Source organism: Roseobacter sp. YIN89, from assembly GCF_057219365.1.
Window position 1 is genome coordinate 1 of sequence record NZ_JBXVVD010000004.1, and the last position, 57,671, is coordinate 57,671.

Here is a 57,671-nt window from a genome sequence, read left to right on the forward strand (position 1 = left end):
CAAGAATATCGCCTGCCGCCTCACCCGTGTTCGTGCCGCCGTAAAGCATGTCCACTCGGATATCCTGCGCAGAAGACCCGTAAACAGCCCAGTCAGACCCGCTTCCGCCGTTCATGACGTCAGCGTGCAATCCGCCTTCGAGGAAGTCGACACCGTCCTGACCAAGCAAGGTATCAAGGCCGCTGTCACCGCGCAGCGTATCGTTTCCTGAGCCACCTTTCAAACTGTCGAAGCCGTCACCGCCGAGCAACAGGTCATGATCGGCACCACCCTCCATCGTGTCCTCGCCATGGCCGCCGTACAATGTATCGTCTCCGGCACGCCCGTACAGCATGTCGTTCAGAGCACCCCCGTCGATGCTGTCACCGCCACCAGCGCCATCCAGCGTATCTGCACTGCCATACCCGCGCATGAGGTCACCAGCTTCGGTACCGACGTAACTGTCGGGGCTTGTCGTTCCTTCGATTACGTTCAGGCCGTTTTCATCGGCGGGAAGAAACTTGCCATCCTGCGTATAAATCGCCTCAAAACCGGTCACATCGATGGTTTGGCCGCCGTTTGTCAGCTCGTACCAAGCTGCTCCTTTGACGACGACTTGCCAATCCGCGCTTGCGCCCCAGAGATTAAGGGTGTCAAAGCCCAATCCGCCGCTGAGACTGCCGGTTACCGTTTCACTTGCACCCGCTTTCCAAAAGAAGTCGAGCACATCATCACCGTAGCTAAGGTCAACCGTACCAGAGAAACCCATCGTGCCGTCGAACGGGAAATCCGCACTGATCGCTGAATCGAGATTGTTCATTACGATCGTATCGTTACCCATCCAAGCGCTGATGCGCCCGAAGAAGTCGATTTCGCCCCGGTCAACGACATTGAGATCAATCAACAGCGTATCGTCACCGCCTCCGAGATAAAAATCCGAGTGAGACATCAATACGCTGTAGGCGGCGAAATCGGATGATCCCCCCAACGCATCAACCGTCACCTGCATGAAGTCTTTGCCGTCACCAAAGACGAAATCATTGCTATGAAAGTTTGCCGATCCGGCGCTGTCGATGTCGATGATCAACTGACTTGAGTGTGTACCCAAGTGCAGATCGTTGCTGATGAACTCGGCAATGTTGCCCGCGTCCATATCAATGATCGTGGTGTTTTCCCCGTCACCAAGAAACAAGTCGTTGCTACCAAAGCCCACGTTGGCATCACTCAGACGATACACCAGCGTATCGTTTCCCATGCCTGTCTCGACTGGGAACTTAGACCACGGCGTCTCGTAAAAGCTGTAGGCTGAGGTGTTTTCGTTAAAATTATAAAAAGCTGATCCGTTATAAACGAAAAGGTCGGACGCATCCGAAAACGTCAAGAGCGCTGGCAGCCGTGCATCGTCAACGTAGCCGGAAAGGACCCCTTGAAACGGTTCGGCGGACGGGGTCACACCAAGCGCCGCGTAATCGATCTCGCCACTCGGCGTGACAAAGATCTCCAGCGGGTCATCCTCGCCGTATACGCGGATATCGACATCCAGCGTATTCGATCGCGCGCCGTGCCGGTCTACCGCCTGAATGGTGATGGTCTCGTCAACGTACTGGTCCGAAGAAAGCAGTTGGTAGTTTCCCAAAGGATCGATCACCATTTCGCTGCCGTCGAAGGTGACAGACAGCGTATCGACGGCGGACACCACCTCATAGGTCAGAGTTGTTCCGTCATCGTCGCTATCGACATCCGAACCGTAAAAGGAGAAATCGTAACGCACCGGCCCGCCGTCTTCGGTCACGTCCCGCCGCGGATTACTCCAACTGGTTTCCAGTTCTGGCGCGTCATTGATCCCGTACACGATAAGCTCTTCATAGAAGTATTCAGCCGTCGCAGGATCTGAGCCGCCCGAACGGTAGCGCAGGGTTTCGATATGCGCCTCGCCTGCAGCGAGGTAAGCAAGGCTTTCGGCGCTGGGAGTGTATGTGTAGGTCGCGTCGACCCTCTTGCCCAAGCCGACGCTTGTCTCGACAAGTTCCGTACGAACAAGCCCGGGCACGTAGTCCGTTATGTAGAAAAAGTAGCTCGGATCATCGATGTCATAGCCGCTGATGGTAAAGCTCACCGGTGTCAGAACATCCGTCTCAACCGCTTCGGTTGGATAGTCATAAATGGCAGGATTGTTGCCGTCCAAATTGTAGGAAAAATCATCGAACTGGAGCCGTTCGATGCTTTGCAAGCTGTCAGTACCATCTGGCCCGCTGATTGAGTAACCTTTGCTGGTCGGCGACCAACTGTAATCGGTGATCAGCCCGCTAAAGACTGCGGTATCAATACCTCCACCGCCTTTGAGTACGTCATTACCACCATTTCCGATAAAGATGTCGTCGCCGTCGCCGCCGGTGAATCGATCTACGCCACCGTCGCCAGTGTAGGTTTGGCCAGACATGTATTAACGCCTTCTCACTCGATAAAATCGAAAACGCCACCCACGCCGCACAAGATAACAACATTTTTCGCCGTTTTGTCCGTAAACAACGAATTATCGTTAATTGACGTGTCCTGTGGCGAAGGCGCTACATTTAAATGAAAAACCCGCCGACAATCGCGGCGGGTTTGGTGTTTTGTGATCGATCCAGAAACGACGTTTCTGCAGGCCGCGCCGGCCTAGAAGGTAAAGTCGTTCTCGTCGAGATCGCCGAGCGTGACATTCTCCAATCGGACGCTGTCTCCGCCTGCGGTAAAGACCACGTCACTGCCATCCGTTGCGAGGTGGTTTGTCTCGAAAGTGGCGTAGTCAGTGAAGGTCACCGCACTCAGCGCCGAGATATCCAACACCTCGGTGTCGTCCAGAGCGTCAAAGTCAGTCACCGTGTCCTGTCCAAAGCCATCCTGGAAGATAAAGACGTCGCCGGAGCCGCCACCCCCTGTCAGCGTGTCGTTACCGGTCGACCCGAGCAGGATGTCGAAATCAGCACCCCCTGCAAGGCTGTCGGCGCCGCCGCCACCATTCAGAACATCCTGACCAATATCGCCAAAGAGCACATCGGCACCGTCACGTCCGTTAAGCGTATCGTCGCCCAATCCGCCCAACAGCGTGTTGGCCGTGTTGTTACCGAACAGACCATCATCAAAGTCAGAACCTGTCAGGTTCTCGATGGACACATAGATGTCCCCAACCGCATCGCCCGTGTTGTTGGCGACTGGCGCAAAGAGGTCTGCAACAAGCCCGGTGGTGGCACTCGCGTAAAGAGCGGTATCCGTTCCGGCACCCCCTACAAGATCATCCGCACCGGCACCGCCGTCCAGCGTGTCAAAGCCGCCCGCACCAAGAAGCGTGTCGTTGCCGCCATTCCCTTCCAACAGGTCAGAGCCGCCAACACCTTGGATCTGGTTGTCTTCGTTGTCGCCTCTCAGGGTATCCGCCACAAAGGTTCCGTACAGGTCTTCGATGTTGATGAACGTGTCGCCCACCGCTTCGCCAGTGTTGTTGGCGGTATTGAGCATATCGACCGTTACACCTGTTGCAGACTGGTTGTACTGGACTTTGTCGCGGTCGGCGCCGCCATCGTATTCGTCAGCACCTTCACCACCCACAAGGATATCATCACCAGCACCACCTCTGAGCGTATCGTTGCCCTCTTTCGAGAACACGATGTCATTGCCCCCAAGACCTTCGATCAGGTCAGACCCTTGCTGACCAAGGAAGATGTTGTCGGTGTTGTCGCCACGCAACGTGTCATCGAAGTTGGACCCGAACAGGTTTTCGATGCCGGAGTAGGTGTCGCCTGCCGCTTCTCCGGTATTGTTGCCGGAATTGCCAAGGTCAGCCGTCACCCCGACAAGCGCCTGATTGTACTGCGCCCAGTCGCCGAATTCAGTCGCATCGCCACCGATGAGAACGTCAGCGCCTGCACCGCCGTTGAGGAAGTCATCGCCTTCTTCACCACGCAGCGTGTCGTTGCCACCACGCGCGACGATTACGTCATCCCCGAGACCACCGTTGATCTCGTTGGCGTTGTCGTCGCCATTCAGGAAGTCGCGATTATCAGAGCCGATGATGTTTTCAATGCTGATAAACAGGTCATTGAATGCTTCGCCGGAGTTTGCGACCCGCACTGCGAGGTCAACCCGGACACTGGCTGCCGCCGTGCTGAACGAAACCCAGTCAAACCCTGACCCACCGTTGTAGGTATCTGCAGCAACACCGCCTTCCAGCGTATCGTTACCGCTGCTACCGACCAGCGTGTCAAAGCCAGCGCCACCGACGATAAAGTCGTTACCGCCCTGACCCACGAGAGAGTCGCTACCGGTACCACCGTCGATTTCATCATTACCGCCGCCACCAAAGATCGTATCGACGCCACCATCGCCAAGGATGGTGTCTGCGCCGGTCCCAAGTGTGAAGACGTTGCTGAGAGAGTTGCCGATCACATTAACGTCGAATTCGGCATTGACCGTGATGTTTTCGATCCCTGTCAAAACGTCAGGCCCGGCAGATGGGTTTTCCCGCACGGTCGAGCTGTTGTTGGTCAGGTCGATATCCAGCGTAAAACCGGTTTCATCGGATTCGTAGACAAGCGTGTCGATCCCGCCACCGCCGTTGAAGACGTCTTCGCCGGTTCCAACCATGATCATGTCGTCGTTGGCGCCACCATTGATCGTGTCGTCGCCGTCGCCGCCCGAAATCGTGTCATTGCCGTCGCCGCCATCAATGCTGTCGGCACCATCCTCGCCATGTAGCTCGTCGGCGCCGCCCAGACCGTTAATCGTGTCGTTCCCGCCACGACCTTCGATCAAGTTACCTGCGCTGCTGCCTGTGAGTGTGTCGGCATCATTGCGCGAGCCGCGGATATCTTCGACGCTGGTATAGCTGTGAGAAAAGACCTGACCGTTCCACTCACCCGAACCTGTACCGGTATCAAGATTGATGTTTACCGCGGTCACGCCGCTGCGGTCATAGCGCACAAGGTCATCACCTGCGCCGCCGTCAAGAACATCGGTACCTTGACGCAGGATGAATCTGTTGTCGCCCGAATCCCCAACGATGACATCGTTGAAATCTGTGCCGCGGATTTCGGAAATGTTGGATGCGCCGACAATCGACTCGGTGTTTCCATAGCCATCGTCGATAATCTGATTTGACCCAAGCCCAAGATCGATATCGACGCCATTGTCCCCACCCCGGAGATCAAGCCGCAAGAAGCTGTCGCTGGCACCGAAGGTGTAGCTGTCGATACCATCGCGCCCGTTTAGCTGAATAAAGCCGCGTTCTGCGCCGGTCACGTTAAAGCTGTCATCGTTCGATGTGCCCGTGAGACCCAGACCACCGAAATCATCGCTCGCCAGAAGCGGGTTGCGAACATCCACAATCGTGGTCACGCCCGAGGATTTCGTGACCGATCCGGTATTCACACCGTTGGTCGCGTCAATTGTGATCCCAACACCCTGGAAAGTGTCATCCAGATCAAAGTGGCTGAGTTCGACATAGCCGATCAGGACGTCGGACAAGATAACCGAGTCATTTCCAAGCCCGGTTTCAATCACGTCAAAGCCGGTATTGTCGAGCGGGTTCAAGGTGTCGTTGCCATCACCACCGCTGAGATTATCGTTTCCGTCCGAGCCAAGCAGGCTGTCGGCGCCGCCAAGTCCACGGAAGCTGATACCGTCAGATGTACCTACACCTGTCAGCGTGTCGTTGATATCCGTACCCCGAATTTCCTCGATATTGGCAACCGTATCGGTATTGCCTTGGGTATCAATGATGGTACCGGCAGCAAGGTTTGCCGAGATGCCGGTTCCTGCGCCGTTGAAGTATTCGCGCTCGAATTCGTAGGTAACGACGTCAAAGCCGCCGCGACCATCAATATCATCAGCGCCACCCAACCCGGCGAACCCTTCAAAGTCACGATCCGCATCGGAACCCAGAATGACATCGTTCCCTTGCGAGCCTTCGAAGAAGTTGGCGAATGTAAATGTCGTGTTGATGCGTGACGTGTCGCCCCCGGATCCGGTTGCAGTACCGCCGCCGTTGGTGTTGATCGTCAGTTCCACACCGCCTTCGCTGGCATCAATATCGGCGAACGAAACGGTCGTACCACCGCCGTCGAGGTAGAGTTGCTCGTGTCCGAGAACGATGTCGCCATTTGTGCCTGCAAGACCGGGACGCACATAGTCGCCAAATTCTTGCGTACCCACGTCACCACCCGAAGCATCGAGCGAGTCGTCACCTTCGCCGCCTCTCAGATCGTCGCGCCCGTCGCCGCCTTCGAGCGTATCGTCGCCTGCGCCGCCTTCAATGGAATCATTGCCCCCGCGCCCTTCGACCCGGTCATTTCCGTCACCGGTTACGATCCGGTTGCCGTCGTCAGTATCGATGACATCGTCATTTTCGATGAAAGTGGCATAAGGTGATGCGCCCAAATCAATGGCGTTTGGATCTGGCCCCCAGATATCCCCAGTCGTTCCGAAACCGGTAATCTGGCCGCGGAATGTGTTGAAGCTGGCCACGCTGTTGAATTGTGGCAGCGCGTCGCCATCAAGCTGCATAAGGTAGTCAGTGTCGGTCTGCACATCGTAGAAAAGCAGAACGGTCGCTGTCTGATTACCACCGCCATCGTTCCACGTGACATCACCGATAAAGACTTCGTCGTCGTTGTCATCGAACTTCGGCGTTACGTTTTCCGAGACGCCGCCGATTTGGAAGTCGATATTGTTGCCGGTGTCGCGGAATTCGATTTCATCAAGGCTATTCGCATCCACGAAAAGGACGTCGTAGCTCTCAAATGGCACTTCGTCCGTGTTGCTGAAGAAGCGCGCCGAGGTCGCCGACAGACTAGTGGCTACGGTGCCATCAAAGTTGTAGTTGACCGCGTACATGTCGAAGGAGAATGTTCCGCCGACGCCGCCAAGATTGTCATTTGCCAACTCGTCCAGAACCTCCTGCGCTGTAATTCCCGCCAAGGTCAGCGTATTCCCGCCGCCAAAATCGATCAGTGCGCCGCCATTGCCATCATCGACAACTCCACCAACGATAGAGTCTTCTTCCTCTTCTGTCAGACCAAAGGACGACAAATCAACTTCTTCGTTAGCCAGATCAAAGTCGGTGATCGTGTCGTTGCCGCCATTATAGACGAACAGGTCAAGGCCTGTGCCGCCGGTCAGCTCGTCGTCGCCATCACCGCCGATAAGCGTATCTTCGCCATCGCGGCCGTTCAGCGTGTCATCACCCTGACGCCCATCCAGACGGTTTGCGTTGCTGTTACCGGCAATATTGTCTCCTGTTTCACGCGAACCACGCACGTCGTCAATACCGGTAAGATAGTGGGTGGAGGGCGTACCCTGCCAATCGGAGGTGGCAGTACCACTGTACGTGAAGCCACCGGATGAGCCGCCTGCCTCGAGATCGACGACGACATTTGTTACGCCGCTGCGGTCGTACCGGATCAAGTCAGTGCCGCCACCGCCGTCAAGGCTGTCTTCGCCAGCGCGCAGAATAAACGCCTCGTTTTCCGAGGACCCGACCACACTGTCAGCAAAATCGGTCAAGCGGTACTGGTTCACAAAGCCCGGGCCGCTGATTGTTTCTGTATTGCCGAACCCGTCGTTGACGATCTGGCCCGTGCCATTGGTCAGGTCAATTACCGCGCCCTCAGTGCCATCGCGGAAATCCAATCGGACAGTCCCCGACCCAGTCTGGATCGTATAGCCGTCTGCTCCTTCGCCGCCGCGTAACTGCAAAAAGCCGTTGTCGTTCGACACGTCAAACGTGTCGTTAAAATCGGTACCTCTGATGCCAAGACCCAACCCGCCAATAGCGCTATCAACATTCACAAGGTCGGTGGTGCCATTCACGCCCTTGTCGACAGTGCCGTTAGCGTCACCCGCATTGATCGTCACGTCGACACCGGCATTCAGGCCGAAGTGCACGATTTCTACATATGTCTCGCTGTCAGCATCAGAAAAGTTGATCGTGTCCTGACCGCTACCGGCGTTGACCTCGTCAAAGCCGTCATCGTTTGTACCGGGGTTCAAAAGGTCGTCGCCCGCGCCACCGATCAGCGTATCGTCACCGGATTCACCCAACAGCGTATCGCCGCCATCGCCACCGTCGAGCAGATCGTTTCCGTCGAACCCGAAAATCTGGTTATCGCGTTCGTCGCCAGTGATGGTGTCATCACCCGTCGAGCCATCGAGCGAGGTGTAATCGAGATTGAGGATCGGAATATCCACGCCAGCGCCTGTTCCGCCGCTGGACGGATCCTCGCCAGTGATTGAGTCAAAGAAGCTTTGCGCGGCAATGGCGGTGTTCGGGTTTTCGTCAAGCAGATCAGAGAACGACGGAACATCGTCACCCTGAATGTTCAACAGCTGGAAGATTTGCAAACTGTCGGCGGACGCGTCGTAGACTTGCAGCACGAGCGTGACGTTGGCGCCGCCGTTGCCCCAGGTGATCTCACCGATTTTGACAAAGTCGCCGGGGTCACTGAACAGTGAATTCAGATCCGCCGGAATGTTGTTCAGACGCGTGGCGACCGCGTTTGTATCGATATCGGCATCAGGCAGGCTGCCGGGGCTGCTACCATTTGGCAGTGTGTAGCCAAACGTCCCTGTTGCAAAATCGTTAAATTCCAGTTGGTACTGCGACGGCACCACCGCGTCGATTACGGCGTCACCGCCGAATGACAAACTAATACCTTCAAATGTAGCAAAAACAGTCAAAATCCCGCTCCCAGAGAAACCACGTCAACTTCGGTAAAAATTTAGTAAAGACGTCGGAAACGCAAGGCACGTTCGGCAAATAAGTTAACGAATTTCGATATTTCCTCAGAGCACACACGCATAACGCGAGTAGTGATTCAGATTGGCTTAAAAGGGCGCCGCATATCGAAACGGTTCGACCGGATTACGCCGTACTGTTTACGTTAGTTTGAGACCTGGTTGGTAATTCCGACGAGTGAACCGAGAATGCCAAATACTGTACGGACACCATTGACCGGGCTTTCGGTTGCGAGAACTGTATCTTTCGGATTGATCTGAAAGTTACCCGCCGCAAACAGCCCGTCCGCTGTTGTCAGGTCGACGGTAAAGACAACCTGCTCTCGGTTCGGGCCACCACCGTCGGTTCGAAGTTGTGAAGGCTCGTATTCGCGCAGGATAAGTACTCCTTCGGGATTAGCCGTGTAATCCGACAAACCGCCGACCATGGAAACCGCTTCGAGAGCGGTGATGCTTTCCTTGTCGAAATACACCAGCTCTTCACGACGCGATGCCCCCAGAGAGATAAAATAGCGGTCATCTTCTTCGATGAGCACTTTGTCATCTCCTCGCAGAATCACATTCTTTGATGCGTCTTCAAACAAGCTCTCAAGCGGTATCTCGTAGGTACTATTTCCCCGTATCAATCGGGCAACGGGATTGCGCAAATCAGACGAAACGCCACCGGCCGCCGAAATCAGCGACAAAATCGAATAGTCACGCCCGGGTAAGGGGTAACTGCCTGGTTGTGCGACGCCACGCACCACGTCGACAGAGTTTTTCTGGCCGGCCTCGACCGAAAGCTGCACCTGCGCCGACGGCACAATCCTTTCGAGGCTTTGCTGGATTTTTTTACGGGCTTCTACCGGGGTCATGCCGCGCACAACAACATCTTCGACATACGGAACAAAGATCGTGCCAGAGGGCGATACTTCGAGGTTGTCCACGTTGACGTTTTTTTGCTCGACAGCGGTCAGAAGAGAGTTGTCCTGACTGTCCCATATCACAAGGTCGACTCTGTCGCCGGTGCGGATCACATTGGATGCCGGACCACGCGACACGTCCAACCAGTGATATCCCCCACTCCACCCCGTGGCAGGCCATGTTTCGAGCGCGGCCAAATTGTTCTGCGTCACCGGCACAATGGCAAAAGGCGCGTCTTCGGCATCTTGGGCATCAAGAACTTCGCTCTGGATCGCAGCACCGCGCGGCAATGAGCACGCGGCCAAAGCCAGCACGCAACAAAACGCCGCCAGTGTCTTGATCGAGTTTACCACGGTTTGCCCTCTGACTGCCCAGATTTTCAAAAGGTCTACAGCCAAATAAGCGCACAAGACCAGTAGATAGAAAACAATATTTGGTAGCTGTGCTTTTGAAACACTTTTTTGCGGTTTCGCAAGTGGTTAACAGCGGGTTACCGATCAGGGCGCGGGTCTAATGGCACCGCAATGCTTTCCAAGGATGGTGCAACAATCTGATCCCCTGCATGGAAGCACCCGATGGCCGATATTTCAAACAGCCTTTCTTTGCCGTTCATCCTGCCAAATCAGGCACAAAAGCATGTCACGCATAACGAAGCATTGCAGATACTGGATGTTGTGACCCAACTCGCCGTCGTCTCTGACGATGCGCAGGTTCCCCCTGCGACCCCAGCCGAAGGCACGCGCTATATCGTCGGGCTCTCTGCAACAGGAGCATGGGCAGGACACGACGGGGAAGTCGCACTTTTTGAAACCGAGGGCTGGCGCTTCTTTGTGCCTCGCGCGGGCTGGCGTGCATTTGTCATCGGACGCGAAGCCATTGTGGTCCATGACGGCGTTGACTGGATCGATCTGGACAGCGACGAAGTGCAGGACATCGACGCTTTTGGGCTGGGGATGACCGCGCCTGCGCAAACTCCTTTTTCAGCGAAACTGAATGCGGCGCTCTGGACAGCCTTGTATCAGGCCGACGGTGGTGACGGATCGCTTGTTTCGACCCTAAACAAGGAAAATTCCAGTAATGATGCGGGTTTCGTTCTTCAACAGGGTTTTCAGACTCGTGCTCTTTTTGGCCTTTTCGGGTCTGACAACCTGAGGTTTTCAACCTCTCCCGACGGCAGCACGTTTTACGATGGGATCAATATCGATGGCGCTACAGGCATTGTGAGCCAGCCACGCCTTCCGCGTTTTAAAGGCAGCACCAATTTCGACAATTACTGCCCTGCAGACGCTTGGACGCGGATTGCTGTTAACGACATGGCGTTCAACGATCAGGCAGTATTTGATACGACGGCCAACACCTTCACAGTGCCCGTTTCCGGAACGTATCAACTTGGTGCCACACTGACGTTCAAAGAAAACACGGCCAGTGCGGTGCAGACCGCCGCACGGTTGGTTTTGAACGGCACTACCGAGATCGAAACTTCACGCACCGAGATAACTGGCGATCACATCTCGGAACGCACAACGGTATCTGTGTGCGATTTCGTTTCTTTGAGCGCAGGCACCACGGTCGAGTTGCAGGGGAAAATCGCCGGGTCGGACGGGTATTTTGCCGCGGATCGCAGCAGCTTTTGGGGTCACAAGATCGGGTGAATGTATGCTCAGAACTCAAAGTGATCAGCAATCACGTCGGGATCGGTAACGCGTGCGATCGTTAAGCGATCGCCGGTTGGAAAATCCAACAGCAGATAACTGCCCGACTGCGTCCCGAAGGTCGCGACGACTTGGTCGGCCGTCAGTTCTTCTCCGCCCCATAGGGTGTTGCTCAGGGTGATGGTGTCTTCGCCCGCTGTGAAATCGACAATCCGGTCACTTCCCGATCCGAAAACAAAGGTGTCGGCACCACCGCCGCCGATAAGCACGTCATCGCCACCGCCCCCTGCCAGCGTATCATCCCCGATGCCACCGTTCAGAGTGTTATCCTGCGATGTACCGACCAAAACGTCGTGTCCCGCATCGAGCGTCAAAACCACATTCTTCGGATCAGGCAGGTTCAGCCCGCTGCCATCGGGACCACCGGTCCCGGTTGTGCGACCCGCTGAAATCACGGTGCTGAGCGATCCGACAAGTTCGTTTGCCGGGTCTTCTGCGGGTGCTTCAAACTCGGTAATCATGCCGTGCGATAACGGAAAGATCATTTCACCCCCCAAATCGTTCCAATCCAGTCCGGCTCCATCCGCACTGAGGATTTCAGTCAATTCACCGGCAAAAATGATCCGGGCGCCATGCGTCGTGGTCTGCACTTCAACTCCTGATGGCTGGACGCGGGCATCGAGTGCTGACAGGTCAATCCGATCTATGCCGCGCTCGAAATCGGTTATTCGATCCGGCTGACGATCTGGGCTGAGAAAAAACAGGTCGCGTCCGGCCCCTCCGGTCAAAGTGTCAACGCCCTGGCCGTCGAGCAGTATGTCATCCCCTGCGCCGCCGCTTAGCGCGTCATTACCTGCGCTGCCATACAGAATATCGTTTGCGTCGCTGCCTTCTGCCAAAGGATGACCGTTTTGGGCGGAAATCAGCGACCCCGCCTGCCCCAAATCGGCAGAAAAATGCGAAACGCCAAGTTCTGTTTCACTACTGGCGTATAAATTGAGCCTTTCATTGGTGACCTGCATCTCCAGACCGGAAACGTTCTGGAGCGTTGTGTCATTCTCATCGACGAGGGTCGCGCGCAGAATAACCTGACCCGTGGGCATGAGTTGCAACAGCGTGATCCCGTCATCGCTTCCGGCCAGCGCGATGATGACGCGATCCTGATCGCGCACCACCTGCATCTCGCTTACGCCGGCAAAGCGGGTCGTTAAGGTGTCGATCACGTGATCGGTCGGTGTCAGGCTGCCGTCCTCGTCCAACTGTAAAACCGTCAAACTGGCGCTCCCTGAACCCGCAACGAGGACAAAGGTTGCCGCACCCAGTTCGACCGTTTCGATCCCGCCGATGCCCGAGATGCCGACAATCGCTTCGGGCGATCCCGTCGGCAAACTCTCTAGGCCAGTTGGGAGAACCTCGTGCAGCGACAGCGCGGTCCCCATCTGTGAGGACGAGATGACGAAACCGCGCGCGCCTACGGTCGCGCTCGCCAAGAATACCGCATCGCCGTCAGGCAACACTTCGGCATCGGTTCTTGTAACCTGCTGTTCGGCGTCTTTCCCAAAAAGCTGCAGACCGCCCAGCGAAAACTGACTGGTGACGAAATACTCCTGTCCCTGCACCACCAATGTGTCGGCGGCGCGCAGGCTCGACTGCAGCACGTCTCCAAACCCGCCAGAGATGCGTGCGATCACGTCCGTGGGCAATATTCCATGGGTTTCAAAGGGTGTCAGCGCGCGGCCGGTCGAGAAAACCACGGTTTCGCCCCCGAAGTGCACGACCTCGGCGCCATTTGGTGGAAAGCTTGCAAAGGTCGGAACCGTTGTACGGTCAGTCTGCGATGGCATGCCGGTCAGCGGGTCAATCGCCAAAAGGGTCAAACCAGGCTCGGCACGCGTGGTAACAATCAGATGCCATGCTCCGTCAACGAACAGCAGATCAAGATCGCTGATCCCAGTCAGATCCAAAGTTTCTGCATCGCCAACGACAGATTGGCGCAGGAGATCCCACATTGTTCGCCTTTCACACCGCGCGGCATGAACATAGGCTTAACGTGGTTAATCAGACCTTAATCACTGGCCTGCAAATGGTTATTCAACCCTTGGTAGGTGATCATTCACCTGTCCATTCGGGCATCGGCTGTTTGTGAATAAATGCGTCGATGCCTGCTTCGGTATCGCGGGCCATCATGTTTTCGGCCATTGCAGCGCCTGTGTAGGCATAGGCATCTGCCAACGGCATATACGATTGCTCATAAAAGGCGCGCTTTCCAATTTTGATCGCGACAGGCGCTTTATCAGCGATTTTCCGGGCCATCGCCATGCTGGCCTCTTCAAGCTGGTCGCGCGGTGCGACGCGATTGATCAGACCCATCTTCTGAGCCTCTTGAGCCGGAACGAAATCGCCCAGCAACAGCATCTCCATCGCTTTCTTTCGGGCGATATTGCGTGACAGCGCGACCATCGGTGTCGAACAGAAAAGCCCGATGTTAACTCCGGAGGTGGCGAACCGCGCATCCTCTGCTGCTACCGCCAGATCACAGGTGGCGACCAACTGACAGCCCGCAGCGGTCGCAATGCCTTTGACCTCGGCAATCACGGGCTGTGGGAGATTAACAATCGACAGCATCATTTTCGAGCATGTGGCAAACAGCGCATTGAAATATTCTTGGCCGCCATCGCTGTCCGCTCGGCGCGCAGTCATCTCTTTCAGATTGTGACCGGCGCAAAAGTGGTCACCTGCGCCGCGGAGGATCACCACTTTGACTTCTCTATTACCGGCCAGCCCATCCCAGATTTCCTGCAACGCGGCCAGCACGTCCTCGGCAAGTGCGTTCATGGAGCGGGGTCGATTGAGTGTGACAACTGCCACGCCCTTTTCTATCTCCAGCAATACCGGTGCATCCAGCTGTGTCATGGGCGCAATCTCCTTTAATGGCAGCCAATGGCATCAAAGCGGCACCAAGCACCGGACTGCAAGGAAAATTCTACCGGGAGCGGGCCGTTTCCATGTCAGGCGTCACTGTCCAGAGGCTGTGCGGCACCGGATCTTTTGTACGCAGTAAATAATGTTGAAATATCTCCCGATAAGACCGGTAGTAATATCCACCGTTACGACGCAGAAAATGCGCACGATGAGCGCGGTAAAACCCCGTCAGTTTATACCAAGGAAGACCGGGCCGTGCGTGGTGTACCGCGTGCAGGTTGTTGTTGAGGAAAAGGAACGCAAAGGGTCCGCGGTCTTCTATGATCACGCTCCGGCACCTTGCTGTTTCATGCGCACGGTGTTCCAGAAAGGTTCGTATCTTAAGCAGGCTGTGGCTGACATAAACAGAGACTAAATAAGCCCATATCGGCATCTCTGACGCCCATACAAGCCAAGCGAATACGGGTAGCAGGCCTGCTAGGTGCATTCCATAGGCGCGCAGCACACTTCGGTCACCATTGCGGATTGCGCCGAAATCAGACGCGTAAAATGCCGCCAACCCAATGACCGGCCCAATAAGGATACGGCCAAGCAGCGTGTTGTTCACATGGTAAATTCGGCGGCGCAGGCTGCACCAGCTGTTCCAGATCGCCGGATCAACAAAGTTTGTTTCCGGATCGTCATAGGGATCGGTCAGACTTGGGTCGTGATGGTGCGCAAGATGTGTGTCGCGAAAGCGTTCAAACGGTATCAACAAACCAAAAGAGGGAAACACCAATGCTTCGTTCAGGGCGCGTTTTTTGAAGGGATGACCGTGCAGAACTTCGTGCGAAAACGAAGAATAGAGCGCGAGAGAAAGCGCCAGAAGAATCATCGAAAAGGTCAGTGACAGTGTATTTGAAAACGCAGTCGTTCCCAAAATCCCGATGTAGCACATTGCACACACGCCAAGCGTGGGCCATTCCACCGCCGTGCCGGAGCGGCGTATTAAATCTTTCACGCCTAAATCGTCCCGTTCCCTTGGGCCTCTTAGCGGGCCTGCAGTATCGTGTTGGTTTCGGACGCCAAGGACAACGCAGTAGATTCGTCACATTATAAATACATGTACTATGTTTTCGCAATGATGTTGTGTTTAGTCATCATTTATGTAGGTTTACGCCATGGATAAACGAGATCTGGCGCGACTGTTTAAAGAGCGGCTTGCGATTGTATTAACAGCCCATCCCAATGGACGTGGCGATTTTCTGCGCCAGACTGGAATTGACCGGTCAGCACTCAGCCAGTTTCTGAGTTTGGAGACTGACCGTTTACCGCGCGCAGAAACTCTGCACCACATTGCCCGCGTCAGCGGTGTGTCATTGGATTGGCTCCTCGGTCTGGAAAATGCGCCGGAGGGGCGGCAGGAGGTAGCCGAGCGCGTGCAGATCGAACGCGCCGTGGAAAAAGACGGCTCTACTCCGCTGGACCGGTGGCGGAGCGAGGCCGCCGGTTTCAAGATCAGGTATGTCCCATCGACTTTGCCCGATATGATCCAGCTTGGTTCCGGGGAACAGACAGACACACCGGATGCCCGCGGAGGGGGCGTGGAAAACGTTCTGGGGGCGATCTCGCTGGATGAAATGGACGTGGAAATCGCGATGCCGATACAGACCTTGCAGGATCTATCGGCACGCACCGGCTTGTGGCGCGGTTCATCGCGCGATCAGTCCTACCGTCAGCTTTCCCACATGGCGCGCATTTGCCGCGAAAACTATCCGGCACTTCGGCTTCATCTGTTTGACGGCACGCAGGCGTTTTCCGCCCCTTTTACGGTATTCGGCAAACAACGTGTCGCACTTTATATCGGCGACGCTTATCTCGTGGTCAGTGGCGCGGAGCAGGTGCGCGGCTTTACTCGTCAATTTGATCGTCTGGTGCGTCGCGCCGTCGTTGGGTCCGATGTTGTTCATGACTGGCTGCAACAGACGGCGGACGGAATTTAGGCTCTTAGTGACTGTTTAGTGCCAGATATCGCTGCATTGGATCCCTGATATGATCAGGCCAGGGGACAGGACGCCCTGTGCCCATGTCTACGTAAACCAGAACAGGGTGCGCGGTCATTCGAAGCACGCCATCGCATAACGCTTCAATGTGCAGCGCAGCAGAGGTGCGGCCCAGCTTGGTCACGTGCAGCCGCCATGTCAGCACATCACCCATGTGACTTGGTTCGGCAAATTCTGCCGAAATCGAAACCGTTGGCACACCGTGCCCAGAAGTTAGGTGAATCTGCGAAAACGATGTCCCAAGGCCGGTTTCATGCCACTCCTCAACGGTTTGGTTCACCATTTCAAAATACCGCGGGTAAAATACTATTCCCGCCGGGTCGCAATGCTGAAACAGCACCTTGATCTGGTGTTCGAATATATGGCCCATACCTTGCAAGGTGATCTTCAGTCGTCTGTGGTCAAGTCGGGGTGGGACAGGCCCGCCAAAATCGGGCAATCAGGACGGTCATTGCCGGCGCAAGCGTGCACCAGATGCGCCAGCGTATCGCGCATCTCTTTCAATTCGGCCCGTTTACGGTCGATTTCATCAAGATGGGCAAGCGCGATTCGCTTCACGTCAGCACTGGCGCGTTCGCGGTCATTGTACAGCCTCAGCAGACTGCGGCAGTCTTCAATGGTAAAGCCAAGCGACCTTGCGCGACCGATGAAGGCCAGCTTGTGCAAATCCGCAGCCTCAAAGTGGCGATATCCATTGGCGCTGCGCGCGGGCGTAATCAGACCAATATCCTCGTAATAGCGGATTGTTTTAACCGGAAGGTCTGCTTGTGCGGCAACTTGTGAAATATTCATATCCGGCTACCCCGCAAAAGACGCAGCCGAAGCGCGTTGGTCAGAACAAAAATGCTGGATGCCGCCATCGCTCCGGCTGCCAGCATGGGCGAAAGCAACAGGCCGAATGGCGCAAATAGGACGCCCGCGGCCACCGGCACCAGTGCCACGTTGTAGCCGAATGCCCAGAACAGGTTTTGCCGGATATTTCGCATCGTGGCAGAGGAAATGGTCAATGCAGTTTCTATTCCCCGCAAGTCACCCGACATCAACACCACATCCGCCGACTGAATCGCAACGTCTGTGCCGGTACCAATGGCGATTCCAGTATCTGCAGCGGCCAGCGCCGGCCCGTCGTTAATGCCATCACCAACAAACGCGACACGGCCCTTTGTCTGCAAATGGTGAACCGCGTCTACCTTGCCCTCGGGCAGGACGTCTGCGACCACGTGCGACAGGCCAAGCTTTTGCGCAACAGATTGCGCTGTTGCCTGCTTGTCTCCTGTAATCAGCGCCGTTTTGATGCCTCGCGCTTCCAAGGCCTGTATCAAACTGCCCGCGTTGTCTTTCAGCGGGTCCGTCACCGACAACATCGCAACAGCCTCTCCGTCGAAGGCGGCAAAAAATATGGTTTCTCCCTGCGCGGCACGGGGTGCAGCGGTCTCGCTCAGTTCCGAAACATCAATGCCTTCATCCGCGAACAGGCGTTCCGATCCGATTAGAACGTGAATGCCATCAACACGACCGGTAATGCCCAGCCCTGTTGTTGCCGACACTTCCTGCGCAGAAGGGATTTGCAGCCCGCGATCAGAGGCCGCCTGCAGAATAGCGCGCGCGATCGGGTGCTCGGCGCGCGCCTCGACAGCCGCAATGATCGACAGCGTTTCATCTGAATCACGACCAGCAGCGGGAACGAAGCTGCTCAGCGATGGTGTGCCCTGTGTCAGAGTGCCTGTTTTGTCGAAGGCGACAATGTCTACGTCTGCAAGCGTCTGGAGTGCATCACCTTTGCGAAAGAGCACACCCAGTTCAGCCGCGCGACCCGTCGCCACCATGATCGAGGTTGGCGTCGCAAGCCCCATGGCGCAGGGGCAGGCAATTATCAAAACAGACACCCCTGCCACCAGTGCATAGGAAATAACGGGCTGCGGACCCAGCACGACCCACGCCAGAACGGTTGCTGCTGCTATGACAAGAATGGCAGGTACAAACCAAAGCGTCACCTTGTCGACCAGAGCCTGTATAGGCAGTTTTGCGCCCTGTGCTTCCTGTACCAGCCGGATGATGCCGGCAAGGACTGTATCTCTTCCGACATGGGTTGCGCGCATTGTAAGGCTGCCAGCGCCATTTATCGTGCCGCCGGTTATGACGTCGCCGGGGGCTTTTGCCACCGCAATGGGTTCGCCCGTCAACATGCTTTCGTCAAGAAGGCTTTCTCCTTCGACAACCTCTCCATCTACCGGAGCCCTTTCACCGGGACGCAGCAGAACCAGATCGCCGGGAACCAGCGTTTCAACAGGGACACTTTGCGAGACACCGTCCTTCAGGACCAGAGCTTGCGACGGTTGCAGACGCACCAACGCATTGATGGCCGCACCGGTTTTGCCCTTGGCGCGGGCCTCCATCCAACGGCCCAGCAGAATCAAGACGACAATGACCGCCGCCGCCTCAAAATAGACATTCCGCGCTTCGACAGGCAAAAGGCCGGGCAAGAGCAGCACCACCATCGAGTAGAGATAGGCGGCCATGGTTCCGACAGCCACAAGGCTGTTCATGTCTGGCGCGCCTTTGAACAGGGTCGGGAACCCGTCACGATAAAAGCTCCGACCCGGACCGGCCAAGACCAGCGTGGTAAGGACCGCTTGCAGGATCCAGCTGTTCGTCTGACCGATGTTGGACACGACAAAATGGTGAAACGCAGGAAATACATGGCTGCCCATTTCAAGGATAAAAACAGGCACCGCCAGAAACGCCGCACTGATAACCTGTCTGCGAAGCGCCCTCGCCTCGTCTTTCCGTTTCTCTGTTTTATCCGCGTCGCTGTCATCAGCAAGCCGCGCAGGGTACCCTGCCGCAACAACTGCTCCGATAGCGGCCCGCGCCAACTTTGCACCAGAACCTGTAACCACCGCCTGCTCGGTCGCGAGGTTCACTGCGACCTGCTCCACACCGGGGATAGCTGACAAAGCACGGTCAACACGACCGACGCAGGACCCGCAATGCATTTTGTCTACAGAAAGCGTGATGGTTTGCGACATGAGTGAACCTTCCAGTAACGGTACCCTTTACATAAGGGTTCCAGTTACTGGAAGGTCAAGGGGTCAATTAGCTTGCCTTAGCAGTATCCTGCTGGGTCATATCAGGCTCGGCGTCAACTTCCTCATCGGGCAGCAGTTGCGCATCCTCGATTTCGACTGCTTCTTCAGCCTGATCAGCCTCGTCGGTGCTATTGTCTTCAATTGCACCAACAATCAGCGGCAACATCTGAGCCCCGCCCGGCATGGCCATTTCGGTAGCGGGCGGCGTTTTCCAGGCCAGCGTGTCAAAGCTTTCGCAGTTTTCACAAATCGGCGCCCAGTCAGCATGAATATGCTGGCAATTTTCACAAATCCATTGTGGGCCGCGCGGTACGGTCACCGCTTTGGCCAGCCATCCGCGCACAACAGCATCAGATGCCCCTTCGCCCCGCTCTACTGCGGCCATCAGTGTGACGGACCGCGCTGTGGGTTCGGTTTCGGGCAGATCGCCCAGCGCGCGCCGCGCTTCGGGGAAGTCCTCATTTGCAATGTGCAATTCGGCCAGCAGCATCTTTGTTTCAGGATGGTCCGGCTTGGCGCGTGTCAGCAGTGTAAATCGTTTGATCCGCTCTGACGGGGTTTCATTCGGTGCAATGGCCGCAAATGCTGACGCAAGATCGGGATGCGGCTGTGCCTCCCAAGCTTTCTTCAGCAGGCGCGCCGCAAGCTTGGGCCGCTCTTGTCGAATGTATGTCTTGGCCGCCATGACCGCAGCAGGGATCAGGTCCGGCGACAGCTTGTTAGCCTCGATCGCTTTTTCCTGCACTTCGATGGAGTTTTCATCCGACAGAATATCCTTGGCCTCGGACAGCGCCAATACCGCGTCACGGCGCTTGTGAACGTCACGCGGCAGATTTCCATACTTCAGCTTGGCATTCAGCGTAGAGCGCGCGCCTGACCAGTCCTCGTTCTTGGCTTGAAGCTGCAGTAGAATGTCCTGGGTTTCTTCGTGCTTGGGTTTGATCTCAAACGCCTTCTCAGCCAGCTTCAGCGCGGTGTCAGTGTCACCATCAGCCAGCTTCTGCTTGAGGATTCCGCGCACCCCGACGAACCGTGTCTTGTCTTGAGTGACCAGTTTTTTGTATGTCTCTTCAGCCTTCCGGCGATCTCCCGCCATTTCCGCGGCCTGCGCCACCAACAAGTTGGTCAGTTCCGGCTTGTTGAGGTACTTTTCTGCCTTCGCGGCTTTGGTCATGGCGACGCGACCTTCACCGCTGGCCAGAGCCATCAACCCTTCGGACAAAGCGTTAAACCCCTTACGCTCGCGGTTGCGATCAAAATACCGCGACAGAGCCGTCTCATCACCATTGAGAAAACGCCATGTCGCGACCAAAAGCGAGAGCAGCTTGAGAAACAACCATACTGCGATAACCAGCACCACCACGGCAATCACCGACTGCAACGGGCCAAAGCTGTATTCTGTGCCCATGACGGTGACCTGAACCCCGCCCTCGCTTTCCATCAGATAGCCGGCCCCCAACGCAAGCGCGGCAACCACAACAACGAAGAGGACAATTTTTATAAGAGACCAAAGCATTATCTTCTTCCTTAGTTGTTCAGGCTGTCAGACAGCGAGCGCGCCGCGTCCTGTGCGGCCTTTCGGGCGGTTGCAGCCTGCAACCATTCATCCATGGCGACACGGCCCGGTTCGGGCAGCGCCTCCAACTCGTCCAGCGCAGCGCCGAGATCACCCTCTCGCACCTGCGCTTCGGCACGCGAAAGGATCGCGTCCGGATCGTCACCTTCACGCGGGGTAACCGAGCGCGCATTCAACGTCCGGCGCAGGAAACCTTGCACGCCCTGCACGTCCGCTTCGGGTGTCGCTGTCCGGATCGCACCAAGGGCTGCGCGTGCTGCATCAGGAAAGCTGGCCTGCAGATCGGACAATCGTGGCACCCCTGTTTCGGCAGCTGTCCGCAACGGCTCTGGAACATCGACAGGCGCGACTTCTTCGAGATCGCCCAATGCCGGTGTAAACGCCTCGCCCGTATCAACGGCAGTCATGACGCGCGCCAATGCGGCCCGCGCAAGAATTTTGCTGGCCTCGCTGGCAGCTTTCGCTTCGGCATCAGCCGCTTGCGCTGCCAATTCTTCGATTTCAGCGCGTTGGGCGTCCAGTGCCGACTGCAGTGCTGCGACATCGTCGGTTGTCGCGCCGTCGGTGGGCAATTCGACCACAGGAGCCGCTTCAAGAGCGCTGACCCTTTCGTCAAGCGCTGCCAGCGTCTGCTCCAGATCAGTCACGTTCGACCGGATCTCGGCAGCGCTGGCTTCGATTTCCGAAGAATCGAAGGTCACAGGCTCGCTTTGCGCATCTTCCAAAGCGGCAAGCCGAGATTGCAATTCTTCATCTGCGGCGCTCAGATCGTCTGTCTGCGCTTGGATCTCCGAAAGATCGACCGCCTGACGTTGCATCGACGCGGGCAAATAGGCGTCAAACTGATCAGCACGCCCAGCGATGAACCCCAAAAGCGCTGCGACCACGCCACCAAAAATAGCTGGCCACATGCTGCTGCTTCGCTGCGGTGGTGCTGCGGTGGGCACAGGAACGGGCGCAGGCGCAGTTTCTTCAGTGGTGTCGGTGGTGGCCTCATCCTGAGAACCCTCGACTGTCTCTGCGTCGACAGCGTCGAGTTCTTCACCGATGGTCGTGTCAGTATCGGAGGAGGCAGTTATCGTATCGTCGTCCCCCGCCGTGTCGTCGGTGCTCTCAGACACCAGACTGTCATCGCCCTGCTCTCCGTCGATCGAAGCCGGTGCATCCGCATCCGTTTCGTCAGCACCCTCTTCTTCTACGGCCACGGCCTCTGCCTCGGTCGCATCGCCCTCAAGCGCGTCTTCGGCAGGCACAGAATCTGGCATCACTTCATCAGAAACAGCCGGAACCGTTGCATCACCGGTATCTTCCCACGGTGTTACATCTTCTGCGATAGCATCAATCGTTTCTGTGGCTGGCGCGGTGTCGGCTGTCACCGTGTCTGTGTGTGTTGTGTCAGCCGCCTTGGTATCGTCCATGTCTTTCGACCGGTTCGACTTGCGAGATTTTGCCAAAACTTCCACCCTTTTCGAATCTTAACAAACGCGCCCTGATGGGGAACCTTACTCCTGCGGCCCAATGCTCTCAAGCCAAGCGAAGTCGTTTGACCCTCTTTTCAACGGCTTCGGCCATAGAAAAGGCATTCGGCGCATGTGCAATCTCCACCTTGTCGGACCACGCCTGCGGCAATGCGTTTGCCACCGCCGCACTCATTGCGACAATATGTAGGGCGGAAACCTTCGAAGCACATGCAGCGAATTGCGATGCGGTGCGCGGGGAAAAAAGCGGCACTAACACAGGTGTTTCTGCTGATAACAGGGCGATTGCCTTGTCCGTCAGGGGGATCAGTTTTTGATCGTAGATCGCGGTATGCGCAACTGACAGACCCGCGGCGCTCAACCTTTCGGTGACGGTACCGCGCACATGAACCCCGCTGAGATGATGCAGTCTTGCGCCGGGCGGATGCGCCACAAGATATGCGACTAGCGCGTCAGCATCTGACCCGGCTTTATGCGCCGCCCACCCTTTCTGACGCGCAACATCTGTTGTGTGGGTTCCTATACAAAAGGCCTTACGCCCCTGTCCTGCAGGAGCGAACTTGACCCCGTGCGCGGATGTGAAAATTGCCACCTCATCCGCGGAGATCGGGGCCGCCACCGGTAGAGGATGGATTTCGATCAGGGGGCTTTCGACAACTTCCAAACCGACACGTACCTGCGGGTCGATCCGCGCAACAAAGGCGTCATTCGACCCTGCCGGCCGTGTCATGATCAGCGCGATGGTAGCCACGGTGTGATGCGCCCCCCAAGCATTGTTTGCGCGCCCCTTCGGTGATACCTGCGAGGCCGAAGGCATGCAACGGGAAGCACGGGTGCAAAAGCTACGAACCATCTTGGCACTGGAAAGCAGCTGCGATGACACCGCGGCTGCCGTCGTGCGCGGAGACGGTGTTTCCGGTCAGGCGCAGGTCATGTCATCGATTGTGCGCGGACAAAACAAACTGCATGCCGCATATGGTGGCGTTGTGCCCGAACTGGCGGCGCGCGCGCATGCCGAGGTTCTGGATCTTTGCGTCGAAGAGGCCCTGTCCGGCGCCGGGGTGAATTTGCAGGACATCGACGCCATTGCGGTAACGGCAGGTCCGGGATTGATCGGCGGTGTTGTCTCTGGCGTGATGTGTGCGAAAGGATTGGCCGCGGCGACCGGCAAACCGCTTTACGGCATCAACCATCTAGCAGGGCATGCTCTGACACCACGGCTGACAGACGGCGTCGCATATCCTTTTCTGATGCTGCTGGTATCTGGCGGGCATTGTCAGTTTCTGCTGGTGCGGGGTACGGACAATTTCCAACGCCTAGGCGGGACGATCGACGACGCACCCGGCGAGGCTTTTGACAAGGTGGCGCGGCTGATCGGTTTACCCCAACCGGGCGGACCTTCTATTGAAAAATCGGCAAAACAGGGCGATCCGGAACGGTTCGCTTTTCCGCGCCCCTTGCTGGATCGCCCCGGTTGCGACATGTCGTTCTCCGGATTGAAAACCGCTGTCCTGCGCACACGCGACGGGTTGGTTACCGCGCAGGATGGGCTGACGCGGCAGGATCAGGCAGATTTGAGTGCCGGATTTCAAGCCGCTGTAGCGGATGTTCTGGGCGAAAAAACCCGCCGGGCCCTGACCCTTTACCAAGCAGAAAACCCGCAACATCCGGCTTTGTGCGTGGCGGGCGGCGTCGCGGCAAATATGACAATAAGAGGTATGTTAGAGACTGTTTCAGCGGAGTTTGTCGCGCAATTTGTGGCACCACCCCTTGCCTTGTGCACCGACAATGCCGCGATGATCGGGTATGCCGCTCTTGAGCGGATGGCAGCGCAAGTCCCCGATGACATGACACTAGCCGCCCGCCCGCGCTGGCCTCTGGATCAGGCCAGCCCAGCGCTTTTGGGCAGTGGAAAGAAAGGCGCCAAAGCATGAGCATCGCGGTAATAGGCGCGGGTGCCTTTGGCACAGCACTGGCGATAACCCTGTCGCGCACACAGCCGGTAACCCTTTGGGCGCGCGACGCGGGGGCTGTGGCAGAAATGCGCGAACGGCGCGAAAACACACGGCGGTTGCCGGGGTGTCCCTTTCCCGACGCTTTACAGATCACTGCCGAGATGGGCGATGTGGCCGCGGCAGAAACTGTACTCGTTGCGGTTCCGCTTCAGACAATGCGCGGTCTTCTGGCCAGCGCAGCACCACTTTTCAGGGCCCGCAGCGTTGTTGCGTGCTGTAAGGGCATTGAGCTTGCCAGTGGCGCCACAGCACCTGACATCATCCGAAATGCGCTGCCAGATGCCGAGCCTGCCTTGCTCACAGGGCCAAGCTTTGCGCGCGACATTGCCAACGGTCTTCCTACAGCGCTGACGCTTGCCTGTGCCGATGCCGAAACGGGCAAGTTATTGCAGCAACAGTTATCGACGCCAACGCTACGCCTGTACCGCAGTGCCGACTTGATCGGTGCTGCTCTTGGCGGCGCGCTGAAAAATGTGGTCGCTATTGCCTGCGGGGCCGCCATCGGCGCAGAATTGGGCGAGAGCGCACGCGCCGCGATCATGACGCGCGGATTTGCCGAGATGGGAAGATTTGCCGTGGCCCGTGGTGCCGACCCCGCGACGATGACCGGTCTGTCCGGTTTTGGTGATCTGGCGCTGACCTGTACATCTGACCAATCCCGCAACTATCGTTTGGGTCTGGCGCTGGGTCGCAAGGAAAAATTTGATCCAAATGTTACAGTGGAGGGGGCCGCCACAGCCCGGGCGCTGGCACAGGAGGCTGCTCAAACAGGGCTGGATCTTCCGATTGCGACAGCGGTTGCGGCACTGGTGGAAAACCGGTTGGATGTGTCCCAAGCGATGGTTGATTTGCTGTCGCGCACTTTAAAGGAAGAATGATATGTTGGTGGCGCTTATTGCCAAGGACAAACCCGGCGCTTTGCCGGTACGCCAGGAAAACCGGCCCGCGCACGTCGAATACCTGAAATCGGGTACTGCGGTTCAACAGGCCGGACCATTGCTCGATGATGCGGGCGAGATGTGCGGCTCGCTCATTATTCTTGATGTACCCGATATGGAAGCGGCGCAGTCATGGGTCGATGGTGACCCCTACGGCAAGGCCGGTCTTTTCGACAGTGTCGAATTGATCCCGTGGAATCGGGTGATCGGCGGATGAAGTACTGGCTGTTCAAATCCGAACCCTCGACCTGGAGTTGGGACGATCAGGTTGCAAAAGGCGATGCCGGGGAAGAATGGGACGGCGTGCGCAATTATCAAGCGCGCAACTTCATGCGTGAGATGTCACGCGGAGACCTGGGGTTCTTTTATCACTCTCAAAAAGAAAAGGCAGTCGTGGGCGTCGTCGAGGTCATCGCCGAAGCACACCCCGACAGCACCACCGATGATGACCGGTGGGAGTGCGTTGATATCAAGGCGGTAAAACCCGTGAAAACACCTGTGACCCTCGCACAGATAAAGCAGGAACCCGCGCTTGAAGAGATGGCACTGATCCGGAACTCGCGCCTGTCAGTGCAGCCAGTTACATCGGACGAGTGGCGCGTGGTATGCGTACTGGCCGGTATTGAGGCTGGCTAGAATCAGCAGATTGTGCCGAAATAGAGCCTGAATACGGAAGGGGACGACATGGAATTTGTTTCTGTGATTGTTGCGGGCGTCGCCGGCTTTATGTTTGGAGCGGTGTGGTACACGGTTTTTGCACAAGCTTGGATGAAAGCCTCCGGCGTGCCACTCAACGATGAGGGCGTACCGGCAAATCGATCTGATCCGGTGCCCTATATCACCAGCCTGCTGGGCGGCATTCTTGTTGCAGGGATGATGCGGCATACCTTTGAACTCAGCCAGATCGACACGTTGGGAAAAGGAATCGTTTCAGGTTTTGGCATTGGCCTGTTTCTCGTCGCCCCGTGGATTGCCACCTTTTACAGTTTTGGCGCTCGTCCGCGAAAGCTGATCCTGATCGATGGCGGCTACGCCACGTTTGGATGCACAGTCATTGGCGGTGTGTTGGCGTTATTTTGATGCTGAACATGAAAAAGGGTTCGAGCAAACGCCAGAACCCTTTTTCTCCCCGCGTGCTCCTTAACCCACCACACGCATCAGATTCTGGTTCTGGCCATACTAGCCGAATGACGTCGGTTTATCGCAGCACGAAAAAAATATCAAATATTCAATAGTTTAAATTCGGTCCAATTTCGAAACGCCCCCTTAAGACAGGGGGCGTTCCTTGCCCTGTTCCGCCGGTGCCTAGCGGTACATCGCCTCTTTTCCAAAGTGTTTGACCAGCAGATAATATACCACTGCGCGGTACTTGTTTCGCTCTGATCTGCCGTAGGTATCCATAACAGCATCAATCGCCTGCATCAGATCCGGCCCGTCGGTCAGGCCAAGTTTTTTGATCAGGAAATTCTTTTTGACGGTACGCAACTCCTCCGGCTGGCTGGCGGCAACCGTGCTGGCGTCCGCGTCATAGATCGCCGGACCACATCCGATTGTGACATTCGTCAGCAAATCCATGTCAGGCATCACACCGCACTTATTTTTTAGATCTTCCGCATATTGTGCGATCAAATCATCTCTTTTGCCCATTTAGGCATCCTCCTTGGTGGTCTTTAAGCTGTAACTGGAGCGTAGAATGGCGTGACCGGTGGAAATAGAGATAAACATGTGCGCTTTTTCCCCCTAAATCGGCACAAGAAAAAGGGCCCCGAAAAACGGGGCCCCAAATCAATTCCAGGCTGGTGACAGCTTATGACGTCATTTCGATGCGGTAGTCGTCATCAAGACCGACATCACCGGATTCGTCGAACTCCGGCTGTGCTTCCAGTTCTTCTTCGGTCCAGTTGCTCAGCTTGAGACCTTCAACTTCGCCATCAACGAGGGAGAATTGCTCAAGCGGAATCGCAACGGTGTATTCGCCAAGACCAAGGAAGCCCCCGATACCGATCACAGCAGCGTATGCGTCACCATCGCGAACAATGTAGTCGATTTCGCCGACGTCTTCGTTGTTGGTGCTGTAAACATTCATGCCAACGATTTCGCCAACGGTCATGCCGTCAAAGTCGGACGCGATAAGGTCTTGGGTCGCCAACTCTTCGGATGCTTCCATTTCGGCTGTTTCAACAGCCTCTTCGGTGCTCTCTACAGCTTCGGATGCAGCCTGCCCGGTTGCTTCCGCTGCTTGTTCAAGCTCGGCGCCGGCTTCGGCTGCTGCGCTTTCGATCTCTTCACCTGCGGCGTTCATCGCCTCGCCGGTTTCTTCGATGGCGGCTTCTGCGGTCTGTTCCGCGTCTTCAGCCAGTTCGCCAGCAGCAGCGGCAGTCTGTTCCACAGCCTCTTCGGTCGCGTCAGCAGCGTCAGCAGCCGTTTCTTCGATGGCTTGCCCTGTGTTTTCTGCAGCTTGTTCCAGTTCTGTTTCTGGCTTCAGCTCCATTTCGGATTCTTTGACTTCCGAAGAACCGGCAAAGGCGGTGCCTGCGGTCAGAGCGATTGCAGCAACAGTTGTCATCAGTTTCGAATGGGTCATTGTTTACCTCCATAACTTGTACATTCACCCAACAAAAAACTGCGGCTTCGGTTCCCGGAAAAATGGGCAATCGCAAAGAAAAACGCCCCGCAAAGATGCGGAGCGTTTCAAAAGGTCGTTTAATTTCAGATTAGTATCTGTAGTGTTCTGGCTTGAAGGGCCCTTCTGGCGCAACACCAATGTAGGCGGCTTGCTCTGGGTTCATCTGCGTCAGCTTCACGCCGATGCGATCAAGGTGCAGTCGCGCCACTTTCTCATCGAGGTGTTTCGGCAGGATGTACACATCGTTGTTGTAGTCCTCGCCGTTCTTCCACAACTCGATCTGTGCAAGCACCTGATTGGTGAAAGATGCCGACATAACAAAAGACGGGTGACCGGTGGCGTTACCGAGGTTCAGCAAACGGCCCTCGGACAGCAGGATCAGACGATTGCCGTTTGGCATCTCGATCATATCCACCTGTTCCTTGATGTTGGTCCATTTGTGGTTCTTCAGCGCGGCAACCTGTATCTCGTTGTCGAAGTGGCCAATGTTGCCAACGATGGCCATGTCCTTCATCTCGCGCATGTGCTCGATACGGATCACGTCCTTGTTGCCGGTTGTCGTAATAAAGATATCCGCAGAGCCAACAACGTCCTCCAGCAATACAACCTCAAAGCCGTCCATGGCTGCTTGCAAAGCGCAAATCGGGTCGACTTCGGTTACTTTAACCCGTGCGCCCGCACCGCGCAGAGACGCAGCAGAGCCTTTGCCGACGTCGCCATAACCCATGACAACCGCTACCTTGCCGGCCATCATGGTGTCTGTTGCGCGACGAATTCCGTCAACCAGCGATTCCTTGCAGCCGTATTTGTTGTCGAACTTGGACTTTGTAACGCTGTCGTTCACGTTGATGGCAGGGAAAGGCAACTCGCCCCGCTTGACCAGTTCGTAAAGGCGGTGAACACCAGTTGTCGTCTCTTCGGAAACGCCCTTGATCTGATCCCGTACCTTTGTGAACCAACCCGGAGAAGCTTCCATCCGTTTCTGGATCTGCGCCTTGATCACAGTTTCTTCTTCGGATGTTGGTACCGGAATGATTTCTTCGCCTGCTTCGGCACGTGCACCCAGCAGGACATACAATGTGGCGTCGCCACCGTCGTCGAGGATCATGTTGGGGCCGTCTTCGAACATGAATGATTTGTCGAGGTAGTCCCAATGCTCTTCAAGGGACTGGCCCTTGATGGCAAAAACGGGTGTGCCCCCAGCAGCGATTGCAGCGGCTGCGTGGTCTTGGGTGGAGAAGATGTTGCAAGACGCCCAGCGTACATCTGCGCCCAGCGCAACCAGCGTTTCGATCAGAACAGCTGTCTGGATCGTCATGTGCAGCGACCCGACGATGCGCGCACCTGCAAGCGGTTTGCTGTCGCCGTATTCATCCCGCAGCGCCATCAGGCCGGGCATTTCTGTTTCGGCAATATCCAGTTCCTTGCGGCCGTAAGCAGCAAGCTCAATGTCCTTTACAATATAGTCGTCAGCCATCGTGATGCGATCCTATCCATTCGGTTTGAGCGGGCAGATAACATCGCACGTAGGACAACACAATCCGTCAGCAACCACCTGTGGTAAACACCACATGAATGCCGGGAAAAAAGTTGCTCACGCGAACTTATGCAGGATCAGCTGGCAGTGCCTTTAACGACAGGTGTGCGTTCTGCCTCGAAAAAGTCGGTACCCGCGGCCACGATGCAACTTACCCCTTGTGGGTTGGTGACCAGAACCGTGAACGTGCCGGTTTCCTCGGACGCCCAGATTTCCATGACCGCCTGCACCGATTGACGCCTCTGCAGGCCACCAACCGTCAGCTGTTCCTTGAACTTGGTTGTCAGTTTTTCGATCACCGCTTCGCGCTGACCACAGTTTGGATTCGCAGCCGCTGGTGCCGCTGCGGCAATGCCCAGGCTTGTGAGCATTGCCAGAATGAGATGCCGTTTCATGACAATCTCCTTTCCTCTTTCTCTCGCCTCATTGCGGGAAGAGGACCTTACCTTGGGAAAGGCAGTGCCCTCCCCCCCTTGGTAGTCTTTATATCGATACCACAGCGCCGGTTTACAAAGCGCAACCCATCACTAATCTGTGGCAGCTAGTGATCACCTTACCCCATCTTTATGCCTTTAATGCGGCGAAAGCGGGGTTATTCCACCGGGCAGTGACAAAATGGCAACGACACCAAAACGAGCATGGCAGCGCATGCTTTCCGGGCGCAGGCTGGATTTACTGGATCCGACCCCCGTGGACGTTGAAATCGAGGACATCGCAAGAGGCCTTGCCTTTGTGGCTCGCTGGAACGGGCAAACCATGGGCGAACACGCATATTCTGTTGCCGAACACTCTTTGCTGGTAGAAACGCTTTTTGCGCGCATCGCACCAAAAGCACCTGCAAAATGGCGTTTGGCGGCCTTGCTGCACGACGCGCCGGAATATGTGATCGGCGATATGATTTCTCCGGTAAAAGCAGCGGTAGGTCCGGGCTATAGCGCGCTGGATGAACGGCTGACGGCAGCCGTTCATATCCGTTTCGGGTTGCCTGCAACCATTCCGGCGCAGATCAAAAAGCAGATCAAAAAAGCGGACAAGATCAGCGCCTTCATGGAGGCCACACAAATCGCGGGGTTCTCGGCCGACGAAGCGGAGCGGTTTTTTGGAAAACCCGATGACAGCCTGACCAACGGACTTCGGATTACGTTACGCCCCCCGTCCGAGACCAGAGACGCATTCACAGCACGTCATGCAGAACTGCTGGAAGAGATGGCATGATCATCGTACGCCGTGCGGGGTCGCTTGATGCCCGCCCCATGGCTGAGCTGCTGAATGCGATCATTCGTAAGGGCGGGACCACGGCATTCACAGAGCAGGTGTCTGCACAGACATTGCAGGGCTGGATTACCAAGGCACCCGATCGGTCGGCCTGGCATCTCGCAGAGGACGAGACAGGCACTGTGATTGGGTTTCAGTCGATTGAACCCAAAGAAAAGCTTGGCCCTGATGCTTGTGACATTGCGACCTTTGTGCGGATTGGCAACACGGGTATGGGCATCGGCTCCCGCTTGTTCGAAAAGACGACACAAGCGGCGCGTGCGTTCGGATACGAATGGATCAACGCCACAATCCGTGCCGATAACGAAAGCGGGCTAACCTACTACCAAAGCCGTGGGTTTGAGCAATACGCCCGCCACAAAAATGTAGCGCTCGCAAACGGCCAAATTGTCGACCGGATCAGCAAGCGCTACGATTTATGACACGCTCAGCGCGGTGACCGTTTGGCCAGAATGCGCTGCAACGTGCGACGGTGCATGTTCAGACGCCGTGCTGTTTCGCTCACATTGCGATCACACAGCTCATAAACACGCTGGATGTGCTCCCACCGAACGCGATCCGCGCTCATCGGGTTTTCCGGTGGTGGCGGCAGATCGTCTTCGGCGACCAGCAGCGCGTTGACGATGTCCGTGGCATCAGCAGGCTTTGACAGGTAGTCCACCGCCCCAATTTTCACCGCCGCTACGGCCGTTGCAATGGCGCCATATCCCGTCAATACGACCACGCGGGCGTCCGGGCGTTTTTCATGCAGGACTTCGACGACGTCGAGGCCATTGCCATCGTCCAGCCGCAAATCAACGACTGCATAGGCCGGGGGCCGTGCCGTGGCGATCGCGCGCCCCGCTGCAACCGATCCTGCCGTCTCGACATCGAAACCGCGTTTCTCCATCGCCTTGGCCAATCGCCGCAGAAACGGCTCATCATCATCGAGCAACAAAATGCTCTTGTCTTCTCCGATTTCGAGATCACCGGCGTCCGGCATAGTCACTTCCTCCCACGCGCGCTGTGGCTGTTCTGGCGCTGTTATATGGCCCCCAGACTGGCGCAGGTCAAATAAGCTGTAAACACAAAACGCTTAATGGTCAGATGTTCTCGACAAAACAGGCTACCGTGTCGGCCATCTGTTCCGGTGTGACCTCGCGCCGGAAAAACTCGACAAAGCCATGTTCTGGCAAAACCAGATAGCTGAACGTTGAATGATCCACGAGGTAGTATTCATCGTCACCCTCCTGCGCCTTGTAGTAGGTGCGGTAAGCTTGGCTTGCTGCTTTCACCTGCTCGGGCGACCCGGTCAGGCCAATCATGCGTTCATGCATATTTGCAGCGTAATCACCTACAACTTCTGGCGTGTCGCGCTTGGGATCAATCGAAATGAAAACAGGCGTCACAGACATGCCGCGCTCTTGCAGCACGTCGACAGCCACAGCATTGCGCTGCACATCCAGCGGACACACATCCGGACAGAAGGTGTAGCCAAAGTAAAGCAGCGATGGTTCGGTTATGACATCTGCGTCTGTCACTGTTTGACCAGCTGCGTTCACAAGCTCGAACGGGCCGCCGATCGCGCCTGCGCCGCCAGCAACGGTACTGGCTCGGCACTGCGCAAACTGGTCGTCAGACTTGCCCATTTCGGTGGCGATCCACACGCCTCCCATGAGCCCGACAACTGCGGCAACGGCCAAAATCGCTATAAGACGCGGTGACATCGTGATCTCTCCTGATGAGCCTGTGCTTGATCCTATCAAACTGCAGTCCTAACGTCCTGCGGCATGGTTGCAACTCAACAAGCGGTGATAGGGTGGCTGAACTTAATTTCAGAATGACGTCGGACGGAACACGCGCGAACTGGATCAGGCTAAGATCGATCATCCTGGTTCGCTGGTTCGCGATTGCGGGCCAGCTGACCGCCATTACCGTGGCGCAAAGACTTTACGGACTGCAGCTCGAACTGGGCTTGTGTTACCTGGTGATCGGCGCGTCCGTCATTGCCAACCTGATTTTTACGTTCGTCTACCCAGAAAACAAAAGGCTTACCGAAACTCAGAACATGCTCACCGTCCTGTTCGATCTGTTGCAACTGGGTGTGTTGTTGTTCCTGACGGGCGGTCTGCACAATCCGTTTGCTTTGCTGCTCTTGGGACCGGTAACAATTTCCGCCGCGGTTCTGACACTGCGATCGACTGTTTTTCTGGGGGCAACAGCGATCATGGTGGTGTCGATCCTTGCGCAGTTTCACTTTGAACTGAGAACCGAGCAAGGCTTTATCCTCGCGATCCCGGATGTGTTCATCTACGGCAACTGGACCGCCCTGATCATCGCTATTGTCTTTATTAGTGCCTATTCCGTGCGCGTAACTTCTGAGATCAACACCATGTCCGATGCGCTTTCGGCCAGCCAGATGGCTCTGTCGCGCGAACAGAAACTGACCGACCTTGGGGGTGTTGTTGCTGCTGCTGCGCACGAGCTTGGCACACCGCTGGCCACAATCAAACTGGCAAGCAGTGAATTGCACGAAGAACTCTCAGACCGGCCAGACCTACAGGAGGATGCGCTGCTGATCCGGGAACAGGCAGACCGTTGCCGTGACATTCTACGAGACATGGGCCGCGCCGGAAAAGATGATTTGCAGTTGCGTCAGGCGCCTTTGCGCACCGTGTTGGAAGAAGCCGCAGAGCCGCACATGGACCGTGGCAAACATATCGAGTTTTTTCTGACCGGCCTTGAGGTCACGCAACCTGCCATTTTGCGCAAACCCGAGATCATCCATGGCCTACGCAACCTGATCCAGAACGCTGTTGATTTCGCCACAGATCAAATCTGGGTCGAAGCGAGCTGGACAGACACCTCCGTTACCTTGCGTATCATGGATGACGGCTCCGGGTTTCCGCCACACCTGTTAGGCCGTATCGGCGATCCATTCATGCGACGCCGGCGCAGCGGGTCAGATGCTGGCAAACGCCCGGGATACGAGGGCATGGGGTTGGGTCTGTTCATTGCCAAGACACTGCTGGAACGGACGGGCGCAGAGCTCAGCTTTGCTAATGGTCGCGAACCTGCTGCATACGCCACTGAGAGCGCAGATCCCGGCATCGGTGCCATTGTCGAAGTGAAATGGCCACGTGAAAGTATCGATCCAACGCTGAGCGATGTGCCTTTGGTCATTGGCAAAAACAAACGCATCGAAGCATAGGCCCACGTTGGTCGGATAACATCCGTTAACAATGCATTAACCATGTCATGCGAACTTCCGTAATCGATAAGACGGAGTCCTGCGGACAAGATGGAGCTATTTGAAATAGCATTGATCACTGGCGCGGCTGCAACCAGTACGCTGTGTGCGGTTCTGTGGGTTCTCAAGCTGCATAACCGCGCTCAGCCGCAAGCGCTTCCTATGGATACAGGTTCTGCCCAGCGCGTTTCCTTTTTGTTTGAAAATAACGCTTTGCACCATGTGTCGGATATCGCGGGCAAACGATTTCGCGTGACACCAGGGATTGATGACTGGTGCAGTCTGCGTGACAAGCTGATCGCCCGATTTCCCGGTATTCCGGAAACCATTAGTCAGGCAGACATCGGAACGACAAACATTCCCGCGCGCCAGATCGAAGATACAGCGACACTCCAACTCACGCGCAATGGCGCATTCTTGCGCGTCAACGTGCTGGAAAACGGCAGACATTCCCCGGAACAGACGGAACAACTGAAAAAGATCCAGATTGACCTCGAAAACCTGACACGGGCGAGCGATACGACCCCGCATGCAATCTGGCAGATTGACCATGACGGGCAGGTTGCATGGCACAACAAGGCCTATCGGGATCTCTACCAGCGAATGCACGTATCCGAGCCTGATCCGTCAAAGCCGGTCTTTACCGCCACCGAAGGGCTGAACGAACAGGATGAACGGCAGAGGGTCATAACGACCTCTCCCGAAGACGGGCAAAAGGATTGGTACGACATCAGCGCCATGCGCGTGGACGGATATACGGTTTTCCACGCCATTGACGTCAACGCCGTCGTCAAATCCGAAATTGCGCAGCGCAACTTTGTCCAGACACTGGCCAAGACATTTGCCCAACTTTCCATCGGGTTGGCAATTTTTGATCGAAACGGCCAGCTTGCCCTTTTCAATCCTGCGCTGATTGATCTGACCGATCTGCCAGCAGATTTTCTGAGCGGAAGACCAACACTGATGTCATTCTTCGACCGCATCCGCGAAAACCGCAGAATGCCGGAACCCAAGAATTACCAGTCGTGGCGGCAGCAAATTTCCGAGGTCATCGCAGCCGCCACCGACGGACGGTATCAGGAAACATGGACATTGGAGACCGGCCAGACCTATCGGGTTAACGGTCGGCCCCATCCGGATGGCGCCATCGCCTTTCTGATCGAGGACATCACAGCAGAGGTCTCACTGACACGGAATTTCCGTGCCGAGTTGGAACTGGGCCAGTCCCTTATGGACACTCTTGAAGAAGGGCTTGTGGTGTTTTCTTCTTCTGGTGTGCTGACCTTTTGCAACGCGTCCTATCGCCAGTTGTGGGGGCTTGATCCGGAAAACTCCTTTGCGGATGTCTCAATCGTCGATTGCGTCCGCGAATGGAAAGCGCTGTGCAAGCCCGGTGCCAGATGGGCCGCCATGACCGATTTCGTGCTCGATTTCGGTGAAAGCGCAAGTTGGGATATGCCGGTGGAAATGAAGGCCGGCACATGGCTGGAATGTACCGTATCCCGCATCGGATCGGGTGCGACGGTAATCCGATTTACCCAGACCAACCCCCTGCCCGCCAAGGCGCGGCGGACGACTGGAACACAAATGGATACTCCCGCCAGATAATGGCTTGCAGGCACCTCATTGCACGTTATGCATGAGGTATGGTTGCTGCACGACTTAGCTTTACTTCGCTTTCAGCCGACGCGCTGACTGACATCGCACGCGCACTGGCCGGCACGCTGTCATCGGGCGATGTTATTTTGCTCTCCGGCGACGTTGGCGCTGGAAAAACGCATTTCGCACGCGCGCTGATACAGTCCATCTTGCCAGAGCCGGAAGACGTCCCCTCGCCCACATTCACTCTGGTTCAGACCTACGACACCACACGCGGACCGCTTTGGCATACCGACCTGTATCGCCTCGCGTCCACCTATGAATTGGAAGAGCTTGGTCTCTTCGAGGCCTTTGACACGGCGATCTGCCTTGTGGAGTGGCCCGACCGGTTGGGGAACGAAGCACCGCAAAATGCACTTTGCATTGCGCTGACCTCCAGCGACGGAGGTGATACGCGATCCATGGATATTTCGTGGCAAGATGACCGCTGGAATGCCAAGCTCGATCAATGGGCCACCGCATGACACGTCAGGAAGCGCGCGAACAATTTATCAAAACCGCCGGCTGGGCCTCGGCACAGGTCATACCGCTGGCCGGCGACGCATCAAACAGGCGGTACCTGCGGCTCCGGTCAGGCGAAGGATCAACCGCCGTAGTCATGGATGCGCCACCCGATCGCGGAGAAGATGTTCGTCCGTTCGTCAGCATCGCCGAGCATCTATACCGCTCAGGTCTGAGCGCCCCGAAAATTATCGCACAGGATGCCGAAAGCGGCTTTCTATTGATCGAAGATTTGGGTGATGCACTTTTTGCCAAGGAGATGGAGCGCGACCCGAACCTGATCGCACCCCTGTACGAAGCCGCAACAGACGTGCTCACATATCTGCATGGCGTGAATGCGCCGCCGTTGTCTGTCTATGACAGCGCCACCACGGTACCGCTCGCTGCGCTGGCCTTTGACTGGTACCAACTTGGCGCCACCGGCGCGGTGGACAGGGCGGCACAATCAGAATTCTGCGAAGCTTTCGAAGCTGTCATTAAACCATACGATTCCGATCTTTCGGTATTGATCCAGCGCGACTACCACGCCGAAAACCTGATTTGGCTGCCACAGCGTGAAGGCGTCGCACGGGTTGGCTTGCTTGATTTCCAAGACGCGATGATCGGCCATGCCGCCTATGATCTCGTGTCGATTCTTCAGGATGCGCGGCGCGACGTCGGTGCAGACATCGAGGCCCGCATGCTAGATCGGTTTATCGCAAAAAACGCTCTGGTTAGAGACGATTTTCTAGCCGCCTATGCGGTTTTTGGTGCCCAGCGCAATCTGCGCATTCTCGGCGTTTTTGCGCGCCTGTGTCTACGCGATCGAAAGGCGCATTACGTCGATATGATCCCGCGCGTCTGGGGCCATGTGCAGACCAACCTGCGCCACCCCGCGCTGCGCAATGTGGCTCGAATTCTGAACGCATCGCTTCCAGCGCCGACAGGCGATGTTTTGAAAACACTGACTGCAAAGTGTGGCTCATGCAGTGGTCCGTAATGATTTTCGCAGCCGGTTTTGGCACGCGCATGAAACACCTCACGCGTGACCGCCCGAAACCGATGGTCGTTGTCGCGGGACGGCCGCTCATCGATCACGCCCGTGATCTTGCACGCGATTTGCCTGCCCTACGCGTGGTGGCCAACCTGCACTACAAACCGCAACCTTTATTGGATCATCTAAGGGACAGCGAGGTCGACACTGTTCTGGAAAGTCCCGAGATTCTCGACACCGGCGGCGGTCTGCGGAATGCGCTCCCGTTATTGGGCAACAAGCCGGTCATGACACTGAACAGCGATGCACTTTGGGCTGGCCTGAACCCGTTGCGTCTTTTGGCGCAGGCGTGGCGACCCGATGAGATGGACGCGCTTTTGATGGGTATCAACCCAGCCCGTGCAGTAGGGTCGGAAAGCGTCGGAGACTTCACACCTGATGCGGAAGGGCGCGTCACCCGCGGGCCCGGTCTGATCTATGGCGGCGCACAGATCATCAAAACGGATCTCTTGGGCGAGATACCGGACACCACATTTTCGCTTAATCTGTTGTGGGATATGATCGGACAGAAAAACAGGCTCTACGCAATGGAATATTCCGGTTTTTGGGCTGATGTTGGCCACCCGGACGGCATAGAATCCGCCGAGGCAATGCTGGAGGCGCATCGTGTTTGAGCCTCAACCAAAACCTCGTGTTTTCGGCGTATCGCCCGGCGTGGATTTTCCGCGTGCTCTTTATGACGGGCTTTGCGCTCGTACCGATGGGTCCGCCGCCGCGGCGCTAGCCGGCACCAACGTGATCGTGAACACAACTCGGATGCAACGCCGGATCATGCAGCTGTTTCACGAGGGCCCGCCAAAGATCTTGCCGCGGTTGCATCTTCTGACCCAGCTTGGCGCATTGGAACCAACAATCCAGCTGCCACCCGCAGTGTCTCCATTACGCCGGCGTCTCGAGCTGATTTCATTGGTGTCGCAACTCATCGATGCGCAGCCCGATCTTGCCCCCCGCACATCGCTTTACGATCTGACGGACAGCCTTGCCGCCTTGATGGATGAGATGCAGGGCGAGGGGGTTTCAGCGGACGCCATCGAAACGCTGGATGTCTCGGATGCGTCCGGTCACTGGCAGCGCGCACAGACCTTTATCAGGATTGCACAGGATTATCTGTCGCGGACGACGTCCGAACCCGACAAGGAAACCCGACAACGACAGCTTGTTCTGGCGCTTGCGGCACATTGGGAAGCCAATCCACCGCAACAACCGATCATTCTTGCCGGGTCAACCGGGTCGCGCGGCACCACGTTGTTGTTGATGGAAGCAATCGCAACGTTACCGCAGGGCGCCATTGTCCTGCCCGGGTTCGACACGGACATGCCGCGCAGCGCGTGGGCGCATCTGAACGATGCCATGCTATCGGAAGATCACCCGCAATACCGGTTTCACAAACTGCTGTGCAGTTTGTCGATCACGCGAAGCGATGTGATGCAGTGGCAAGAAACCCCGCCGCCGTCACCCGCACGCAACGCGCTGGTTTCCTTGTCGCTGCGCCCCGCACCTGTCACCGACGCGTGGCTTGCCGAAGGACCAAAACTGCCGGACCTGCAAGAGGCGACCCGCGAGATTACCCTGCTCGAAGCGCCAAGCCCCCGAAGCGAAGCGCTCGCCATTGCATTGCGACTGCGCAAGGCAGCCGAAGACGGACAGAAAGCGGCAGTTATCTCACCCGATCGGATGCTGACGCGTCAAATTACAGCTGCCTTGGACCAGTGGGACATTGTGCCTGATGATTCTGCGGGCATGCCGTTGCACCTGAGCCCGCCGGGCCGTTTTCTGCGTCACACCGCAGCCCTGTTGCACCGCAGACTGGACGCGGAAGCTTTATTGACGCTGCTCAATCATCCACTTGCCCATAGCGCGTCAGATCGCGGCTCACACGTGTTCAACACGCAACGCCTTGAAGTGGCGATCCGCGCGCAGGGCTTGCCGTACCCAGACGCGGCGAGCGTCGCTGCCGTGATGCAAAATCAATTGAAGTCACCTGAGGATCAGGCAGGTATTGATCGCTGGGCGGCTTGGGTCGGCGCGGCTTTTTGCAGCCACGCCGCTGTTGATACCCGCCCGCTTGAGGACTGGGTAGAGGAGCATATTGCCTTGTCAGAGACGATTTCTCGAGGCGTGGATGGTGTTGATGCCGGCGAGCTGTGGGAAAAGAAAGCCGGACAAGAAGCGTGGACGGTGATGGAGACGCTGCGTGCGCAAGCGAAATACGGCGGGGACATGAGCGGGCGTGACTATGCCGACCTTGTCGGCGCGCTGCTTGCTGAGGGTGAAGTGCGCGACCGCGATGCCCCGCATCCTAACATCATGATCTGGGGCACGCTCGAAGCGCGGGTGCAGGGCGCCGATCTGGTGATTCTGGCTGGTCTCAACGACGGAACCTGGCCAGAAGCGCCCGCGCCTGATCCATGGCTCAACCGCAGCATGCGGCACAAGGCAGGTTTGTTGCTGCCGGAACGCCGCATCGGTTTGTCCGCGCATGATTACCAGCAAGCGGTTGCCGCCCCCGAGGTCTGGATAACCCGTTCGATCCGGTCGGATGATGCGGAAACCGTTGCATCGCGGTGGATCAACAGGTTGCAAAACCTGCTCAGCGGACTGCCCATGCTCGACGGTCCCAAGCTTCTGAGCGCAATGATTGATCGGGGTAACATCTGGCTGGACCATGCTGCCGCTTTTGAGGCAACCGATCCGCGCCCGTCTGCCACGCGGCCCTCGCCGCGACCACCGGTAACGGCCCGACCCACCCGACTTTCGGTGACGGAAATCAAACGACTAATCCGTGATCCTTATGGCGTCTACGCCCGACGAATCCTTGGATTGAAAAAGCTCGGGCCACTGGTGCAGACGCCCGATGCGCTGCTACGCGGAACGGTGCTGCACATCGTTATGGAAAATTTCGTCAAGGAGTCTGCAGATGACCCGTCGCGCATCACCGTTGAACGGCTTGTTGGCTTAACAGAAGAGATTCTGGCCAACGAAGTGCCTTGGCCTGCCGCACGGCAACTGTGGGCCGCACGGTTGTCGCGTATCGCAGACTGGTTTGTAGCCAGAGAATTGAAGCGGCGGCAGTTGGCAACGCCCTATGCCTTTGAAAAGGAGGCCCGCGGCCTGCTGAAGTGGCCCGAACTCAATTTCGAATTGTCGGCCGAGGCAGACCGGATTGACCGAACCGATACCGGCGAAGTGCTGATATACGATTACAAAACCGGTGACCCGCCCTCGCAACGGCAGCAAGCCAAGTTTGACAAACAACTCCTGATCGAAGCTGCGATGATCGAAGAAGGCGCCTTTCAAAAGATCGGTGTCGCGCACGTGAACGATGCCGTATTCATCGGATTAGGGACGAAACCCTCGGAAGAACCCGCGCCGATAATGACAGAGCCCACCGCCAAGGTTCTTGGTGAACTGCGCGCGCTTATCGAGGCGTACAAATCTGTAGGGCAGGGATTTACCGCGCGGCGTATGATGGAAAAAGACGTCTACGGCAGCGATTTCGACCTGTTGTCCAGATTTGGCGAGTGGGACGAAACAGATGATCCGGTACCGGAGGATCTGAAATGACGGGGCGCGATGATGCAACCTCTGCTCAGATCAAAGCCGCGCGCCCTGATGCCTCGACATGGCTGGCGGCCAATGCGGGCTCCGGCAAAACACGGGTTCTGACAGACAGGGTCGCACGTCTTTTGCTGGATGGCGTAGAGCCGCAACACATCCTGTGCCTGACCTACACCAAAGCCGCCGCTTCGGAGATGCAGAACCGGCTGTTCAAACGTTTGGGCGAATGGGCAATGCGGGAGGATGAAGCCCTACGCGGATCACTGACGGAACTAGGTGCAACCGGAGAGATTACCCCGGACAGGTTGCGTGACGCGCGCACGCTCTTTGCCCGCGCAATCGAAACACCCGGCGGCCTCAAAATCCAGACAATCCACTCGTTCTGCGCGTCGCTCCTGCGCCGTTTTCCGCTCGAAGCAGGGGTCAGCCCCCAATTCAAAGAGATCGAAGACCGCGCCGCCGAATTATTGCGCGCCGAGATCATTGATCAAATGGCTGAAGGGCCACAGGCCTCTTTGATCAAACAACTTGCGATACACAGCACCGGTCAGGATTTTGACCGTCTGACAAAAGCTGTCATCCAGCACAGAGACGGCTTTGCACATCCGGTCAGCCTCGGCGATCTTTTGGCCAGCTTTGGCCACGCACCCGATCTAACGGTGGCTGACATCGAAATGACTGCGTTTCAGGGGGACGAGAAAGCGCTTATTGACCGGATTGTTCCGCAAATGCTGGCCAAGGGCGGCAACGACGGAAAAGCCGCGGCAGCACTCGGCGAAATCACCGAATTTACCATCGACTGTCTGCCCGTACTCGAAAAATGCTTCCTCTTCGGAAAAAGCGCAAAGAACCCGTTTTCGGCCAAGTTAGACTCTTTTCCAACCAAGCCCATGCGCGAAATGCTGGGTGAGGCAATGGATTCTCTGAACGCTTTCATGCAGCGGGTGGAAAACGCGCGCGATGTCCGCCTTGCTTTGATTGCCGCACAGAAAAGCCATGCGTTGCACCAGTTTGCCCATGCGTTTGTCAGCCAATATGAGGCGCAAAAGCTGGCCCGCGGCTGGCTCGACTTTGACGATCTAATCGACAAAGCCCGGCAGCTGCTGACCGACCCGGCGGTTGCCGCATGGGTGCTTTTCCGGATCGACGGTGGCATTGATCATATCCTCGTGGACGAAGCACAGGACACCAGCCCGGCTCAATGGGACGTGATTTCGAAACTTGCCGCAGAATTCACCAGCGGGCAGGGCGCCCGCGAGGACATAGACCGGACGATATTTGTTGTCGGTGACAAAAAGCAGTCCATCTATTCGTTTCAGGGCGCTGATCCACGCGAATTCGATCGTATGCAGGCTGATTTCAAACAGCGGATCGAAGATGCGGGCAAGACCTTTCAAAGCGAGACGCTGCGCTATTCATTCCGGTCATCCGAGGCAATCTTGCGCGTCGTCGATCAGGCATTCGAAGGGCAGGGTGAGGCCGGCTTTGCAAGCGACGCTGCCCATATCGCGTTCAAATCCGCGCTTCCCGGTCGTGTTGATCTCTGGCCCTTGGTGGAGGCGCAACAAGATGAGGATGACCGGGTTTGGTACGATCCGATTGACCGGAAAAGTGCGACGCATCACACCAAAATCTTGGCCAATCGGATCGCGCAACAAATCGAAGAAATGGTCAGGAAGGGCGAGACAATACCTGATGCGGACTCAAAGACGCACAGGGCGTTTCGCCGCCCCGTTCGCTTCGGTGATTTTCTGATCCTTGTACAGCGACGCTCCGACCTTTTTGCAGAGATCATTCGCGCCTGCAAAACGCGTGAACTGCCCATTGCTGGTGCAGACCGGCTCAAAGTGGGCGGCGAACTGGCCGTACGCGATCTGGCAGCGCTTTTATCCTTTCTCGCCGTGCCTGATGATGACCTGTCGCTGGCTTCAGCTCTGAAATCGCCCCTTTTCGGGTGGACCGAACAGGATTTGTTCACCCTTGCGCATGATCGCGGCGACAAGACACTGTGGCAAACCTTGCGCGGGCAGGCCAAGGAATACCCCGATACGATCGCGATGCTTGTTGATTTACGAGATCGGACAGATTTTCTGCGGCCTTACGACCTTATTGAACGCATCCTGACGCGGCACAAAGGACGCCGAAATCTGTTGGCCCGTCTCGGTGCCGAAGCCGAGGACGGGATAAATGCGCTTTTGTCCCAAGCCCTCGCATATGAACGCAACGCGGTGCCAAGTCTGACGGGTTTCCTTGTGTGGATGGAAACCGACGACCTTGAGATCAAGCGCCAGATTGACAGCGCGTCGGATCAGATCAGGGTTATGACGGTTCATGGCGCAAAAGGTCTCGAAGCTCCCATTGTGATCCTTCCCGATTGTGGCGACCGTCCGGTGCAGATCAAAGACGAGATTATCCGCATGGACGGCATACCATTGTGGAAGACGTCCGCAGATGATCTGCCCGACAGCATGTCCAATGCCCTTGGCCACATAAAGCAACAGCAGACCGAAGAACGGCTTCGGCTCTTGTATGTGGCTCTAACGAGGGCTGAAAAGTGGCTTATCGTGGCCGCGGCGGGCAAGGCAACTTTGGGCGGGGATAGCTGGTATCAGATGGTCGACGCAGCAATTACAGCCGCCGGCGCAAAAGATACCGAGTTTCAGGGATTGTCGATAAGGCGCCATGCACATCTGGAGTGGGACGCGCTCCCGCTTGAGGCGGCCAGTGCCAAAACCAAGATGCACCGCCCACTTGATCCCTGTTTCTCCACCCCCGCACCATCTGCGCCGGAAAAACTTCAGACGATTGCCCCGTCTGAGTTGGGCGGCGATAAGGCCTTGCCGGGAGAAACCCTGCGCAGCGACCAGCACGCCAAGGATTACGGTACACTGGTGCACTGGATGATCGAAGTTTTTGCCGAAACACCGGCAGAGGCCTGGCAAAGCATTGCGTTAAATGCGCCGATGGGCGTGTGTCCGGAGCCAGATCGCGATGCCGCCGTGGCAGAGGCTGGGGCCGTACTTTCCGCAGAAGGGTTGAAGTGGATATTCGCGCCGGGGTCACTGGCAGAGGTGCCCATTTCGGCACCTTTCGGCGCGCACAGGCTGAACGGTAAAATCGATCGGCTCATCGTCGCAGATGATCACGTCTGGGCCATTGATTTTAAAACCAACGCCACCGTACCAGCCCAAGCCACGGATTGCCCCACAGGTATCTTGCGGCAGCTGGCAGCCTATGCGCACGCGTTGAAACAGATTTATCCGGAAAAGAGCATCAAGCTGGGTATTCTGTGGACAAATACGGGCCTCTTTATGCCGGTTGAGCACGAGATCGTGACAAATGCACTTCGTGGTACTCCATATCTTGACGCCGGAACGCCGGCTTCATAGGTTCACCATCTAACCAAAGCGCCTTTAGGAGAACTAGGATGGCCACGCTAGCAGTAACGGACGATACGTTCGACGCAGAAGTGAAGAATTCCGATATCCCCGTTGTGGTGGATTTCTGGGCAGAGTGGTGCGGCCCCTGCAAGCAGATTGGCCCCTCTCTCGAAGAGTTGTCGGCCGAAATGGACGGCAAGGTAAAAATCGTGAAGGTCAACGTGGACGAAAACCCGAATTCGCCCGCGCAGATGGGCGTACGCGGTATTCCTGCGTTGTTTATCTTCAAAGACGGTCAGGTCGTGTCGAACATGGCGGGCGCCAAGCCAAAAGCGGCCCTGCAAAGCTGGATCGAAGAATCGATCTGATCACAGCGAGAATGCAATCAAGAAAGAGCACCCAACCGGGTGCTCTTTTTTATTGTGCGAGCTGTGCTGCGATCTCGGCCATTCCTGCATCAAAGATGCTTCCGACAAACGCTTCCATCTCAGGGTCATCGGATTTGAACCGTGTGGTCCAAGTAATGGTTGTTGCATCGCCAGCAGTCACAGAAAGCGTGCCCACATATCTCTCGATCGGCAGGGGCGATGTTTCGATCGAATACGTGTATGACAAACCCGATTCAGAAGCGACGCGTTTTTCAAGGAACTCTGCACCGTCAGCCAGTTGCAGCACACGATGCAATCCGCCTTCTATAACCTTGAGATCACAAGCGGTAATCGCAGGGTGCCAGTCATCAATATCGCAAAAATCTCCGATGAGATGCCATACCGTTTGCGACGATGCGTTGGTTTCAAGGGTTCGGCTCACGGAATAAGTTTCCGCCAGACTACCAGTCGCAAACACACCAAAAACACAGAACACAGAAACTGGAATTACGTGTTTCATTGTATATTCCTTGTTCAAATTAGTGTTGGGAACGTGCGGAAAGGGTATCAGCGCCCCTGCCTTAGTCAACTTTTGCCCTGTCAGATGCCGATTCCGCACCTTGTGCCAGTGTGTCCGGCTTGCCATATAACCGCCATCACGACAGGAGAGCGAAAATGACCCGCGAAGAGTTTCCCGGCTGGCACGGAACGACAATCATCGGCGTAAAGAAGGGCGGCGAAGTGGTTATTGCCGGTGACGGGCAGGTTTCTTTGGGACAGACAGTCATCAAGGGTACGGCGCGCAAGGTACGCAGGCTCAGCCCTGGCGGGTATGACGTTGTTGCCGGATTTGCCGGATCAACCGCAGACGCTTTTACATTGCTTGAGCGCCTCGAAACCAAACTTGAGGCGACACCCGGCCAGCTTGCCCGCGCAAGCGTCGAACTGGCAAAGGACTGGCGCACTGACAAATACCTGCAAAAGCTCGAAGCGATGCTGATCGTATCGGATGGCAAGGACATGTTCGTGATTACCGGCGCAGGTGATGTTCTTGAGCCTGAACACAACGTCGCCGCCATCGGGTCTGGCGGAAATTTTGCGCTTGCCGCTGCCCGTGGCATGATGGAGAGCGACAAAGATGCTGAATCTGTCGCACGGGATGCGATGGCAATCGCCGCAGATATTTGTGTTTACACCAACGGCAACCTGACCGTCGAAAGGATCAGCGCGTGATCGAACGCGACGATCTGCGCGCATCAGTTGCCGCGGGTATACTGACGGAGGCGCAAGCGGCCTCCCTGATCAGCCTCGCCGACAGTCGCCGTGGCGCGCGCGAAAACCTTGAACCCGGCGATGAACCGTTTGAGCTGTTCAAAGGGTTCAACGAGATTTTCATCGTCGTTGGTCTGGCGATTCTGACAACCGGCTGGGTCGGTATCGTGACCTTTCTGGCGCTCGACAACGCCACCCGCCTCGCCCAAGTCCTGATCTGGAGCAGTCTGGCCGGCGCTGTCATCCTATGGTTTTTGGCAGAATACTTTGTGCGACGCCGCCGCATGGTTGCCCCCGCCATAGCCTTGACGCTTCTGTTTGCGGGAAACGCGGCCTACGGTTTTTCCGGCGCGATGGCCGAAGTGTTCATGGTGGCACGCGGCGACAACAGCAGTCTGCCTCTGCCGTTGACTTACGCCACCGCCGCACTGCTGGTTTTCTGGTGGCGTTTTCGCGTGCCCTTTGCCCTTGCCGTCATCGCACTGGCAGCCTTTGCGATCTCGATCTTGATCGCGGCCAATACCGCAGGCGCCCCTGAAAGCACGCGCGAGCTGTTCTTGTTATCCGCAGATGGGCCATTCGCGTTAATAACGCTTGGTTTGGGTGTCGTGGTATTTGTGGCTGCGATGGCTTTCGACATGTCCGACCCTCACCGGGTGACGCGGCGTGCGGCGAACGGTTTCTGGCTGCATGTGATCGCCGCCCCCGCCTTGGTCAACACTATCGCACTTAGCCTTTTGAACAGTGATGCATCAGGCTCTGTTCTGGTGCTTTTTGCTGTATTGGCAACCATCGCTATGGTGGCAATTATCATCGACCGGCGGTCGTTCCTGATCGCGGCCATCGGTTACATCGTGATCCTGAGCAGCACCGTTTTCGAAGGCGAAGGCGCGGTCTTTACCGTGTTTGGTCTTGGTGTTTTCCTGCTGTTGCTGGGCGCTCGATGGGAAAGCATCCGCGCCCGCCTGATGTCTGTGTTGCCAGGTTTCATCCCCCGCCACAGGCTGCCGCCGTCAGTGTGACTTTCACACCGGAACCGCCGACCCCAGGGGAAGTCGGCGGCTGGTCTCCGGCAGGCGCTCGGCGTCAGAATTTGGCGACCGCCAAAGGAACATTGTACTTTTCGCTCCAAACCCAGACTTCGTTATAGTCATCGGGGTTGATGCCAGCGGGCACCTCATAGCTTGACGCACCGCTGTTCGATTTCAGCAGACCCATAAGCGTTTTGGAATCGTAGCCATCTTTGCCAAGCGCGATTTTCGGATCGGGCGCACCGGCGAATTTGAAATCATCCAGCAGGTTGACGACATAGCCGCTGCCTTTCTTTGCAATTTCTGCACGGCCCGATACAGCGTAGCTGTTCCGCTTTACGAACGACGCGACACGTCCGTGGCCACCTGCGATGGCGGGCAGGGCGATCGAGGCGGCTCCTGTGGTTACAGCAAACTTCAAAAATGCGCGGCGGTCCATGGGGTATCTCCTTTCGCGGAACGTTGCGATAGAGTTAAAGCTACGCCCCGGCCCGCCACATTTCATCGGGCCTCTCGGGCCTGTGATGCGCGGGGATGATTTCGTGTACCCGGTTGCTGTTTTTCGCAGTGGTAATTACATGGCCTGTAACATTCATCTCAAGGATACGACCGTGACAGACCTCACGCCACGCGAAATTGTTTCAGAACTGGACCGCTTCATCATAGGGCAAAAGGATGCAAAGCGTGCTGTTGCAGTGGCACTGCGTAACCGCTGGCGCCGAAAACAGTTGGGCGATGACCTGCGCGATGAAGTCTATCCAAAAAACATTTTGATGATCGGGCCCACCGGCGTGGGCAAAACAGAGATCAGCCGCCGTTTGGCAAAACTTGCCCGCGCTCCGTTTTTGAAGGTCGAGGCGACCAAGTTTACCGAAGTTGGCTACGTCGGCCGCGACGTTGAACAGATCATTCGCGATCTTGTCGACGTGGCGATCAACACCACCCGCGAATACATGCGCGAAGACGTAAAGACCAACGCGCATGAAGCTGCAGAAGAGCGCGTTATCAGCGCGATTGCAGGCGAGGACGCGCGGGAAGCTACCCGCGAGATGTTCCGTAAAAAGCTCAAAGCCGGAGAACTGGATGATACTATCATCGAGCTGGATGTAGCGGACACGTCAAATCCTTTCCCGATGATGGATATACCCGGTCAACCCGGCGGCGGCATGGGAATGATGAACCTTGGCGACATCTTTGGCAAAGCTCTTGGCGGACGTACCTCCCGCAAGAAGATGACTGTCGCTCAAAGCTATGAAATCCTGATCGGTGAAGAGGCTGACAAGCTTTTGGATGACGAAACGGTAACGCGCGCCGCAATCGAAGCGGTAGAGCAGAACGGGATTGTTTTTCTCGACGAGATCGACAAGGTTTGCGCGCGTTCTGATGCGCGCGGCGCCGATGTCAGCCGCGAAGGCGTTCAGCGTGACCTGTTACCCCTGATCGAAGGCACCATTGTTTCGACCAAACACGGCCCGATCAAGACAGACCATATTCTCTTTATTGCGTCGGGCGCGTTTCACATCGCAAAGCCTTCTGATCTGCTGCCCGAGTTGCAGGGCCGGCTGCCAATCCGGGTCGAGCTGCGCGCCCTTACTGAAGAGGACTTTGTGCGGATCCTGACCGAAACCGACAATGCGCTTACGCTGCAATACACCGCGCTAATGGGTACCGAAGAGGTAAAAGTCACCTTTACCGAAGAAGGGATCGCGGCGCTGGCAAAGATCGCCGCCGAAGTGAACCAATCCGTCGAAAACATCGGTGCCCGCAGGCTTTATACTGTGATGGAGCGTGTGTTCGAGGAACTCAGCTTTACCGCACCGGACAGGGCAGGCGAAGAAATCGTCGTAGATGCCGGGTTCGTCGATAAAAATCTCGGTGCGCTCACCAAGTCTACGGATATCAGCCGCTACGTGCTTTAAGCCTTTCCAAAGCACGCCCAGCCTGCAACAGCTTGGCCATGGGGTATCTGCGCTTTCTTATCGAGAACCGGCTGTTCCTGCTGGCGGGGTTTTTGTTGTGCTTTACCTCGTCTTTTGGGCAGACCTATTTCATCTCGCTCTTCGCCAGCGAAATCAAAGACACGTTTTCGGTCACCGATGGCGGGTGGGGTCTGGTCTATACGATCGGCACGACGCTGTCGGCGGTAACAATGATCTGGGCTGGCGCGCTGACTGACCGGTTCAGGGTTCGACAGCTTTCGCTTTACGTGATGATCCTTCTTGCCGCAGCCTGCCTCGCCATGGCGTGGGTTCCAGGGAATGCCGCAATGCTGGTATTCGTCATCTTTGCCTTGCGCCTGATGGGGCAGGGAATGATGTCGCAACTGGGGGCCGTGGCGATGTCGCGGTGGTTTGTCGCGGCGCGCGGTCGCGCGATTTCACTGGCATCGATGGGGTTTGCTGTGGGGCAGGCGATCTTGCCCATCATTTTCGTTGCGTTACTGGCGCTTTTCGACTGGCGCTTTCTGTGGGTTATCGCTGCTGTCTGCGTTGTTGCGGCCATACCTGTCATGCAATCCCTCCTGCGACAGGAGAGGACACCGCAAAGCATGGCCGATGACACGCAAAGCCTTGGCATGGGTGCGCGCCACTGGACCCGGATCGAATTGCTGCGTCATCCGCTTTTTTACATGCTCATTCCTCTCGTCCTCGGGCCCGCAGCCTGGGGAACCGCGCTATTCTTTCAGCAAGTTCACCTCACCGAAGTCAAAGGCTGGTCACTGGCTTCTTACGTCGCGTTGATGCCGATTTACACAGCCGTGGCGATCGCCTTCACCTTTGTTACCGGTTGGGCGATTGACAGGTTTGGCGTCAAGTGGGTGGTGCCATTTCAAATGATCCCCTTCGGTGTCTCGTTCCTCATTCTGTCCTTTGCAGAGACTATTTTTGCGGCAGGTGTCGGGCTTGTGGTCTTTGGTATCGGGCAGGGTATGCAGGGCCCCGCGACCACCGCATTCTGGGCGGTATTTTACGGCACCCGGCACCTTGGCGCGATCAAGGCCGCCGCAGCAGCGCTCATGGTGTTCGGCTCAGCCATAGGGCCCGGCATTACCGGTGCGCTGATTGATCTGGGCATCGATTTTCCGGACCAGATGATACCGATTGCGGTTTTCTATTTTGCTGGCGCTCTACTGGCGGGTCTCGGCATCCTGCGCTACCAGCGCGACCTGCCTACCGCTGACGTCTGAGGTAGACATAGTAGGCACCGCTGCCGCCGTGGCTTCCGTGGGCTGGCGTCACCTGCATGACAATCGACTTTAAAGGTATCTGGGCCAACCACTGCGGAACCTGATGGCGCAATACGCCAAACCGCACGGGAATGGGCCCGCCGTCATCCCGCTCTTTGCCCTTGCCGGTGATGACAAGAACCAACCGTTTGCCACTGCCGTGAGACGACAAAATAAAACGCGTTAACGCCCCATGTGCGCGGTCCAGCGTCATGCCGTGCAGATCAATGCGCCCTTCGGGCTTTAGCTTGCCACGCTGCATCTTGCCGAAAGTCTTACGGTCCATCTGAACCGGTGCCTGACGCAACTGTTCTGGCAACGACGGGTTAAGGTTGTACGTCACCTGGCGCGCTGCAGGTTTCGGCGGTGTCTTACCGTCAAGCGTGATCTTAGGCTTTTCCACCCGCGATTTCACAGGCGGCTTGGGCGCATAGGCCTTAGGATCGAAGGTTTCCGCTTGGCGCAGGGGTTCTGTACGGTCAGCTACCTTTTTCCATAGCGCCTCTTCGTCGGAACTCAGTTTGCGGCGGCGGCTCATTCAGCACCTGCAGGCAACATCGCATAGGCACGCTGAATGGGTAGCAAAACAATCAACCGGCCCGGATCTTTCAAGCGCCCCGCTGCGCGACCTGCCGCATCGCCTGTTCCAAAAAAGATGTCAGCCCGCTGAGCGCCCTTGATCGCCGATCCGGTATCTTGCGCGACCATTAGACGACGCATTGGGTCATCGCCTTCTTTTTCAATCCAGACCGGCGCACCCAGAGGCACATAATCCGGGTCAATGGCAATCGTACGCATTGCGGTTACCGAACGGTTCATCGCACCCAGCGGACCCTCATGAGCAGGGACTTTATTGACTTCGCGAAAAAAGACGTAGGAAGGGTTATGAAAGAGTAGCTCACGGCCTGCCACTGGATTGCGGCGCACCCAGTTCTTGATCACCGTTGCGCTGACCTGATGCGCCGCGAAAATTCCGCGCCGCACCAACTCCTTGCCAATCGACCGGTATGGATGGCCGTTCTTGCCACCGTAGCCCACGCGCAAACTGGATCCATCCGGCAATTTCACCCGACCTGACCCCTGAATTTGTAAAAAGAACAACTCAACCGGGTCATCCACCCACGCAATTTCCAGTCCGCGGCCAGTGAGTTTTCCTTCTTCCAGCAACTCTCGGCGCGAAAACCACTGCTCTACGTCTTTTGCCTCTGGCGGCATCGCGTAGAGCGGATAGCGAAACACATCTGTTTTACTGAGGGCGCCGCGTAGTTCCGGCTCAAAATAGCCGGTAAACAAGCCGGGCGCCCCGTCTTGGATCAGAACCGGACGAAACAAAAGCTCGAAGAACTGGCGCGGATCCGGATCAGAGGTGGCATACGCGCAAATGGATTGCCAATCCGGGTCTTTCAGATCTACGCAGGTATTGCGAAACACAGCCAGGGCAGCGGCGTGGTCATCACCGGCCCATCCATCCAACTGATCAAACGACAGAACCTCAGCCGTCGGTTCAGACTCAGCAGGGCTCATCATGGAAATGACCCCTGCCACGCAAACCAGTAACGCCCGGATCAGCCGTCGGTCGAAACCAAAAGCCAGTTTGGATCGTCTGTTCCCATTTTGCGAGCAAAGGTCCATGTGTCTTTCTGGCGTTTGATGTCCTTGAGGCTGCCTTCGATGATCTCACCTTCGCTGTTGCGTACCGCCGAGGTCAACTCACCAAGGAATCGGATGGTCAGTTCAGCTTCTTGCGTATCCTGATCAAAGGTCGCGTCCATCAGCTTCAACTCACGAACGCCGATGAAATTCGCCTCGATCGTCAGCCCTTGATCTTCGCGCGCCGCAACACCTTCCACGAAAGATTCGTAGATGTCTTCGGCAAGGAAAGGCTGAATGTCATCAAGATTGCCGTTTTCATACCCCATCACGATCATCTCGTAGGCACCGCGCGCGCCACCAAGAAATTCCGTCACGCTGAATGCCGGCTCGATGCGCTTCATTGCCGCCAAGGCTTCGGCTGCGGGCGAGTTTTCTTCCACATGGTCGGTAATGTCGAGATCAGGGCCCCCTTCAATCACCTCGAAGTCTCTCGCTGGCTTGCGATCCGGCAACGGTGTTTGCGATGGGCCTGGTTCAAATCCATCACGCGTCCCCAGCACGTTTTTCAGCCGCAAGATAAGAAAGACAGCAATGCCGGCGAGAACCAGAAGCTGTATTAAGGTGGAATTCATGTAAACCCTCGTGTCAGGCAAAGATATGGAAACAAACCCGTGAAAACCTTATGTAGGTGTCGAATGAGTTCAAGTCCACTCCACCTGCATCGAAAGGGTGTACTAAAATGTGGCTGTTTATTGCCTTTCTTGCGGTCCCGCTGATCGAAATCTCCCTTTTTATACAAATCGGGGGGGCGATTGGTCTTGGCTGGACACTGGTTACAGTCGTTCTGACCGCCATTCTTGGCACCATATTGGTGCGCAATCAGGGCGCACTCGCCTTGGGTCAGGTAAAGTCGTCGTTTTCCGAAATGCAGGACCCGACTGAGCCTTTGGCACATGGCGCCATGATCCTCTTTTCCGGCGCGCTGTTGCTGACACCGGGGTTTTTTACCGATGCGATCGGGTTTCTTTTGCTGGTGCCCGGCGTTCGTTCGTGGGCTTTTCGGGCAATATCGGCACGCGTCAGCGTGCAAAGTTTTGAAACGCGGCACGGGCAAAGCCAGTATCGGGCACGTGGCCCGCACATCAACCCGCACGGTCCCGGCGGAGATGTCATCGACGGAGAGTTTTCCGAGGTCGAAACACCTTCAAATCAATCAAAGAAACCTTCCGGCTGGACGGACCATTGAGAACCCCAAACCAAGCTGCTAAGCCACGCGGGACTTTTTATTTCAGGAGCACATGATGGCTGAAGAAGAAAACGCAACTGCAGCAGAACAAGCACAACCCCAAGCGCCACAAATGCGCGTTCTGGGCCAATTTATTCGCGATATGTCCTTTGAAAACATCATGGCACAAAAAGGCGCGCCAGCAGATGTGACACCTGACGTTCAGGTGCAGGTCAATCTCGATGCGAAAAAGCGCAGCGCAGACAACCAATACGAATCTGCAATCAAACTAAACGTGACATCCAAGGCAAAGGATGGCGACGCGACGCTATTTGTCCTTGAGATTGATTACGTCGGAATTTTCCACATCGACAACGTTGCCGAAGAGCAATTGCACCCGTTCTTGCTTATCGAGTGCCCGCGCATGATTTTCCCATTCTTGCGCCGCGTCGTCAGCGACATCACCCGCGACGGTGGCTTCCCGCCACTGAATCTGGAAAATATCGACTTCCTGTCGTTGTACCGCAACGAACTGGCGCGCCGTAAGCAGTCTGATGCGCCAAAAATGGATGCTTAAGGCTTAGCCTTTTACCCAAATTGCGTCGTCGCCCAGTTTTGCCACGAATTCGGCATGGGCGGCGGCTTCTTTTTCTGTAAGCCGCGACGGCAACGGCGTTGGCCGCGGGCGCGCAACCCAACCGTCTTTATCGTCACCTGTTCCTTTATGCGATGCGTTGGATAGTCCGAAATCAGGCTGCCGGCCTCCGATCAGTTCCAGATAGACTTCCGCAAGGATTTCACTATCGAGCAAAGCGCCATGCAACGTGCGCGAAGAGTTGTCGATATTGAACCGTCGACACAGCGCATCCAATGACGCCGGCGATCCGGGAAATCGTTTACGAGCAATTTCAAGCGTATCAATCGCCTGGTTCCAGGGGATTTGCGGCAAACCCATCCATTTCAGCTCGGCGTTCAGAAATTTGATGTCGAAAGCCGCGTTGTGGATGACCAGCTTTGCATCCCCGATGAATTCAAGAAAGGCATGCCCGACCTCTGCGAATTTAGGTTTGTCAGACAGGAATTCGTCACCCAGCCCGTGCACCTGAAAGGCTTCTTCGGGCATACTGCGTTCGGGATTGATATATTGGTGGTAGGTGCGTCCCGTGGCCATGTGACCCATCAGTTCCACTGCACCGATCTCGACAATGCGATCGCCGCTTTCGGGATCAAAACCTGTTGTTTCCGTGTCGAGTACGATTTCACGCATCTGCTAGCCTCTGCCTGATTTCCTCGATCACAGAGTGTACCTGCGCGCGCGCATGTTCAACCGTATCTGTCTCGATAACAAAGTCGGCCCGCTTGCATTTTTCTTCATTGGGCATCTGTTTGGCTAGAATTTGCTCAAATTGCGCGGCGGTCATCGTCCCGCGTGACAAGACGCGGTCACGTTGCACATCTTCTGGCACGGTGACGCAAGCAACGGCATCAAACTGATCCTGCGCATTGGTTTCAAATAGCAACGGGATATCAAGGACCATGATCTCGCTAGGGGCTCGCGTCAGAAACGCTGCTCGGTCTGCGGCGACCAAGGGGTGTACGATTTGTTCTATCTGACGCAAGGCGCTTGGATCTTCGGAAATGATCTGGCGCAACGCCTGACGTGACACGGCTCCGTCCTCAATCGCTTGTGGAAACAACTGGGCAATTGGCGCCATAGCAGCGCCACCCCTGTTGTAGAGCCGGTGTACCGCTGCATCTGCATCCCAAACGGCGCATCCGAATTCAGCGAAAAGTTGCGCTGTCGTCGATTTCCCCATACCGATTGATCCGGTAAGGCCAAGTGTGAAACTCACGCCATCACCGCGCGGCGCAAATCCTCAGTCACCTCCGGTCTTGGCCCAAACCAGCGTTCAAAACCGGGCACGCCCTGATGCAGCAGCATCCCCAGACCATCTACCGTAACACAGCCTTTTTCCTCAGCGGTCAGCAGCAGACGGGTTTTCAGGGGCGTATAGACCAGATCTGTCACGACCGTGTGGCTTTTCAGACCATCCAGCGGCACCCGCATTTCCGGTTTGCCAACCATCCCAAGAGACGAGGTGTTTACCACCAGTGCGGCTTCTTCGATCATGTTGCCAGCTTGGGTCCAGTCGACGACTTGAACCCGCTTGCCAAAATCAGATTGGAGTTTTTCTGCACGGGACCTCGTGCGGTTCGACAACAAAATTTCTGGAACACCGGCATCAAGAAGTGCAACGATCACGGCGCGAGCCGCGCCTCCGGCGCCGAGAACAGCCGCAGCACCCGAGCGCGGGTCCCATTGCGGCGCACCTGATTTCAAATTCTCCAAGAATCCGTACCCGTCGGTATTGTCCGCGTGGATTTTACCATCCTTCCGGAAGATGAGCGTATTGGCCGCCCCAATCAGCGTCGCCCGATCTGTGATCAAATCCGCGATCTGCAGAACTGTTTCCTTGTGCGGGATCGTCACATTCACCCCGACAAAACCCATTTTCGGCAAGGTTCTGAGTACGGTTTCCAAATCCGCGGTTGCAACGTCCATCGGGATATAAAATCCCTGAACCCCGTAGGTTTTCAGCCAGTGACCATGAAGTTGCGGTGACCGCGAATGAGCAATCGGCGAGCCGATGACGCCTGCTAACGGTATTTTGCTGTCACTCATCTTTCCAAATCCCCCCGCAACGTCAGATACGACAGCAACTCCAGCAACGGCAATCCCAGAACAGTGAAATAGTCTCCTTCTATTCTGGAGAAGAGCCTCGCACCTTCTTCTTCGAGTTTATAAGCGCCGACGGAATGGCGGATACTTGTCCAATTTCGATCAACATAATCCATGAGGTATCCGTCGCTAATGTCATGCATACGCAACCGAACAACGCCAACATGACGCCAGATCGGCTGGCCGTTTTCGCAAATCACTGCCGCCGACAACAACGTGTGCCTGTCCGAGCGAAGGCGTTTCAGCTGGGAAACTGCATCATCCTTGGATGTGGGCTTGTCAAAAACCTCACCCCGATGCTCAAGAACCTGATCGCACCCCAGAACCAGAGACCCGGGCATTTTCTCGCTGATCTTGCGCGCTTTCAGTTCGGCAAGTGTATCTGCGATGTCGCGTGGTTTTGCATCCTCGGCCAGCAGAGCTTGTTTCACCATTTCCTCGTCAATGCGGGCTGGGTTCACCTCTAGCTCTACGCCGCTTTGCCGCAGGAGCTGCGCGCGTATTTCTGATCCTGAGGCAAGTACGAGCGGAGGCGACATGTGGATAACCTTGTGTGCAGCTGACCTGAAAAAGCTGGTACTTGTTCTGCGTAAAACAGCGAGTAATCACAACCCGGGAAAAACTTAGGCTGCTACAAGAGTTCACCAATTTTTCTTACCACGATGAGTAAGGATAAAAATTTTGCGGGGATAACTTCGTTTCCACCGTTTTATCCACAGTGATTTCCATATTACCATCCTGCAGAAATTATTTAAGTAATTGATATAATGTCTTAATTTTTAATTATTAACAGAAAGTTAATTTCAAAGGAGAAAGTTTTTCCTTGGGTGTAATTCTCGTGAAAAAACCATAATCCACAGAATGGGCGAACCCTACAAAATCATCATCTTTTTATCTTTCTTTATTTATTTATAAGAAGGGCAGAGACAAAGGGTCATACATGACTGACATTCTTTATTCGGCCTATCCATGGATCAAGGCATTTCACATCATGGCTGTGATCGCATGGATGGCAGGGTTGTTCTATCTGCCGCGGCTTTATGTTTACCACACCGAGCAGGTAGGCCAAGCGGGTGAAACCCATGAGGTGTTCCAGACCATGGAACGTCGCCTGCTCAGAGCCATCATGAATCCTGCAATGATCGCAACCTGGGTATTCGGCTTGTGTCTTGTTGCAACGCCGGGTCTGGTGGACTGGTCGGAGATTTGGCCTTGGACGAAGGCAGCTGGCGTTTTGGGTATGACATGGTTTCATCACTGGCTCGGCCGTCGGCGCAAAGATTTTATGTCTGCTGAGAACAAGCTGACTGGCCGGCAGTACCGGATGATGAACGAAGTGCCGACTGTCCTGATGGTGTTGATCGTTCTTTCCGTCGTGGTCAAATTCTAGGGAATTGACTCGCGCCTGCTGCGCGACTAGGTGTTCTGCACCGCCCCGTCCGGGGATGGCGCAGACCGAAACCTTATATTATTCGCCGGGCATGCTTGTTGCATGGTCGGTTATGGTGCTCGCATGAACTCTGATCAGAATGACCAATTCGACTCCGGTGAAAGCACCGGCACACTGAACCTCGCCGATCTCAAGCGGAAAAGTCCAAAAGACCTGTTGTCCATGGCGGAGGATCTCGAGATCGAGAACGCCTCGACAATGCGCAAGGGCGAGATGATGTTCCAGATTCTGCGCGAGCGTGCAGATGAAGGTTGGGAAATTTCCGGTGACGGTGTTCTAGAGGTCTTGCAGGATGGCTTTGGTTTCCTGCGCTCGCCAGAAGCAAACTACCTGCCGGGTCCGGATGATATCTATGTTTCTCCGGAAATGATCCGCAAATATTCATTGCGCACGGGCGACACGATTGAAGGTGTGATCAAGGCCCCTGACGATAATGAACGGTATTTTGGTTTGCTGGACGTGACGCAAATCAATTTCGAAGAACCGGAAAAAGCGCGCCATAAGGTGGCCTTTGAAAACCTCACGCCGCTCTATCCGGATGAGCGGTTGACCATGGAAACCGACGACCCGACGAGCAAGGACCGTTCCGCTCGCGTGATCGATCT

52 protein-coding genes (1 of these 52 running past the window's edge) are annotated in these 57,671 nt (G+C 56.1%); 25 read left to right on the plus strand and 27 right to left on the minus strand.

What is annotated here, in order from left to right; genetic code table 11:
- The 3 genes from AC2D8V_RS15960 to AC2D8V_RS15970 all read right to left on the minus strand — a co-directional run.
- Positions 1-2,419, minus strand: a 2,419-nt coding sequence (locus AC2D8V_RS15960) for a calcium-binding protein (protein ID WP_484734580.1), incomplete at its 3' end; no start/stop codon positions are given.
- Between the two features lie 218 nt (positions 2,420-2,637).
- Positions 2,638-8,691, minus strand: coding sequence for a hypothetical protein (locus tag AC2D8V_RS15965; protein WP_484734581.1), 6,054 nt, complete (start codon positions 8,689-8,691; stop codon positions 2,638-2,640).
- A gap of 203 nt (positions 8,692-8,894) precedes the next feature.
- On the minus strand, positions 8,895-10,004 hold the full coding sequence (locus tag AC2D8V_RS15970; protein WP_484734582.1) for a polysaccharide biosynthesis/export family protein: 1,110 nt from the start codon (positions 10,002-10,004) through the stop codon (positions 8,895-8,897).
- 222 nt (positions 10,005-10,226) lie between these two features.
- On the opposite strand from AC2D8V_RS15970, the gene AC2D8V_RS15975 reads away from it, so the two are divergent.
- On the plus strand, positions 10,227-11,303 hold the full coding sequence (locus AC2D8V_RS15975) for a DUF2793 domain-containing protein (protein ID WP_484734583.1): 1,077 nt from the start codon (positions 10,227-10,229) through the stop codon (positions 11,301-11,303).
- An 8-nt stretch (positions 11,304-11,311) separates the two neighbouring features.
- Here the strand turns inward: AC2D8V_RS15975 and AC2D8V_RS15980 are convergent, their stop codons facing one another.
- The 3 genes from AC2D8V_RS15980 to AC2D8V_RS15990 all read right to left on the minus strand — a co-directional run bounded on the left by AC2D8V_RS15980 (position 11,312) and on the right by AC2D8V_RS15990 (position 15,225).
- A complete protein-coding gene (locus AC2D8V_RS15980; RefSeq protein ID WP_484734584.1) occupies positions 11,312-13,312 on the minus strand; it encodes a calcium-binding protein in 2,001 nt (666 codons plus the stop codon).
- 100 nt (positions 13,313-13,412) lie between these two features.
- Entirely contained in the window at positions 13,413-14,216 is an 804-nt protein-coding gene (locus AC2D8V_RS15985) for an enoyl-CoA hydratase (protein ID WP_484734585.1), read from the minus strand.
- 70 nt (positions 14,217-14,286) lie between these two features.
- The gene (locus tag AC2D8V_RS15990; RefSeq protein ID WP_484734586.1) at positions 14,287-15,225 is read right to left on the minus strand and encodes a fatty acid desaturase; all 939 of its coding nucleotides are present in this window, start codon (positions 15,223-15,225) and stop codon (positions 14,287-14,289) included.
- Positions 15,226-15,385: 160 nt separating this feature from the next.
- On the opposite strand from AC2D8V_RS15990, the gene AC2D8V_RS15995 reads away from it, so the two are divergent.
- Positions 15,386-16,207: a helix-turn-helix domain-containing protein gene (locus AC2D8V_RS15995; RefSeq protein WP_484734587.1), complete on the plus strand. Its 822-nt coding sequence runs from the start codon at positions 15,386-15,388 to the stop codon at positions 16,205-16,207.
- 4 nt (positions 16,208-16,211) lie between these two features.
- On the opposite strand, the gene AC2D8V_RS16000 is transcribed toward AC2D8V_RS15995, so the two are convergent.
- The 6 genes from AC2D8V_RS16000 to AC2D8V_RS16025 form a co-directional block, all read right to left on the minus strand.
- Positions 16,212-16,637, minus strand: a complete 426-nt coding sequence (locus AC2D8V_RS16000; protein WP_484734588.1) for an acyl-CoA thioesterase — start codon at positions 16,635-16,637, stop codon at positions 16,212-16,214.
- Between the two features lie 17 nt (positions 16,638-16,654).
- Positions 16,655-17,059, minus strand: a complete 405-nt coding sequence (cueR, locus tag AC2D8V_RS16005) for a Cu(I)-responsive transcriptional regulator (protein WP_484734589.1) — start codon at positions 17,057-17,059, stop codon at positions 16,655-16,657.
- Positions 17,056-19,296: a heavy metal translocating P-type ATPase gene (locus tag AC2D8V_RS16010; RefSeq protein ID WP_484734590.1), complete on the minus strand. Its 2,241-nt coding sequence runs from the start codon at positions 19,294-19,296 to the stop codon at positions 17,056-17,058. Before AC2D8V_RS16010 ends, cueR begins: the two co-directional genes overlap by 4 nt.
- Before the next feature lie 67 nt (positions 19,297-19,363).
- A complete protein-coding gene (locus AC2D8V_RS16015; RefSeq protein WP_484734591.1) occupies positions 19,364-20,872 on the minus strand; it encodes a heme biosynthesis HemY N-terminal domain-containing protein in 1,509 nt (502 codons plus the stop codon).
- Between the two features lie 11 nt (positions 20,873-20,883).
- Positions 20,884-22,350 (minus strand): COG4223 family protein, encoded by a 1,467-nt coding sequence (locus tag AC2D8V_RS16020; protein ID WP_484734592.1) that lies wholly within the window; start codon positions 22,348-22,350, stop codon positions 20,884-20,886.
- Between the two features lie 106 nt (positions 22,351-22,456).
- Complete coding sequence (locus AC2D8V_RS16025; RefSeq protein WP_484734593.1) at positions 22,457-23,140, minus strand: uroporphyrinogen-III synthase; 684 nt, start codon at positions 23,138-23,140, stop codon at positions 22,457-22,459.
- Positions 23,141-23,225: 85 nt separating this feature from the next.
- Here AC2D8V_RS16025 and tsaD point away from each other — a divergent pair, with 85 nt between their 5' ends.
- From tsaD to AC2D8V_RS16050, 5 genes are read left to right on the plus strand one after another with little or no spacing between them, the layout of a single operon-like run.
- Entirely contained in the window at positions 23,226-24,344 is a 1,119-nt protein-coding gene (gene tsaD / locus AC2D8V_RS16030) for a tRNA (adenosine(37)-N6)-threonylcarbamoyltransferase complex transferase subunit TsaD (RefSeq protein WP_484734594.1), read from the plus strand.
- Positions 24,341-25,303: an NAD(P)H-dependent glycerol-3-phosphate dehydrogenase gene (locus tag AC2D8V_RS16035; protein WP_484734595.1), complete on the plus strand. Its 963-nt coding sequence runs from the start codon at positions 24,341-24,343 to the stop codon at positions 25,301-25,303. The genes tsaD and AC2D8V_RS16035 overlap by 4 nt, the downstream gene beginning before the upstream one ends.
- 1 nt (position 25,304) lies before the next feature.
- Entirely contained in the window at positions 25,305-25,580 is a 276-nt protein-coding gene (locus AC2D8V_RS16040) for a YciI family protein (RefSeq protein ID WP_484734596.1), read from the plus strand.
- Positions 25,577-25,999, plus strand: a complete 423-nt coding sequence (locus AC2D8V_RS16045; protein WP_484734597.1) for an EVE domain-containing protein — start codon at positions 25,577-25,579, stop codon at positions 25,997-25,999. The genes AC2D8V_RS16040 and AC2D8V_RS16045 overlap by 4 nt, the downstream gene beginning before the upstream one ends.
- Positions 26,000-26,047: 48 nt before the next feature.
- Complete coding sequence (locus AC2D8V_RS16050) at positions 26,048-26,443, plus strand: DUF1761 domain-containing protein (RefSeq protein ID WP_484734598.1); 396 nt, start codon at positions 26,048-26,050, stop codon at positions 26,441-26,443.
- A gap of 225 nt (positions 26,444-26,668) precedes the next feature.
- Here the strand turns inward: AC2D8V_RS16050 and AC2D8V_RS16055 are convergent, their stop codons facing one another.
- From AC2D8V_RS16055 to AC2D8V_RS16070, 4 genes are all read right to left on the minus strand, one after another.
- Positions 26,669-27,010 carry a DUF2853 family protein gene (locus AC2D8V_RS16055; protein WP_484734599.1) on the minus strand — a complete coding sequence of 114 codons (342 nt, stop codon included), beginning with the start codon at positions 27,008-27,010 and terminating at the stop codon, positions 26,669-26,671.
- Positions 27,011-27,170: 160 nt separating this feature from the next.
- On the minus strand, positions 27,171-27,947 hold the full coding sequence (locus AC2D8V_RS16060; protein WP_484734600.1) for a PRC-barrel domain-containing protein: 777 nt from the start codon (positions 27,945-27,947) through the stop codon (positions 27,171-27,173).
- A 130-nt stretch (positions 27,948-28,077) separates the two neighbouring features.
- Complete coding sequence (gene ahcY / locus AC2D8V_RS16065) at positions 28,078-29,466, minus strand: adenosylhomocysteinase (protein ID WP_484734601.1); 1,389 nt, start codon at positions 29,464-29,466, stop codon at positions 28,078-28,080.
- Between the two features lie 137 nt (positions 29,467-29,603).
- Entirely contained in the window at positions 29,604-29,921 is a 318-nt protein-coding gene (locus AC2D8V_RS16070) for a hypothetical protein (RefSeq protein ID WP_484734602.1), read from the minus strand.
- 220 nt (positions 29,922-30,141) lie between these two features.
- Here AC2D8V_RS16070 and AC2D8V_RS16075 point away from each other — a divergent pair, with 220 nt between their 5' ends.
- Positions 30,142-30,741: an HD domain-containing protein gene (locus AC2D8V_RS16075; protein WP_484734603.1), complete on the plus strand. Its 600-nt coding sequence runs from the start codon at positions 30,142-30,144 to the stop codon at positions 30,739-30,741.
- The gene (locus AC2D8V_RS16080) at positions 30,738-31,223 is read left to right on the plus strand and encodes a GNAT family N-acetyltransferase (RefSeq protein ID WP_484734604.1); all 486 of its coding nucleotides are present in this window, start codon (positions 30,738-30,740) and stop codon (positions 31,221-31,223) included. Before AC2D8V_RS16075 ends, AC2D8V_RS16080 begins: the two co-directional genes overlap by 4 nt.
- Positions 31,224-31,228: 5 nt before the next feature.
- Here the strand turns inward: AC2D8V_RS16080 and AC2D8V_RS16085 are convergent, their stop codons facing one another.
- Together AC2D8V_RS16085 and AC2D8V_RS16090 are read right to left on the minus strand one after the other, a co-directional pair.
- On the minus strand, positions 31,229-31,783 hold the full coding sequence (locus tag AC2D8V_RS16085) for an ActR/PrrA/RegA family redox response regulator transcription factor (protein WP_484734605.1): 555 nt from the start codon (positions 31,781-31,783) through the stop codon (positions 31,229-31,231).
- Between the two features lie 100 nt (positions 31,784-31,883).
- A complete protein-coding gene (locus AC2D8V_RS16090) occupies positions 31,884-32,507 on the minus strand; it encodes an SCO family protein (protein WP_484734606.1) in 624 nt (207 codons plus the stop codon).
- Between the two features lie 92 nt (positions 32,508-32,599).
- Here AC2D8V_RS16090 and regB point away from each other — a divergent pair, with 92 nt between their 5' ends.
- The 8 genes from regB (at position 32,600) to trxA (ending at position 44,529) form a co-directional block, all read left to right on the plus strand.
- Positions 32,600-33,991, plus strand: a complete 1,392-nt coding sequence (gene regB / locus AC2D8V_RS16095) for a sensor histidine kinase RegB (protein ID WP_484734607.1) — start codon at positions 32,600-32,602, stop codon at positions 33,989-33,991.
- Positions 33,992-34,081: 90 nt separating this feature from the next.
- Complete coding sequence (locus AC2D8V_RS16100; protein ID WP_484734608.1) at positions 34,082-35,638, plus strand: PAS-domain containing protein; 1,557 nt, start codon at positions 34,082-34,084, stop codon at positions 35,636-35,638.
- A 38-nt stretch (positions 35,639-35,676) separates the two neighbouring features.
- Positions 35,677-36,153, plus strand: a complete 477-nt coding sequence (tsaE, locus tag AC2D8V_RS16105) for a tRNA (adenosine(37)-N6)-threonylcarbamoyltransferase complex ATPase subunit type 1 TsaE (protein WP_484734609.1) — start codon at positions 35,677-35,679, stop codon at positions 36,151-36,153.
- Positions 36,150-37,169: an aminoglycoside phosphotransferase family protein gene (locus AC2D8V_RS16110; RefSeq protein WP_484734610.1), complete on the plus strand. Its 1,020-nt coding sequence runs from the start codon at positions 36,150-36,152 to the stop codon at positions 37,167-37,169. The genes tsaE and AC2D8V_RS16110 overlap by 4 nt, the downstream gene beginning before the upstream one ends.
- Positions 37,154-37,837, plus strand: coding sequence for a nucleotidyltransferase family protein (locus tag AC2D8V_RS16115; RefSeq protein WP_484734611.1), 684 nt, complete (start codon positions 37,154-37,156; stop codon positions 37,835-37,837). The genes AC2D8V_RS16110 and AC2D8V_RS16115 overlap by 16 nt, the downstream gene beginning before the upstream one ends.
- Positions 37,830-40,787, plus strand: a complete 2,958-nt coding sequence (gene addB / locus AC2D8V_RS16120) for a double-strand break repair protein AddB (protein ID WP_484734612.1) — start codon at positions 37,830-37,832, stop codon at positions 40,785-40,787. Before AC2D8V_RS16115 ends, addB begins: the two co-directional genes overlap by 8 nt.
- Positions 40,784-44,170: a double-strand break repair helicase AddA gene (gene addA / locus AC2D8V_RS16125; protein ID WP_484734613.1), complete on the plus strand. Its 3,387-nt coding sequence runs from the start codon at positions 40,784-40,786 to the stop codon at positions 44,168-44,170. The genes addB and addA overlap by 4 nt, the downstream gene beginning before the upstream one ends.
- A gap of 38 nt (positions 44,171-44,208) precedes the next feature.
- A complete protein-coding gene (gene trxA / locus AC2D8V_RS16130) occupies positions 44,209-44,529 on the plus strand; it encodes a thioredoxin (protein WP_484734614.1) in 321 nt (106 codons plus the stop codon).
- Between the two features lie 49 nt (positions 44,530-44,578).
- On the opposite strand, the gene AC2D8V_RS16135 is transcribed toward trxA, so the two are convergent.
- Positions 44,579-45,049 carry an SRPBCC family protein gene (locus AC2D8V_RS16135; RefSeq protein ID WP_484734615.1) on the minus strand — a complete coding sequence of 157 codons (471 nt, stop codon included), beginning with the start codon at positions 45,047-45,049 and terminating at the stop codon, positions 44,579-44,581.
- A 155-nt stretch (positions 45,050-45,204) separates the two neighbouring features.
- Here AC2D8V_RS16135 and hslV point away from each other — a divergent pair, with 155 nt between their 5' ends.
- Both hslV and AC2D8V_RS16145 read left to right on the plus strand, forming a co-directional pair.
- Positions 45,205-45,762 carry an ATP-dependent protease subunit HslV gene (hslV, locus tag AC2D8V_RS16140; protein WP_484734616.1) on the plus strand — a complete coding sequence of 186 codons (558 nt, stop codon included), beginning with the start codon at positions 45,205-45,207 and terminating at the stop codon, positions 45,760-45,762.
- Complete coding sequence (locus tag AC2D8V_RS16145) at positions 45,759-46,823, plus strand: hypothetical protein (protein ID WP_484734617.1); 1,065 nt, start codon at positions 45,759-45,761, stop codon at positions 46,821-46,823. Before hslV ends, AC2D8V_RS16145 begins: the two co-directional genes overlap by 4 nt.
- Before the next feature lie 64 nt (positions 46,824-46,887).
- On the opposite strand, the gene AC2D8V_RS16150 is transcribed toward AC2D8V_RS16145, so the two are convergent.
- On the minus strand, positions 46,888-47,271 hold the full coding sequence (locus tag AC2D8V_RS16150) for a DM13 domain-containing protein (protein ID WP_484734618.1): 384 nt from the start codon (positions 47,269-47,271) through the stop codon (positions 46,888-46,890).
- Between the two features lie 172 nt (positions 47,272-47,443).
- Between AC2D8V_RS16150 and hslU the strand changes: the two genes are divergently transcribed.
- Both hslU and AC2D8V_RS16160 read left to right on the plus strand, forming a co-directional pair.
- Positions 47,444-48,751 (plus strand): ATP-dependent protease ATPase subunit HslU, encoded by a 1,308-nt coding sequence (gene hslU / locus AC2D8V_RS16155; RefSeq protein ID WP_484735175.1) that lies wholly within the window; start codon positions 47,444-47,446, stop codon positions 48,749-48,751.
- Positions 48,752-48,789: 38 nt separating this feature from the next.
- On the plus strand, positions 48,790-50,019 hold the full coding sequence (locus AC2D8V_RS16160; RefSeq protein WP_484734619.1) for an MFS transporter: 1,230 nt from the start codon (positions 48,790-48,792) through the stop codon (positions 50,017-50,019).
- Here the strand turns inward: AC2D8V_RS16160 and AC2D8V_RS16165 are convergent.
- Genes AC2D8V_RS16165 through AC2D8V_RS16175 form a run of 3 tightly spaced genes read right to left on the minus strand, consistent with a single transcriptional unit; the run spans position 50,003 to position 52,283 of the window.
- Positions 50,003-50,596 carry a Smr/MutS family protein gene (locus tag AC2D8V_RS16165; protein ID WP_484734620.1) on the minus strand — a complete coding sequence of 198 codons (594 nt, stop codon included), beginning with the start codon at positions 50,594-50,596 and terminating at the stop codon, positions 50,003-50,005. The genes AC2D8V_RS16160 and AC2D8V_RS16165 overlap by 17 nt on opposite strands.
- A complete protein-coding gene (gene mltA / locus AC2D8V_RS16170; RefSeq protein ID WP_484734621.1) occupies positions 50,593-51,585 on the minus strand; it encodes a murein transglycosylase A in 993 nt (330 codons plus the stop codon). The genes AC2D8V_RS16165 and mltA overlap by 4 nt, the downstream gene beginning before the upstream one ends.
- A gap of 38 nt (positions 51,586-51,623) precedes the next feature.
- On the minus strand, positions 51,624-52,283 hold the full coding sequence (locus AC2D8V_RS16175) for a Tim44/TimA family putative adaptor protein (protein ID WP_484734622.1): 660 nt from the start codon (positions 52,281-52,283) through the stop codon (positions 51,624-51,626).
- Between the two features lie 107 nt (positions 52,284-52,390).
- Between AC2D8V_RS16175 and AC2D8V_RS16180 the strand changes: the two genes are divergently transcribed.
- Together AC2D8V_RS16180 and secB are read left to right on the plus strand one after the other, a co-directional pair.
- Positions 52,391-52,897 carry an FxsA family protein gene (locus tag AC2D8V_RS16180; protein WP_484734623.1) on the plus strand — a complete coding sequence of 169 codons (507 nt, stop codon included), beginning with the start codon at positions 52,391-52,393 and terminating at the stop codon, positions 52,895-52,897.
- A gap of 55 nt (positions 52,898-52,952) precedes the next feature.
- Entirely contained in the window at positions 52,953-53,453 is a 501-nt protein-coding gene (gene secB, locus AC2D8V_RS16185; protein ID WP_484734624.1) for a protein-export chaperone SecB, read from the plus strand.
- Between the two features lie 3 nt (positions 53,454-53,456).
- Here the strand turns inward: secB and dnaQ are convergent, their stop codons facing one another.
- The 4 genes from dnaQ to AC2D8V_RS16205 are packed head-to-tail and all read right to left on the minus strand — an operon-like array spanning position 53,457 to position 56,155.
- Entirely contained in the window at positions 53,457-54,143 is a 687-nt protein-coding gene (gene dnaQ / locus AC2D8V_RS16190; protein WP_484734625.1) for a DNA polymerase III subunit epsilon, read from the minus strand.
- Entirely contained in the window at positions 54,136-54,729 is a 594-nt protein-coding gene (gene coaE, locus AC2D8V_RS16195; RefSeq protein ID WP_484734626.1) for a dephospho-CoA kinase, read from the minus strand. Before coaE ends, dnaQ begins: the two co-directional genes overlap by 8 nt.
- Entirely contained in the window at positions 54,726-55,559 is an 834-nt protein-coding gene (locus AC2D8V_RS16200; protein WP_484734627.1) for a shikimate dehydrogenase, read from the minus strand. Before AC2D8V_RS16200 ends, coaE begins: the two co-directional genes overlap by 4 nt.
- Positions 55,556-56,155 (minus strand): Maf family protein, encoded by a 600-nt coding sequence (locus AC2D8V_RS16205; protein WP_484734628.1) that lies wholly within the window; start codon positions 56,153-56,155, stop codon positions 55,556-55,558. Before AC2D8V_RS16205 ends, AC2D8V_RS16200 begins: the two co-directional genes overlap by 4 nt.
- A gap of 401 nt (positions 56,156-56,556) precedes the next feature.
- On the opposite strand from AC2D8V_RS16205, the gene hemJ reads away from it, so the two are divergent.
- On the plus strand, positions 56,557-57,006 hold the full coding sequence (gene hemJ, locus AC2D8V_RS16210) for a protoporphyrinogen oxidase HemJ (RefSeq protein WP_484734629.1): 450 nt from the start codon (positions 56,557-56,559) through the stop codon (positions 57,004-57,006).
- Positions 57,007-57,129: 123 nt separating this feature from the next.
- Positions 57,130-57,671, plus strand: the beginning of a protein-coding gene (gene rho, locus AC2D8V_RS16215; protein ID WP_484734630.1) for a transcription termination factor Rho. 766 nt of this gene lie beyond the right edge of the window; the window shows 542 of its 1,308 coding nt (coding positions 1-542); it begins with the start codon at positions 57,130-57,132; its stop codon lies off the right edge, out of view.

Coding starts and splice junctions, on each gene's coding strand:
- trxA (WP_484734614.1), top strand. CDS start 44,209: ATGGCCACGCTAGCAGTAACGGACGATACGTTCGACGCAGAAGTGAAG.
- AC2D8V_RS15975 (WP_484734583.1), top strand. CDS start 10,227: ATGGCCGATATTTCAAACAGCCTTTCTTTGCCGTTCATCCTGCCAAAT.
- AC2D8V_RS16150 (WP_484734618.1), bottom strand. CDS start 47,271: ATGGACCGCCGCGCATTTTTGAAGTTTGCTGTAACCACAGGAGCCGCC.
- AC2D8V_RS16180 (WP_484734623.1), top strand. CDS start 52,391: ATGTGGCTGTTTATTGCCTTTCTTGCGGTCCCGCTGATCGAAATCTCC.
- AC2D8V_RS15980 (WP_484734584.1), bottom strand. CDS start 13,312: ATGTGGGATCTCCTGCGCCAATCTGTCGTTGGCGATGCAGAAACTTTG.
- AC2D8V_RS15985 (WP_484734585.1), bottom strand. CDS start 14,216: ATGACACAGCTGGATGCACCGGTATTGCTGGAGATAGAAAAGGGCGTG.
- AC2D8V_RS16165 (WP_484734620.1), bottom strand. CDS start 50,596: ATGAGCCGCCGCCGCAAACTGAGTTCCGACGAAGAGGCGCTATGGAAA.
- AC2D8V_RS16045 (WP_484734597.1), top strand. CDS start 25,577: ATGAAGTACTGGCTGTTCAAATCCGAACCCTCGACCTGGAGTTGGGAC.
- AC2D8V_RS16015 (WP_484734591.1), bottom strand. CDS start 20,872: ATGCTTTGGTCTCTTATAAAAATTGTCCTCTTCGTTGTTGTGGTTGCC.
- AC2D8V_RS15995 (WP_484734587.1), top strand. CDS start 15,386: ATGGATAAACGAGATCTGGCGCGACTGTTTAAAGAGCGGCTTGCGATT.
- AC2D8V_RS16090 (WP_484734606.1), bottom strand. CDS start 32,507: ATGTCACCGCGTCTTATAGCGATTTTGGCCGTTGCCGCAGTTGTCGGG.
- AC2D8V_RS16025 (WP_484734593.1), bottom strand. CDS start 23,140: ATGACACGGCCGGCAGGGTCGAATGACGCCTTTGTTGCGCGGATCGAC.
- AC2D8V_RS16070 (WP_484734602.1), bottom strand. CDS start 29,921: ATGAAACGGCATCTCATTCTGGCAATGCTCACAAGCCTGGGCATTGCC.
- hemJ (WP_484734629.1), top strand. CDS start 56,557: ATGACTGACATTCTTTATTCGGCCTATCCATGGATCAAGGCATTTCAC.
- AC2D8V_RS16040 (WP_484734596.1), top strand. CDS start 25,305: ATGTTGGTGGCGCTTATTGCCAAGGACAAACCCGGCGCTTTGCCGGTA.
- AC2D8V_RS16060 (WP_484734600.1), bottom strand. CDS start 27,947: ATGACCCATTCGAAACTGATGACAACTGTTGCTGCAATCGCTCTGACC.
- cueR (WP_484734589.1), bottom strand. CDS start 17,059: ATGAATATTTCACAAGTTGCCGCACAAGCAGACCTTCCGGTTAAAACA.
- AC2D8V_RS16010 (WP_484734590.1), bottom strand. CDS start 19,296: ATGTCGCAAACCATCACGCTTTCTGTAGACAAAATGCATTGCGGGTCC.
- dnaQ (WP_484734625.1), bottom strand. CDS start 54,143: ATGCGTGAAATCGTACTCGACACGGAAACAACAGGTTTTGATCCCGAA.
- AC2D8V_RS16200 (WP_484734627.1), bottom strand. CDS start 55,559: ATGAGTGACAGCAAAATACCGTTAGCAGGCGTCATCGGCTCGCCGATT.
- AC2D8V_RS16085 (WP_484734605.1), bottom strand. CDS start 31,783: ATGCCGGACGCCGGTGATCTCGAAATCGGAGAAGACAAGAGCATTTTG.
- AC2D8V_RS16175 (WP_484734622.1), bottom strand. CDS start 52,283: ATGAATTCCACCTTAATACAGCTTCTGGTTCTCGCCGGCATTGCTGTC.
- AC2D8V_RS16160 (WP_484734619.1), top strand. CDS start 48,790: ATGGGGTATCTGCGCTTTCTTATCGAGAACCGGCTGTTCCTGCTGGCG.
- tsaD (WP_484734594.1), top strand. CDS start 23,226: ATGCAACGGGAAGCACGGGTGCAAAAGCTACGAACCATCTTGGCACTG.
- AC2D8V_RS16100 (WP_484734608.1), top strand. CDS start 34,082: ATGGAGCTATTTGAAATAGCATTGATCACTGGCGCGGCTGCAACCAGT.
- mltA (WP_484734621.1), bottom strand. CDS start 51,585: ATGATGAGCCCTGCTGAGTCTGAACCGACGGCTGAGGTTCTGTCGTTT.
- secB (WP_484734624.1), top strand. CDS start 52,953: ATGGCTGAAGAAGAAAACGCAACTGCAGCAGAACAAGCACAACCCCAA.
- addA (WP_484734613.1), top strand. CDS start 40,784: ATGACGGGGCGCGATGATGCAACCTCTGCTCAGATCAAAGCCGCGCGC.
- AC2D8V_RS16055 (WP_484734599.1), bottom strand. CDS start 27,010: ATGGGCAAAAGAGATGATTTGATCGCACAATATGCGGAAGATCTAAAA.
- AC2D8V_RS16135 (WP_484734615.1), bottom strand. CDS start 45,049: ATGAAACACGTAATTCCAGTTTCTGTGTTCTGTGTTTTTGGTGTGTTT.
- hslV (WP_484734616.1), top strand. CDS start 45,205: ATGACCCGCGAAGAGTTTCCCGGCTGGCACGGAACGACAATCATCGGC.
- AC2D8V_RS16075 (WP_484734603.1), top strand. CDS start 30,142: ATGGCAACGACACCAAAACGAGCATGGCAGCGCATGCTTTCCGGGCGC.
- AC2D8V_RS16000 (WP_484734588.1), bottom strand. CDS start 16,637: ATGGGCCATATATTCGAACACCAGATCAAGGTGCTGTTTCAGCATTGC.
- AC2D8V_RS16205 (WP_484734628.1), bottom strand. CDS start 56,155: ATGTCGCCTCCGCTCGTACTTGCCTCAGGATCAGAAATACGCGCGCAG.
- AC2D8V_RS16115 (WP_484734611.1), top strand. CDS start 37,154: ATGCAGTGGTCCGTAATGATTTTCGCAGCCGGTTTTGGCACGCGCATG.
- AC2D8V_RS16020 (WP_484734592.1), bottom strand. CDS start 22,350: ATGGACGATACCAAGGCGGCTGACACAACACACACAGACACGGTGACA.
- AC2D8V_RS16110 (WP_484734610.1), top strand. CDS start 36,150: ATGACACGTCAGGAAGCGCGCGAACAATTTATCAAAACCGCCGGCTGG.
- AC2D8V_RS16035 (WP_484734595.1), top strand. CDS start 24,341: ATGAGCATCGCGGTAATAGGCGCGGGTGCCTTTGGCACAGCACTGGCG.
- ahcY (WP_484734601.1), bottom strand. CDS start 29,466: ATGGCTGACGACTATATTGTAAAGGACATTGAGCTTGCTGCTTACGGC.
- tsaE (WP_484734609.1), top strand. CDS start 35,677: ATGGTTGCTGCACGACTTAGCTTTACTTCGCTTTCAGCCGACGCGCTG.
- AC2D8V_RS16080 (WP_484734604.1), top strand. CDS start 30,738: ATGATCATCGTACGCCGTGCGGGGTCGCTTGATGCCCGCCCCATGGCT.
- AC2D8V_RS16050 (WP_484734598.1), top strand. CDS start 26,048: ATGGAATTTGTTTCTGTGATTGTTGCGGGCGTCGCCGGCTTTATGTTT.